This window comes from Methylocystis silviterrae (assembly GCF_013350005.1).
Lineage (GTDB): Bacteria > Pseudomonadota > Alphaproteobacteria > Rhizobiales > Beijerinckiaceae > Methylocystis > Methylocystis silviterrae.
This window is the reverse complement of record NZ_JABVWW010000013.1, coordinates 56,909-97,316: the sequence shown is the minus strand read 5'-3', so window position 1 is coordinate 97,316 and position 40,408 is coordinate 56,909. Positions and strand designations below refer to the sequence as shown.

Sequence of the window (40,408 nt, the reverse complement as noted above, 5' to 3'; positions counted from 1 at the left end):
AACCGAAACGCCATCGAGCGCATGTTCTGCCGGTTGAAGGACTTCAGGCGCATCGCCACGCGCTACGATCGAAGCGCAACTAACTTTCTCGCAGCCGTCTGCATCGCGGCGACAATCAGCTATTGGTTATGAGTCTGGACCCTAGAGCACGCACGGCGAGCTACTGCACGCCGGACGTAAACTCCCCCGCTTCAGAGGCGCCTCTGCAGGCTTGTGCAGCTTGCTTGTCCGATCCACGCAAGGCGCATGCAGTTGGCGCGCCATGCATCCACGTTATCTATATGCACTTGGGCTGCTCCGACGTAAGCGGCCAATTTGAGCCATGGCGACCATGCACGAGCGCTCCATTGTCGTGTTCGGCGGAACCGGGTTTCTCGGTCGCCGCGTCGTTTGGCGCCTCCGCAAGGCTGGGTTTTTTGTTCGGGTTGCGTCGAGGCATCCGGATCGGGCTCATAGGCTGTTTGGTTTCGATGATCCGCAACTTCGCTCGGTCGAGGCCAACATTCACGATGAGCAGTCAATCGCCGATGCGCTTGCTGGCGCTTACGGCGTTGTGAATGCGGTAAGCCTATACGTCGAGCATGGCCGCGAGACTTTTCATTCTGTGCACGTTGAGGCTGCTCAACGATTAGCCGATCAGGCGCGTCGAGCCCAAGTTGAGCAGCTCGCGCACGTCTCGGGAATCGGCTCCGATGCCGGCTCATCATCGCTCTACATCCGCAAGCGTGGCGAAGGCGAATTGGCGGTTCGCGCCGCGTTCGCAGATACAATTCTCATTCGCCCGGCGGTGATGTTCGGACCTGACGATTCATTTCTCACCTCCATCCTCAAACTCCTCGGCCGGCTTCCAATCTATCCGATGTTCGGGCGCGGTCTCACGAGACTGCAGCCCGCGTATGTGGAAGATGTGGCGGAAGCAATCGCTAGGGCGCTGGATCGGAAGGACGTGCATGCGATGACCTTCGAGTTTGGCGGACCTCGCGTCTACTCTTATGAAGAATTGCTCCGGGTCATTGCCCACGAAGCCAGCCTTAAGCCTATGTTAGTTCCTATTCCATTTGCCGTTTGGCGCACGCTGGCGTGGTTCGCGGAAATGCTCCCGAGCCCGCCCATCACTCGCAATCAAGTAGAGCTGATGCAGGTCGACACTGTGTGGTCGCCAGAGATGCCAGGATTTGAAGATCTCGGAATTTCGCCGCACTCGGTTGAGGAAATACTCCAGGAGATATTACGGGATCAGTGATCAAGGCGGTTCTTCGGCAGATCCGCCTTCGAAAATGGTCGCCGGCATCGCGCGCCACCTTGGCGGAAGGAGAAGTTCTGGACGTCTTGATCCAGACGAAGAAGCGGAATAAGGCGTCGGCTCGACCGGACGAAGCCCCGAGGCGGATGGCCGATTGGCCTCTGAATGAGCGAATGATCGCCTGGGATATGCAAACGGGCTCCTCGGCGAATATAACGATGCGCATGATCAACTATGGAATGCTCGGAGTGCCTGATGACGGTAGTCGTGAAAGACAGCAATGGCGCAGAACTTAAGGACGGCGATTCCGTGACCTTGATAAAGGACTTGAAGGTTAAGGGCTCGTCCGTCGTCCTGAAACGCGGCGCCTTGATCAAAAATATCCGGCTCACGGATGATCCGGCCGAGATCGATTGCCGCGCTGAGAAAGTAAAAGGACTCGTGCTGCGGACGGAGTTCGTCAGAAAAGCCTAGCCGCCATCGACTGGCGCGCAGGACGAGCGGACCCATCGAAATTCTCGACCTGCGCGCCAAGCGATTTCGCAAGGAGCCCGGTTCGTCAAGAAACTTTGGTCGCCGGCAGTGGAACGGCTCTTCCTGGCACGAACGTCCTAGCCCGGTTCGGAGCAAAAGCCATATTCTTGTGCGTATCGCAATAAATGGCCTCTGGCGCGCACGCGCAGCCACAGAACCGGAACGAGTCGAAATGGTGCGGATCGCCGATCGGCCAGCGGCACCTTCCATTTCGGATCTGCATGAACTGAATAGGAGCCGATGCGGCCAATGGCCTCAAATTCCCGCTTTGCCTTTGATTGCAAATGTGTTGGCGGTCGGAGTCTTGCTTTTCGATCGAATTGGCGGGCGCGGGCTGGTTAGTCTCCTTCTTCAGCTTGGTCATTTCGGTTTCGTAGCCCTTTCGCTAGTTGGAGATTAATATCGATGCGGCGCGCGAGCGCGGCGCGGCCGGCAAAAGCTCATGAATAGTGCGCTGCCCCCTATCGGGAGTGGCGGAGAGGGTGACGTGCCGGCGTGCAGGCGGCGACCATCACACGCCCGCCCCTGGTTGTCCAATTTCCGTTGACCGAGCGTGCAAAGATCGTCGTCCGCCGCGTCAAAGCTATTATGGCGCGGCGCTAGGCGTTTTTGCGCCACGGTATGAGCATCATCGCAATCTAGTGGCTAGTAGGAGAACGGCGGCATCTCAATCTTTCTTTCGGGATCCAGTTGGGCTTGCCTCAGTCGCAGGGAATTGACGACGACGCTGACTGATGACAGCGCCATCGCTGCGGCGGCGATCGTCGGCGATAAGAGTAGCCCGAAGATCGGATAGAGCGCGCCAGCCGCAATGGGCACGCCCGCGGCATTATAAATGAACGCAAAGAACAGATTCTCCCGGATGTTGCGCATCGTTGTCTTGGAGAGACGTCGGCCACGCACGATGCCCCCGAGATCGCCCTTCAGCAAAGTCACGCCCGCGCTTTCGATCGCGACATCGGTTCCGGTTCCCATGGCGATGCCGACATCGGCGGCGGCCAAGGCAGGGGCGTCATTCACGCCGTCTCCCGCCATGGCGACGATTCGACCCGCCTCGCGCAAGCGGGTCACGACCTTGCTCTTGTCCTCCGGGAGGATCTCAGCTTCGATCTCGCCGATCCCCAAGCGTTTGGCGACGGCGCGCGCCGTTGTCCAGTTATCGCCGGTCAGCATCACCACGGCGACGCCATCGTCGCGCAGCGATTGCAGCGCAGCTTCCGTCGTCGCTTTGATGGGGTCGGCGATGGCAATGACGCCAGCAATCTTTCCGTTGATTGCCACGAAGATCGCTGTCGCGCCGTCTTCCCGCAGGCGTTCAGCGTCGCTATCGAGCGGCGTCGCATCGACGCCGAGCTCCACGAGGTATCGACGATTGCCGATCGCGACCGCATTGCCTTCGACCTGGCCGATGACGCCCTTGCCCACGGGGGAATCGAAATCCGTCGCGCCCTTGAGCGCGAGCCCGCGCTCGGCTGCCGCCTGAACGATCGCCAACGCCAGCGGATGCTCGCTGGCGCGTTCAAGACTCGCCGCCGTCGCCAGTAGATCGTTCTCTACTATGCCCGCAACGACGCGGATGGCCGTGACGCGCGGCTTGCCTTCGGTGAGCGTCCCGGTCTTGTCCACCACCAGCGTGTCTATTTTTTCCAAGCGCTCCAGCGCCTCGGCGCTTTTTATCAGCACGCCCGACTGCGCGCCGCGTCCCACGCCGACCATGATCGACATCGGCGTCGCAAGACCGAGCGCGCAGGGGCAGGCGATGATGAGAACGGAGACCGCCGCAACAAGGCCATACGTCATGCGTGGTTCCGGTCCCCAGATCGCCCAGGCAAGAAATGCAAGAACGGCGATGAGAATGACGACGGGCACGAACCATCCCGCCACTTGATCGGCGAGGCGTTGTATTGGCGCGCGGCTTCTCTGCGCCGATGCGACCATCTCGACAATCCTCGAGAGCACGGTGTCGTGGCCAACCTTCTCGGCGCGCATCACAAAGCCGCCAGTCTGATTGAGCGTGCCGCCAATGACATTGTCGCCTGCAGTCTTGGTCACCGGCATGGATTCGCCGGTGACCATGGATTCATCGACCGAACTGCGGCCCTCGACGAGTTCGCCGTCCACAGGAACCTTTTCTCCTGGACGGACGCGCAGGCGCTCGCCGACCTTCACAAGATCCAGCACAATCTCTTCGTCGGATCCGTCAGCGTTAATCCGAGTCGCCATTTTTGGCGCGAGATCGAGGAGCGCGCGTATGGCGCCGCCGGTCTGTTCCCGCGCGCGCAATTCAAGAACTTGTCCAAGCAGAACAAGGACGATGATCACCGCCGCCGCCTCGAAATAGATCGGGACAGAGCCGTCGATGTTACGAAATGCAGGTGGAAAAAGAGACGGCGCGAATGTTGCGGCGACGCTGTAAATCCAGGCGACGCCAGTTCCCATGGCGATGAGGGTGAACATATTCAGATTGCGTGTCACGAGCGACTGCGCGCCTCGAACAAAAAACGGCCAGCCAGCCCAGAGTACGACCGGGGTCGCCAAGATGAGCTGAAGCCAGTTCGACGCCTGCGGCGCTAGCAAGTGATGCAGATTGAATAAATGGCCGCCCATCTCCAAGACCAGCACCGGCGCCGCCAACGCCAGCCCGATCCAGAACCGCCTTGTCATATCTACGAGTTCGGCGTTCGGTTCGACTTCACTTGAAGCGACCAGCGGCTCGAGCGTCATGCCGCAGATCGGACAATTGCCGGGGCCGATCTGGCGAATCTGCGGATGCATCGGGCATGTGTAGATGATGTTCGACGCGTGCGGATCGCCGTGAGCCGCATCTTCGGTCGCAGCGTCGTCGCGGGCCGATCTCGATTCCTCATGCGAGGTGTGATCATGTTGATGCTTATGGGCCACGCGTGTCATCCTTCCTCGCGCCATCAGAAACGGCATCGTAATCGATCTCGGCGTCCCTTGCGCATCCTCGACCGTCGTCGCCCGCTCGGCAATACGGCCGCCGCGCCCCCAAAAACGGCGGTTCCTTCGGTCACGGCAACGCCTCCGTCGACCGCGGCGCTGAGCTCAATATGGCAGGCGCGACCAGCGCGAATAAGCGCGCCTTTTCGATGAGGCGCTCAAAAAGGACGCCGACTGGCGCGATCCGAGAGTCCCGCCGCCCGCGCCGCAGAAACGCAAATCGACGGCGAGCAACAAATCGACGCGCGCGCAGCCCTCTTGGCGCGCAATTTTGGCGCGCAGCTCAACAGTAAATTGGAACGCCGCGACAGTTCTGCCAGCGCATACGCGTCTTGCGCCGCGCGCGCGTAACCATGCGCGACGCTCGAAGGCCAATCCGGAACGCTCGGGCGCGGCCGGCGTCCAGTCGCATTACGCATTGACGGATGCGCGATCGTCGTCGCCAAAAGAGGAAGTTAAGCACAGGTCCCAGCGAAACCGTCCCTGCCCGCGCCTTAGTGGTCAGAACCCGCAAATAGCCGCCGGCGGATTAGCCTTCTTCGCCCCTCTGCAAGATCGCCGCAACGACGATCGAAGCCCAAAGGCCGAAACTTGACCGTCGGTCCTGCGCCTTCGTCACAAATCTTGACCTGCGAGGCAGGTGAACTAGCTGCCTGCGGGGCGGCGAGGCGGAAAGCCTATAAGAGGAACGATCCATCATGCACATGATCCCGAAGGAAATGCAGGCCTGCATCGACGCCTGCCTGAACTGTTATCAGATGTGCTTCGGCATGGCGATGACCCATTGCCTTGAGAAAGGCGGCGAGCATGTGAAGCCCAAACATTTCCGGGCGATGATCGCCTGCGCCGATATGTGCCGCAACAGCACGCAAATGATGCTGATGAATTCGCCGCTGGCGAAACAGATGTGCGCGCTCTGCGCCGAGGCGTGCGAAACCTGCGCCAAGGAGTGCGATCCGATTCCGGACATGAAGGAATGCGCCGACGAATGCCGTCGCTGCGCCGAGGAATGCCGCAGGATGTCCGGACGCAAGATGGCCGCATAAATTTACCGCGCGGAACAGCTTTCAATCAGCTTGGCGGCTATTTGCCGCCAAGCCCCAAAATATAGCTTGCCAGCGAGTCGATCTCTTCGCGGGCAAGAATGATGTTGGGCATGTTCTTGTGCGAAGAGCGCAGAAAAACTTTGAGCGACAGTTCAGTCGCCGAAGGCATCTTCGCCACATCGATAAATCGCGGCGCCTTGGGGTCCGGGCTCTTGGCCTCTGCGTCGGATCCAACGGCATGGCATGAGGCGCATTCGGCTTTGGCGATACGCGCGCCGGTCGTCGGATCCGCGCTCGCGGCCATCGCCGGCGCCGCAACGAGGACGAAACCCAAAGACAGCGCTATCCTCATTGCCTTACTCCTCGCCGTTGAGATCCTCGGGACGTGGCTGCAACATGATGTTGTAGCCGGCGTCGACAAGATGAACTTCGCCCGTAACGCCGCCCGAAAGCTCCGACAGCAGATAGAGCGCCGAGCCGCCAATTTCATCAAGCGTGATCATCCGACGCAATGGACAATGCTTTTTTTGAAACGCGCCCATCGCCCGCGCGCCCGTGATGCCGGCGCCCGCCATGGTGCGCACTGGGCCGGGCGACAGCGCATTGACGCGAATGCCGCGATCGCCGAAATCGGCGGCAAGATAGCGCACCGATGAATCGAGCGCCGCCTTCGCGACGCCCATGACGTTGTAATTCGGCATGACATGCGTGCCGCCGCCGAAGCTGACCGTCAGCAGCGATCCGCCGTTCTTCATCAGCCTGGCGGCGCGGCGCGCGGCTTCGGTGAAGGAAAAACAGGAAATGACAAGCGTGCGAATGAAATTCTCTCGGCTTGTGTCGGCGTAGAGTCCCTTCAATTCGCTCTTGTCGGAATAGGCGATGGAGTGGACGAGAAAATCCATATCGCCCCAGTCCTGTTCGAGACGCGCGAACACCTGATCCACCGTCGAAATATCCTCGGCGTCGCACGGCAGCACAAGGTTCGACCCGAGCTCCTGCGCGAGCGGCTTGACGCGCTTGCCGAGCGCCTCGCCCTGATAGGTGAATGCGAGCGTCGCGCCATGGCGCGCAAGAACGCGCGCGATGCCATAGGCGATGGAATGATCATTGGCGACGCCCATGATGAGGCCGCGCTTACCCTGCAGGAGACCGGTTGAAACTGTCATATGGCGATTGTCGTCGTAGGAGAGATCGAAAGTTTGGGCCTAAGCCCTATGGAGACGCAGACAGCAAAGAACAACGACGCTGTGGGCCGTATCGGCGATACTTCTGTTCACGAGCGCCGCGGGCGTCGTTCGCAACTGGAAGAATCGCCTCCTAAACGCCGGCTGGATGTCTCGACGTCCATGGCCGGGACAAGCCCGGCCATGACGTATCGCGAGGGATCGGCGTCAGGCGTCTGGATGCTTGAACACCAATGTCGCATTGGTGCCGCCGAAGCCGAATGAGTTGGACAGCACCGCGCCAAGCTTCACATTGTCGCGGCGCGCCCGCATGATGGGCATGTCGGCGAAATCCGGATCGAGTTCTTCGATATTGGCGCTTTCGCAGATGAAGCCGTTCTGCATCATCAACAAGGAATAGATCGCCTCCTGCACGCCCGTCGCGCCGAGCGAATGGCCGGTCAGGGATTTGGTCGCGGCGATCGGCGGGCATTTGTCGCCGACGCCGAACACTTCGCGCAGCGCCTCGATTTCCTTGGCGTCGCCGACCGGGGTCGCCGTGGCGTGGGGGTTGATGTAGTCGATCGGGCACTTCACCGTCGCGAGCGCCTGCTGCATGCAGCGCACCGCGCCCTCGCCCGAGGGCGCCACCATGTCATGGCCGTCGGAGGTCGCCCCATAGCCGGCGACTTCGGCGTAGATCTTCGCGCCGCGCGCCTTGGCGTGTTCGAATTCTTCGAGCACCAGCACGCCGGCGCCGCCGGCGATGACGAAACCGTCGCGATTCTTGTCATAGGCGCGCGAGGCCGTCGCCGGCCGATCATTATAGGAGGAGGACATGGCGCCCATGGCGTCGAAGAGAACCGACAGCTCCCACTCCAGCTCCTCGCAACCGCCCGCGAACATCATGTCCTGCTTGCCATACTGAATCAGTTCGTAGGCGTTGCCGATGCAGTGATTGGACGTGGCGCAGGCCGACGAGATCGAATAGTTGACGCCCTTGATCTTGAACCAGACCGCAAGCGTCGCCGAGGCGGTCGAAGACATGCATTTGGGCACGGCGAAGGGACCGACGCGCTTGGGTCCCTTGGTGCGGGTGATGTCGGCGGATTCGACAAGCGTGTGGGTCGAGGGGCCGCCGGACCCCATGATGATTCCGGTGCGCGCGTTGGAGATTTCCGCTTCGGTCAGGCCGGCGTCGGCGATCGCCTGATCCATGGCGACGTGGTTCCACGCCGTGCCTGTCGCATGGAAGCGCATGGCGCGGCGGTCGACGAGCGTCGAGGGGTCGAGCGACGGCATTCCGTACACCTGCGAACGGAAGCCGAGTTCGGCGTATTTCTCGGCGCGGGCGATGCCAGACTTCGCCTCGCGCAGCGAAGCGATCACTTCCTGGGTGGTGTTGCCGATCGACGACACAATCCCCATGCCGGTGACGACGACTCGTCTCATTGGTCCAACTCCTTGGCGGCGCTTTCCCGCGCCTTTGTGTGGGCTTCAGGCGGCGGCCGGCGCCTCGGCCTTGGCGAGCCCAACCTTCAAATCCTTCGCCTCATAGATGCGCTCTCCGTCCGCCGCGACCCAGCCGTCGGCGATGCCGAGCACAAGCTTGCCCTTGAAGACGCGCTTAAAGTCGATGCCGTAGGTCACCTTTTTGACGGTCGGGCGAACTTGCCCGCTGAATTTCACCTCGCCGACGCCCAGCGCCATGCCGCGTCCCGGATTGTCGAGCCAGGCGAGATAGAAGCCGACCATCTGCCATAGAGCGTCGAGGCCAAGGCAGCCCGGCATCACGGGATTGCCCTTGAAATGGCAGTCGAAGAACCAAAGACTCGGTTTAATGTCGAGTTCGGCGCGCATGTAGCCTTTGCCGTGCTCGCCGCCGTCTTCGAAGATCTCGGTGATCCGGTCGAACATCAGCATCGGCGGCAGCGGCAGCTGGGCATTGCCCGGGCCGAACAGCTTTTCCTCGCCGCATGCCAGTAAATCCTCGTAGCCGAATGAGGAGCGCCTTTCGCCCATCGTGCTTTGTTCCTCGCGTTGGAGCCTTTGAAGGCCCATTCTTCCCCAAGCGCCCAAAGGGCGCGCCCTTATCTTTTTGGCGCCGGCGGCGGCGCCGCTCTTATCCGCTTTTGGGCGAAGCGATCCGTAACATAGCCTCGCCCGGGCCGGAAGCGCCGTCGCAAGCGGGGTCGCAACAGCCGGGCGGCGTTGAATTTCCCGCCATTCCCCCTATGATGCCATGTAGAAAACCGCGAGAGTGGAAAACCGCGAGCCGCTGCAATGGACGCCGAGCCGAATTCGACCGTTCCGCCAGACTGTGCGCCGCGCAAGCGCGTCGCAGAGTTGCTGGCCAACGCCGGGCTGCGGCCGACCCGTCAGCGGCTATCCCTCGGCGAGTTGCTGTTTGGACAGAGCGGCGATCGTCATGTGACGGCGGAGCGGCTCTATGAAGAGGCGCTCGCCGCCAATCTCTCCGTATCCCTCGCGACCGTGTACAACGCGCTCCACCAGTTCACCCAGGCAGGCTTGCTGCGGGAGATCGCCGTCGACGGCGCCCGGGTGTATTTCGACACCAATACCGCCGACCACCATCATTTTCTTCTCGAAGACGACGGAGAGCTTTACGACATCGCCGGCGCGAATGTCTCGGTCTCCGATCTTCCCCAGCCGCCCGACGGTTTGCGCGTCGCACGCGTAGATGTCGTGGTGCGTCTTCGCCGCGCCTAAGCCCGCCCTATATTCCGGGAGACGACACATTTCGAAGCAGCTCGACGTCGCCGCAGGGCCGTCGGGACCTCTTCGAAAGCCAGGGTGGGGCGGGAGCAATGTCGCAGCGGGCGACCAAACAGGAATCCGAGATCACCTACGCGCAGTTCAAGGCGCTCGCCAATTCCATACCGAATCTCGCCTGGATGGCGCGACCGGATGGCTGGGTGTTTTGGTACAATGACCGGTGGTATGAATATACCGGCGCGACGCCCGAGGAGATGGCGGGATGGGGTTGGCAATCGGTACATCATCCGGACGTGCTGCCCAAGATGCTGGAGCGCTGGACGCATGCGATCCAGCACGGCGAATTTTTCCAAATGATCTTTCCGCTCAGAGGCGCCGACGGGTTCTACCGGCCGTTTCTGACGCGCATCGAACCGCTGCGCGAGAACGGCGCAGTCGTCGGCTGGTTCGGCACGAACACCGACGTCACCGAACAGGAACGCGACCGCGAACGCCTGCAGCTTCTGATCCACGAGCTCAACCATCGCGTCAAGAATACGCTTGCGACGGTTCACTCGATCGCTTTGCATTCGTTGCGCGAGTTGAAGCAGAATTCGGTGGAGCTCTTTGAGAATCGTCTGCTGGCGCTCGCCGCCGTGCATGACGTGCTGACCCGTGAAAACTGGACGAAGGCGCAGGTCGACGAACTCGTGCGTACTGCGACCGCCCCGGCGGGCCAGGAGAATTTCGACGTTTCAGGAGCGCCAGTCGACGTCTGCCCGCGCATCGCGGCGGCCCTGGCGATGACGCTGCATGAATTGTGCGCGAACGCCGTCAGACACGGATCGCTCTCGGCGCCGAGCGGACGAGTCGCCGTCGGGTGGAGCATTGACGCCAAAGGACGCGCTTCTAAGCTCCATCTCGTCTGGCGCGAATATGGCGGACCGCCGATCTCGCCCCCATCGGTCAAAGGATTTGGCATGCGCCTGATCGAGAAAACGCTGGCGTCCGAAGCGGGCGCGCGGATCGCGGTCGAATTCCCCTGCGAAGGATTTCGCTGCGAGTTGGACATTCCTCTTGGCGTGGAAGTGCTCAAATGAACACGCCTCGCGTCCTGATCGTCGAAGACGAGGCCGTGATCGCCATGGCGCTCGAAATGTTTCTCGAGGAGCTTGGCGCGCAAGTCGTCGCCACCGCGGGCAATGTGCAGGAGGCGCTGCAAAAGGCGACGAGCGAAGATTTCGATATCGCCTTTCTCGACGTCAACCTCAATGGCCAGAAGGCTCATGTTCTCCCCGGCGTTCTGGAGCGCCGGCATAAGCCCTTCGCCTTCGTGACCGGTTACGGCGAACAGGGCGTGCTTGAGGCGCATGCCGATGCGCCGGTCGTCGCCAAGCCCTTCAGTCGGGACGCCGTTTCGACGGCGTTGGAGAAACTCAAGAGCCGCCTGCCGGGCGGTCCATCCGGCTGACTATTCAAATTTCTCGCCCGGATAGACGCCCCAGAGATTTTCCTGCTCCATATAGCCGTCAAAGCCCTTACCGGCGATGCGGCACCATTTGCCGTCGCAGCTGCGCAAATTGCCGATGACGCCGGGGCCGAGCTTGGCCGCGGGCGTCGAATGATCGGCGGCGACGAGCAGTTGCGGCTCCTTTTTCCACGGCGCAACCAAGGCGGTGCGTCGTCCAGAGAGCAGCGAGTGCAGCACCCAGCCTTCGGCGCCTTCGGAATCGCGGATCTTGCGCCAGGTTTCGAATTCGGCGGTGATCTCGACAGGGAGCGCAGCGCGTTCGTAGATCCACAGAGTCGGATGCTCCTTGCTCGGCCCTTCGCGAACATTGACCCGATCCGATTTGAGGCTGACGTAGCGGGGCAAGGGCAGGCCGCTCACCGGGCCCTTCTGCGGCTCCTGAGCGGCGGCGTGCGCTGCGCAAAAAAGCGCACATACGAGCGCGGCGAAAGCCGCGCGGCGACGCTTTTGGAAAAGTTCCTGAGCGTTTGAGAAAGCGGCCGAAATTGGCGCAGATTCTGTATTTATTCGCGACATGATGGACTGATCGCTCGCTTGTCTTTGGCCCGTCATCTGCTAGGAAGTCGAATGCGTCCGCCGAGGAGGCGTATTGGTTTTGTCGCTGACCGTCGTTAAGACCCGGTTGAAGCCGGCGAAACTCGCCGGCGTCTTTTCATCCGCTGCGGCGACGCGGCGCAGATCATAGCGCAATCGCAGAAACGCTGCTGCAACACAACATGAACGCGGAGGCACGACCAGGGATATGCCGAAAAAGAAGCCGCTCGTTGTCGTGTCGCGCCGGCTGCCCGAGGTCATCGAAACCCGCATGTGCGAGTTGTTCGACACGCGCCTCAACGAAAGCGACAAGCCGCTCACGCATGACGAACTCATCGAGGCCATGCGCACGGCCGACGTGCTGGTGCCGACCATCACCGACCGTATCGATTCCCATCTGATCGCCCAGGCCGGCGAGCAAATGAAGCTGATCGCCAATTTCGGCAATGGCGTCGACAATATCGACGTCGCCTCGGCGCTCGATCGCTCCATCACCGTCACCAACACGCCCGGCGTTTTGACCGAAGACACGGCCGACATGACGATGGCGCTGATTCTTTCGGTGTCGCGTCGTCTCGTCGAAGGCGCGAGCGCCATTCCCGACGGCGCTTGGGCGGGCTGGTCGCCGACCTGGATGCTCGGTCATCGGATCACCGGCAAGAGGCTCGGCATCGTCGGCATGGGCCGGATCGGCCAAGCCTTGGCGCGGCGGGCGAAAAGCTTTGGACTTTCAATCCATTACCATAATCGTCGGCGAGTCTCGGCCGATCTCGAAGAGCAATTGGAGGCGACCTATTGGGAGTCGCTCGATCAGATGCTGGCGCGAGTCGACGTCGTGTCGATCCACTGTCCGCATACGCCGGCGACCTATCATCTTCTCTCCGCCCGCAGACTGGCGCATCTGCGTTCCCACGCCATTTTGATCAATACCGCGCGCGGCGAAATCGTCGACGAGAACGCGTTGGTGCGCATGCTTGAAGCGGATGAAATGGCCGGCGCCGGCCTCGACGTCTTCGAGCATGAACCCGCCGTCTCTCCCAAATTATTGAAGCTCGCCAAGGCCGGGAAAGTCACGCTGCTCCCGCATATGGGCTCGGCGACCATCGAAAGCCGCATCGATATGGGCGAGAAAGTGATCATCAACATCAAAACCTTCATGGACGGCCACCGGCCGCCTGACCGCGTCCTGCCGAGCATGCTATAAGGCCCTGCGCCGCGGACCCGGGACCGACTGGCGCGAGTCGCCTTATGGGGAGGATGATTGACGCGATGAACAGGATTTTGCTCGCCTTAGCCGCCTCGCTCTGCGCCATTGCGCTCGCCGCGCCAGCCGTCGCCAAGAGCCGCGCAAAACCGCCTCAGGGCGCAGAGCAGAAGCAGCCGGAAGACGAAAACAAGGAGACGGGCGGCATTCCGCGCTATCAGCCGTTCCCGCACAATCAGAACTTCGTGCTCAAGGAGATCAACGGCAAAGCGCCGCCGGTAGAGATGTGGATCTCCATCGACTCAACCGGCCGCGCCAACGGTTTTTCGGGCTGCAAGAACTGGTCCGGCATCTTCATCATCGGCCCCAACCGGCTCGGACCGCGCACCATGCCGGCGGTCAACGAACGCAAATGTGAAGGCCCGCTTGCCGCCTTCGAGCGCGACTATTGGGCGGTCCTGCTCTCGGGCCCCTATTGGGACACGAAGGGCGACGACCTCATCCTGAAGGGCGCGCAGGGCGGCGTGCTGCATTTCCAGCGCTCGCTGTAAAGCTGGCGCGACAGCGACCCGACGCTCGCGCGTTGAGCGAGATTCCCGAATAGGCTCCCAAAATTCGGACCGCGACTCTGGCGTCCCGATCAGGCCTTCGGCCTGTCGGGATTGAGCGGCGATGCGCCGGCGATTATTTCACCGGAGACGCGAGCAGCGGACAGGGCGCCTCGTGCAGCACACGCTGCGTCGTCGAGCCGCGCAGCGCCTCCAGCAGGCCCTTTCGGCCACGCGTCGGCATGGCGATCATGTCGGCCTTGATCTCCTGGGCGTAGGCGAGAATGGTTTCGACGACGGGGCCGCGGCGCAACTCGATATGCGGCAGCAGCCCTTCAAAAAGCGGCAGATCTTCGCCGACATGCAGCAGCATGACGTCGGCGGCCGGGTTGAGACAATGCGCGACTGCGGCGACGTGGCGGAAGGCGTCGAGCGGCGAGACCGTCGCCTCGACCGGCATCAGCACCGTATTGAGCGAGACGGCGCCCGTCTCCCGGTCGACGAAGCCTTTCTGATCCTCGCGCAGGAACAGCGCCGGCACATGCGTCTCGCGCGCCGTTTCCTCGGCGACCGAGCTGGCGAGCAGACGCTCCAGAGCGCTGCGCGGCCGGGTCATCATCACAAGAAGATCGCACAGGTGCCGCTCGACATAGGCGGTGACGCCGACGACGGGCGATTCCGATTCGACCGCCGCCTTGACGATTTTGACGCCGAGCTGTTCGACCGCCTCGGCGCGCGTCGCGGTCGGCGAGATCATCTTCCAGCGCGCCAGCATTTCGCGCACCTGCGGAAAGCGATCCCAATCGTCCTCCTCGGTCTCGGGCGCTTCGATATGCAGAATGTGCAACATGCTCTTGCAGGCCACGGCGATGCGCAGCGCATGCGCGAAGGCGTCCTGGCTTGCGAAGGAGAGATCGGTGGGATGGACGATTGATTTGGGCGTGTCGCCATTCATCTGCGTTTGCTCCTCTATCCCTTCGCAAAACTATACGCGCCCGCGCGCGTGGCAATGATCTGCTTCGCCGCAGGTTAAATTTGTTCCTTGAGCGCCTTTCGGACCTCTTCGACGAGTTCGGCTTCCGGCACGGCGAATTGGGCGGGACGGAGCGCCTTCCATTGCTCGTTGGTGGCGATATTGGCGGCGGCCTTCGCGCCGGCGACGAGATCCTTGATGGTGACCTCGCCGCGCGCTTTTTCGTCGGAGCCCTGGATGATCGCAAGCGGGCTGTTGCGCCGGTCGGCGTATTTCATCTGCGCCTTCATGCCCGAAGCGCCGAGATAGATTTCGGCGGCGATCCCGGCGCCCCGCAGCTGCGCCGCCATCCGCTGATAGTCGGCGAGCCTCTCGCGATCGAGGACCAGCACGACGACCGGGCCGACATGCGGACGCGCCGAGACGATCGGGCTGCCGATCAGCTTCAAGGCCGCGAAGAGCCTCGAAACGCCGATCGAGAAGCCGGTCGCCGGCGTATTTTCCGATCTGAAACGCCCGACGAGACCGTCGTAACGGCCACCGCCCCCCACGGAGCCGAAGCGCACGGGATTTCCCTTCTCGTCTTTGGTTTCAAAGGTGAGGTCGGCCTCGAAAACGGGGCCGGTGTAATATTCGAGGCCGCGCACGACGGAAGGGTCGACGCGGATGCGTTCCGGCCCAAAGCCCGCGTCGCGCGCGAGATCCTCGATTTCCAGAAGCTCCTCCGCGCCCTGGGCGCCGACCTCGCTCTTGCCGAGCAGGCCGAAGAGATCGAAGGCCGGCGCACCGTCGCGATATTGTCCCCCGAGGCTGAAGGACAGGATCGTGTCGATCGCCGGCTGAGGGAGCCCCGCGCCTTTGGTGAAATCCCCGCTGTCGTCCTTGCGGCCCTCGCCAAGCAACTGCCGGACGCCGTCGGGGCCCAGCCGGTCGAGCTTGTCGATGGCGCGCAGCACGACGAGGCGGCGACCCGCGTTCTCTTCGCCGGCAAGACCGATCGACTGCATCACGCCGTCGAGCACCTTGCGGCTATTGATTTTGATGACGTAATCGCCGCGGGCGATCCCCAGGCGCTCCATGGCGTCCGCCGCCATCATGCAGATCTCGGCGTCGGCGGCCGGCGAGGCGGAGCCGACCGTATCGGCGTCGAACTGCATGAACTGCCGAAACCGCCCCGGCCCCGGCTTCTCGTTCCGGTAGACATGGCCAACGCGATAGGACCGATAGGGCTTGGGCAGCCGATCGAAATTCTGCGCGACGAAACGCGCCAGCGGCGCGGTCAGGTCGTAGCGCAGCGACAGCCACTGCTCATCGTCGTCCTGGAAGGAGAAAACGCCCTCATTCGGGCGATCCTGGTCGGGCAGGAACTTGCCGAGCGCGTCCGTGTATTCGATCGCCGGCGTCTCGAGCGCCTCGAAGCCGTAGGTCTCGTAGACCTCGCGGATGACGTCGAGCATCCGGGCCGTGGCGGCGAGTTCGCCAGCCTCGCGGTCGGCGAGCCCGCGCGGCGTGCGCGCCTCAACTTTGGTTTTGGTTTCGTCTTTGGACATAAGCCTGATTGGCCGCGGGATCGGTCGCCCGCGCCTCTAGCGAGAGTTCGGCCGCTCTCTGCGACTCGCTCTTAGGTAAAACGTGCCGCCTTCCTAGCATTTTCCCACCGGGAAGGAAGAGGCGCGCCCTTTGGCAAGAATCGCAAATGCGCGGCGCAGCGGCGGCAGTCGGAGCTGCCGAAGCCGGCGATCGGGATTGACAGATCGTCGAGCGCGGCGTTGAGGGCGCATTCGTCGCCGCCTTCGACGATGTAGGCGCCGAGCAGGCTCGCCCCAGCGGTGAGCTGGTCGATATGCCAATGCATGCGCTTGTTTTTCCGCATGTGCCGCGCCAGTCGCGCCCGCAGTCCGCCGGGGCCTCGCGCCGAGCCGCAATAGAGATAATCGCCGGCGGGAAGCGTCGCTATGATTTTCCCGACGCGAATGTCGAGCGGCGCGTCGAGACGCAACGCCAGCGCATAGCCGCCGGGCGTCGCGGGCGCGTCGGCGTCAGAGGCGACAAAATTCATCGGCGTATTCAATGAAAAATCCCGAGCGCCACCCTCTCCCAAAGCGAGAGGGTTGGCGCGCGCCGCTGATCGCGCGGGAGCGGCCAATTTTTGTTGGGGAGAAGACTTCCACGCAAGCGCGGTGCGCGCGCCTTAGGCGATCATCACCCGCGCCGCGGCCTTTTCGTCGCCCAGGAGCTCCAGCGCCTTGCCGACGATCGCCTTGCTGTCGAGCATCGCCTTGGCGATCATCAGCTCATGCTTGTCATGATCGATGTAGGCGTCCGGCAGGGTCATGCTGCGGAATTTGAACGCGCCGCGCACGCCGTCCAGCATCCCATCTTCGGAGAGCGCCTGAAAGACCTGGGAGCCAAAACCGCCGATGGATCCTTCTTCGACGACGATAAGCGCCTCGTGATTGGCGGCGAGCCGGCGCAGCAGGTCACGGTCGATGGGCTTGGCGAAGCGGGCGTCGGCGACGGTGGTCGACACGCCGTAACTTTCGAGCTCGGCCGCCGCCTTCAGCGAGTCGGCGAGCCGCGTGCCGAGCGAGAGGATCGCGACCTTCGAACCCTCGCGCAGGATACGGCCCTTGCCGATCTCGAGAATTTCGCCGCGTTCCGGCAGGTCGACGCCGAGCCCCTCGCCGCGCGGATAGCGGAAGGCGCTCGGGCCGTCGTCATAGGCGGCCGACGTCGCCACCATATGCATCAACTCGCCCTCGTCGGAGGGCGCCATGATGACGAAACCCGGCAGGCAGCCGAGATAGGCCAGATCGAAAGCGCCGGCGTGCGTCGGACCGTCGGCGCCGACGAGGCCGGCGCGATCGATGGCGAAGCGCACCGGCAGGTTCTGGATCGCCACGTCGTGAACGACCTGATCGTAGCCGCGCTGCAGGAAGGTCGAATACAGCGCGCAGAAGGGCTTATAGCCCTCGCAGGCGAGGCCGGCCGCGAAAGTGACGGCGTGCTGCTCGGCGATGGCCACGTCGAAGGTGCGATGCGGGAAGGCCTTTCCGAAAATATCGAGGCCGGTGCCCGATGGCATCGCCGCCGTGATGGCGACGATCTTGTCGTCATGTTCGGCTTCGGCGACCAGGGCCTTGGCGAAAATATTCGTATAGGTCGGCGCATTGGCCTTGGGCTTGATCTGGATGCCGGTCGCGACGTCGAATTTATTGACGGCGTGGCATTTGTCGGCCGATTCCTCCGCCGGCCCAAATCCCTTGCCCTTCTGCGTGACGACGTGAACCAGGACAGGCCCGTCGTCCTTGTCGCGGACGTTCTTGAGCACGGGCAGCAAATGGTCGAGATTGTGGCCGTCGATCGGCCCGACATAATAGAAGCCGAGTTCCTCGAACATCGTGCCGCCGGTGATGAAGCTGCGCGAGAACTCCTCGGCCTTGCGGGCTTTGTCGTAGATGAAGCGCGGCAAATGGCTGGCGAGCTGTTTGGCGGCCTCACGGATCGAGCGGTAGGCGCCGCCCGAAACCAGGCGGGCGAGATAGGCGGACATGGCGCCCGTGGGCGGGGCGATCGACATGTCATTGTCGTTCAGAATGACGATCAGGCGAGAGTGCAGCGCCCCGGCGTTGTTCAGCGCCTCATAGGCCATGCCGGCCGACATCGAGCTGTCGCCGATCACCGCCACGACGTGATTGTCGCCGTCGCCGAGATCCCGCGCCACGGCCATGCCGAGTCCCGCTGAGATCGACGTCGAGGAATGGCCGGCGCCGAAGGCGTCATATTCGCTCTCGGCGCGCTTGGTGAAGCCGGACAGCCCCCCGCCCATGCGCAGCGTGCGGATGCGGTCGCGCCTGCCGGTGAGGATCTTGTGGGGATAGGTCTGGTGGCCGACGTCCCAGATCACCTTGTCCCGCGGCGTGTCGAAAACATAGTGCAGGGCGACCGTCAGCTCGACGACGCCAAGGCCCGCGCCAAGATGGCCGCCGGTCACGGACACGGCGTCGATCGTCTCGCGCCGCAAATCCTCCGCGACCTGCTTGAGCTCGTGGGGACGTAGCTTGCGCAGATCTTCGGGGGAGGCGATGCGATCGAGAAGGGGTGTTTTGGATGTCGTCAATGTCTCTACTCTGCTCGTCAACACCAAGCGCCAGAAATCCGAGCATTACCCGTTAATAAGAAGCCCGGCAAACGCGCCGCAGCATCCATGTCGATTCAGTCCCTGAGTGTTGCCCAGATGCAACGCTGCGGGATCGGGCAGCTCTAGTAAGGGGAGAAGCTCTCCAGGCCGAAGCCGAAGGACGGCTCTTCGTAAATCGGGCGCGGTCGCCGCGTCATGCGGGGGCGCTCCGCCTCCTGGCGCTCCGCCTCCTGGCGACCGGCCGCGCGGCGGGCGCCGCCGGTGATTTCGATCGTCGCCCCGTGCTTTTCCACCCAATCGAAGAGTTGCCGCGCGTTCGGAACCGCGAGCCGCACGCAGCCGTGGGAGAGCGGACGGCCTAAACCGCGCTCATAGCTCCCGTGAATGGCCAGGCCGCGGGGCGAAAAGAAGATGGCGTAGGGCATCGGCGCCTGATCATATTCGTCGGAATGATGATCGGCCTCCATGCGCATGACGCTGTAATTTCCCGTGGGCGTTTCGTAACCCCGCCGGCCGCTGGAGATTTTCCAGCTGACGGTCTCGCCCTGCGGCGTGACCGCCTCCAGCCTTTGCGCCGCAAGGTCGATGCGGACGCGCACCGCGGCGCCGGCAGGGGCCGCTGTGAATAAAACAGCCGCGGCAAGAGCTGCGAATAAACGCGGAACGCTGACCATGCTTGACCTAAACACGCAGACGCCAAATCGTAAAGGCGCGCCGATGGATGGCCCGGCTTTTGGCGCTTTTGGGTTAATTTGGCTCCTTCGAGCGCCGCGTCCAGCGCAGCTGAGCAGCGGTCACGTCGACGGCAATCATTAACTCCGCGCCCGTTCCGTTTTGGAACAGCAGAGCTCGGGCGCGCGCGCGGCGCGCCTCATCGGGGTCATAGTGACGCGCGGCTACCGGACTCTCCCTCGCCCGCAAAGAAGCCGATCTTCGTCACGCCCGCGCCCTCGCCTTTTTTTGCTTCATCGCTATAGTGCGCCGGCTCTCCCTAGGACGAATCGCCGTGACGCCTCCAATGCCGCTCCTCACCCGCCGCCCCTTGGCGGTTCTTGCGCTGACGCTCGTCGCCGCGAGCCTCGGGGCTTGCGGCCGGCGCGGGCCTGTGGAGCTGCCGCCCGAAACTCAGGCGCGCGGGGCGATTCTGCGGGCGGAGGCGGAAGCGAGAGCGGCGCGCGGGGCGCCCCGGCCGGCGGCCGGCGATCCTGAAACCTCTCTCCCGCCGCCGCCTATTCCGGGCACCATCGGCAATCGACCGCCGGAGCAATATCCCTTCCCGCTCGACCCGCTGCTGTAAGCCGATGCATCTTTTCGACTATCGAAACGGCGCGCTCCACGCCGAGGAGGTCGCCGTGGCGACGCTCGCCGATGAGGTGGGCACGCCCTTCTATTGCTATTCCGCGGCGACGATCCGACGCCACTATCAGGTGTTTTCACAGGCCTTCGCCGGTCTCGACGCGCTGGTCTGCTACGCCGTGAAGGCCAACTCCAATCAGGCCGTGCTGCGTCTCCTCGCACGCGAGGGCGCAGGAATGGACGTGGTCTCCGGCGGAGAGCTGGCGCGGGCGCTCGCCGCCGGCGTCGCGCCTGAAAAAATCACCTTTTCCGGCGTCGGCAAGACGCGTGACGAGATCGTAGCGGCGCTTGACGCCGGAATCTTCTGTTTCAACGTCGAGTCCGAGCCCGAACTCGAAGCCCTGTCGCAAGCGGCGGTCGCTCTCGGGCGTGCGGCGCGCGTGTCGCTCCGCGTCAATCCGGACGTCGACGCCCGCACCCATAAGAAGATCTCCACCGGCCTCGCCGAAAACAAATTCGGCGTGCCGCTGTCGCGGGCGCGGGAGGTCTACGCCTTCGCCGCCAAGCTCAAGGGAATCGAACTCGCCGGCGCCGACATGCATATCGGCTCCCAGCTCACCGACCTCGCGCCCTTCGACGAGGCCTTTTCGCTGCTCGCCGAGCTCGTGCGCGACCTGCGCGCCGACGGGCACGATATCTCGCATGTCGATCTCGGCGGCGGATTGGGAATTCCCTATCACGACGGCGACGATCCGCAGTCCTACCATCCCGAGAAATACGCCGAGATCGTGCGCCGGCATTTCGGCGAGCTCGGCTGCAGACTGGTGCTGGAGCCGGGACGGCTCATCGTCGGCAACGCCGGCATACTCGTCACGCGCGTCATCTACGTGAAGCATGGCGACGCCAAGACCTTCGTGATCGTCGACGCCGGCATGAACGATCTCATTCGTCCGACGCTCTATGACGCCTGGCACGACATCATCCCGGTGCGCCAGAGCGCGGATCGGCCAAAGATCGTCGCCGACGTCGTCGGACCTGTCTGCGAGACGGGCGACTATCTTGCGCATGGACGCGAGATTGCGGAGCCGCGCGCCGGCGAATTGCTCTGCGTGCTGACGGCCGGAGCCTATGGCGCCGTGCAGTCAGGCGCCTACAACACAAGGCCTCTTATCCCGGAAGTCCTTGTTGACGGCGACCGCTTCGCGGTGATCCGTCCCCGCCCAAGCGTCGCCGCGCTCATTGCGCAGGATCATGTGCCGGCGTGGCTCTCGTAGCGCGCTGAACCGCCTGGAGCAGGTTCCGAAAAAGTTGACAGACTTTTTCGATGAGGACCTGCTCCAACATTTCGATTTTGAGCGATTCCTTATCGATCACATGATCCATGTGATCGGGAAGCGCTCTAGTGTTTGCGATCGTAAAAATTTACGAAATCACTCGTCGAGAGCGTCGCGACAATATTCGAATCGTCATCGAGAATCTCATAGAGCGGGCCTTCACGATCGTAGATGGTGAACAACACGACGACGTCCTGATCGCCGCCGCCTTCTCGATGAGGGTCGTCCGCAGGAGGGCTAACGGTGTAACTGCCCGCCGGCCGGACGTCTTTGAGTTCGCCATTCGCGTGATAGAGCCGATGTTCTCCCTGAATGACGAATGTCTTGTTGAGCGCGCAGTGTCGGTGAAGCACGATCCGCTGATTGGCCGAAAATTTGAACAGCACATGGAGGACGTTTCGATCATCGATATCGAGGACCGAAAAAAGCAGATGTTCGATTCCATCGAGGCGCTTCCATGGAATATTGCCGTCATTGAAGGTAAACTGCGACATGATGCGCGCTCTCTCTCATCAGTGAAGACGCGCCAATATGCCAGGCGCCGCAGCGGCCCGAGAAGGACGCTGGCCTGAAGGGGCTTGGGCAATCTTCCTGACGTCATCCCCCGGACACTGCGGCGGCGCACGAATGCTCCGCGCGCGACAATGACCAAGCCCTTGTATGGAATTTCGAATTGGGGCAGCCTTGAGCGCGGCCCGCCAGAAGTCTTGAGAAAACGCGCTCAGTCGTCTTTCGCTTTCCAATCCGCAGGGAGAAATGCTGATGTTGTTTGCGATCTATTATGAGATGACGCCCGAACGTCGCGACGAGGTTCTCAAGCGCTTTCAGAAATTCGGCGACGCCGCGCCAAAGGGTATGAAAGTCGTCGGAAACTGGCTTTCCGTCACGCTGCTCGAGGGCTGGAGCATCGTCGAAGCCAACGACATCGCCGATCTCGGCAAGCTCTTCCAATCCTGGACAGACCTCAACGTCAATCACATTACGCCGGTCTTCGACGAAGACGCCGCGCACAGATTTCTCTCAGCCAACAAGAAGTAGACATGCTGCGGAGCGCGCCCGCTCGCCGACGGCTACGACAGGAAGGCCGCGACGCAGGGCGTCGAGCGGCTGGCCGGTTAATACGACAATTCTCCATGAGCGCGGCGATACTCGCGATACCATTCGACGAGCGCTGCGACTCCCTCATCGAGCGACGTATGCGGGCGATAGCCGGTCAGGCGCTTCAACAGGTCCGCGCTGGCGAAGGTGCGCGGCACGTCGCCGGGCTGCATGTCGAGATAGTTGCGTTTGGCCTTTTTCCCGAGAGCCCTTTCGATCGTCTCGATAAAGTCGAGAAGCTTCACCGGCTCGCCGCGACCGATATTGACGATACGAAACGGCGCCACGGGCGACACGCTGTCGTCGCTTGAATCCCGCTCGGGAACGCAATCGATCAGCCGCACGACGCCTTCGACGAGGTCTGCGACATAGGTGAAGTCACGCGACATGTCGCCGTGATTATAGATGTCGATGACCCGGTCGTTCTCGATGGCGTCGACGAATTTCAACGGGGCCATGTCCGGGCGTCCCCACGGCCCGTAGACGGTGAAGAAGCGAAACATCGTCGTCGGGATCGACCACAGATGCGCATAGGAATGCGCCATGGCTTCGCCGGCTTTCTTCGTCGCGGCGTAAAGAGTCAAAGGGAAATCGGTTCGATCGCTCTCGTGAAATGGCACGGTAGGGCTCGCGCCATAGACCGAGCTCGTCGAGGCGACCAGAAAATGGCGCGGCTTCAGCAGTCGCGCGATCTCCATGACGTTGAAGGCGCCGACGAGATTGGCGTCGACATAGGCGCGCGGATTTTGCAGCGAGTAGCGCACGCCCGCCTGCGCCGCGAGATGGATGATGACGTCCGGCGCGGCCTCCTCCGCAGCGCGAGTCAGCGCCTCCATGTCCTCCAGCATGGCGATCGTGTCGCGAAAGCCGTTGCTGCGCAGCAGAATGGCGCGCCGCGCCTCCTTGAGACCCGGATCGTAATAAGGCGTCATGCCGTCGTAGCCGTCCACCAGATGCCCGGCCTCTAACAGGCGCTTCGCCAAGTGAAAGCCGATGAAACCTGCCGTGCCGGTCACAAAGACGCGCATGAGCCGCCATATTCCCTTTGATCAAAGCTTCGCCCTCATGGGCGAAGGCGACCGGCCTGTCAACGCGCCTGCGAGGCCTTCGTTTTCGACGCTTCGAGCCATATGTTGGCGCAAAGAGGAGAAACCGTCATGGTTGGCGGCGCCGATAAGCCTAGGACGATCCACCCGCTCTTCGTTCGGGTGACGCATTGGGTGAACGCCTTCGCGATCTTCGTCATGGTGCTGAGCGGCTGGCGCATTTACAACGCCTCGCCGCTCTTTGGCTTCGAATTTCCTAAGGATTTCACTTTGGGTGGTTGGCTCGCGGGCGCGCTCGCCTGGCATTTCGCGGCGATGTGGCTCCTGGCGCTCAACGGATTGGCTTATCTCGCTTACGGCCTGGTTTCGGGCCACTTCCGAAGAAGCTTCATGCCGATCTCGCTCCGCGGCGCGTTCGACGACTTATTGGTCGCGATGCGAGGCCACCTCAATCATGCGCCCGGCCGCTACAACGCCGCTCAGCGCGTATTTTACGTTGGGATCATTCTTGCCGTGATCGTCGCCATTCTGTCGGGCCTCGCCATTTGGAAGCCCGTGCAGCTTCAGGGGCTGACGGCGCTGATGGGCGGCTATGAGGCGGCGCGAGTAGTGCATTTCTTCGCGATGGCGACGATCGTTGCTTTCCTTGTCGTTCACATCGGACTCGCCGTGAGCGTCAAAGGCATTCTGGCGCCGATGTTCACCGGACGGGCGGAGGCGCAGCGATGAAGCCGCCTCGCAGCGAACGTCTTTCCGCCTTTCGGCCGCAGATCGCGCGGCTCGAACGCCGTCTCTTTCTCAAGCAAGGCCTGTCGCTTGGCGCGCTGTCGCTCCTTTCGGGCTGCACATTGAAGGACGACGACGCCGTCGATCGGCTGCTTTTGACAATGTCGCGCTTTAACGACCGCGTCCAGGCGGCGCTTTTCGATCCCGCGAAGCTCGCGCCGACCTATTCTGAGGCGGACGTCACGACGCCTTTCCCCTTCAACGCCTATTACGAAGAACAGGATATTCCGGTCATCGACGGCGAGAACTATCGACTGCAGGTCTCGGGCCTCATCGCGGACAAACGGCCCTGGAGCCTCGGCGACTTGCGCGCGCTGCCGCAATCCAGCCAGATCACCCGCCTCGTCTGCGTCGAGGGCTGGAGCGCGATCGGCAAATGGCGCGGCGTCGCCTTTCGGCATTTTCTCGAACGGATCGGCGCCGATCTGACGGCGCGTTACGTCGGTTTCAGATGCGCCGACAAATATTACTCGAGCATCGACATGCCGAGCGCGCTGCATCCGCAAACGCTGCTGGCGCTTGACTTCACCGAGGCCAAATACGGCTACCCGCTGCGCCTGCGCCTTCCGACGAAACTCGGCTTCAAGAATCCGAAATTCATCGGCGAGATCTTCGTGACGAACGACTATCCGGGCGGCTACTGGGAGGACAAGGGCTACAATTGGTTCAGCGGCTCTTGACCTGCGCCGAGGGCTGCATACCTAAGCCGACGCTTTCTCGCCACTTTTTTGACGCTCTATAGTCGCGGCGGCAGCTGAGTCGGCGCCCTGACAGCGAGGATATATGACCAATCGTCGACCCTGCGTTAACGGCATTCTCGCGGCGGTCCTGTCCGCCAGCGTTATCCCGCTTCACGGCGCGCTCGCGCAGGAGAAAACTCCGACCGCACAGCGGCCGGCCGTGAGACTTCCCGCCTCTTTGCCGGTCAAGAACGAGGTCTCCGTGGGAGAGGCGGTCAAACCGGAGGAAACGGAAGCAGCCGACGGCGAATGACGCCGCAATTTTTTTTATGACTTCATTAACCAATTCGTCAAACTGACGCTAACTGCGCGAATTCCGTCATGAAATCACCGCAGCGTAGGCGTGGCGGCGACCCAACTTCATCATCGTTGACCGGCCTGATGTCTGCGGGGCGGGCCGGTTGATTCGGCGGGGGGCTCTCACTTCGAGGGGACCATCCAGTGATGAATCAGCGACCCTGCGTGAACGGCATATTGGCTGCCGTGCTATCGGCGAGCTTCCTTCCCATTCACGACGCGCTTGCGAAGGAAGACAGATCCGCCAACGCGCCCGGCGCCACGAAACATGCAGCAAAGAAGCCGGCGAAGCCGCCAGCGCCGAAGCAGGACGCGAACAAACCGACGCCGGGTGACGAGCAAGGCGCGGGCGATAAGCCGTAGCGGGCGTCCTCGCGCAAATCGCTAATAATCGACAGCAACAAGGTAAAGACCGTGCGGCGGCGCGACCTGTCCGCAGCGCGCACGGTCTTTCGCCAAGAGCGCCAGCGCCAGATCCTCGACGCGCCACTTGCCGCTGCCGACATGCTCCAACGAGCCCGCCATGGAGCGCACCTGATTGTGCAGGAAGGAGCGCGCCGATGCGACGATCTCGATGCGCTCGCCATCGCGGCGCACGTCGAGACGCTCCAGCGTGCGCATCGGCGAATTCGCCTGGCATTCCGAGGCGCGAAAGGTCGTGAAGTCATGACGGCCGACGAGCGACCGCGCGGCTTCATGCATGGCTTGCGCGTCGAGCGGCCGCTTGACGTGCCAGGCGCGGCCGAGGTTCAGCGCCAAGGGCGCGCGGCGATTGTCGATGACATAGAGATAATGACGGCGGATGGCGGAAAAGCGCGCTTCGAAATCCTCGCCGACCGCGCGCGCCGCGAGCACCGCGATCGGGTCCGGCTTCAGATGCGCATTGATCGCGTCGCGCAGCCGATCGACGCGCCAATCGCGCGCAAGATCGACATGCGCCATCTGCCCCAGCGCATGCACGCCGGCGTCGGTGCGGCCCGCGCCATGAACGACGGCGCGCGCGCCGCCATTGATCGCAGCCACGGCCTCTTCAAGGCGCTGCTGGATGGAAACGCCATTCGCCTGCCGCTGCCAACCGATGAAAGGGCCGCCGTCATATTCGACCGTCAGCGCGAAGCGGGGCACGTCAGGCGAGCGAAACGCCACGCGTCAGCCTGCGGCCGCGCGCGAATTCTTCAAATTCCATTTCGCCCCTGCCCGCGCGTTGCACGCGCAGCAGCCGCAGCGCGCCCGCGCCACAAGCGATGAGCCCGGCGTCATCGAGCGCGGCGCCTGGCGCGCCCGCTCCCTCCTCGACCCGCGCGCGCAAAACCTTCACGCGCTCGAGGCCACGGCCGAGATCGGCTTCGAAAAAAGCGCCCGGAAAGGGGGAGAGGCCGCGCACGAGATCATGGAGGTCTTGCGCCGATCGGCGCCAATCGAGCCGCGCTTCAGCCTTCTCGATCTTTTGCGCATAGCAGGCGCCGTTTTCGGCCTGCGGCGTAAAGCGCAGTTCGCCTTTCGCCAGCAGATCGAGGGCCTGCGCCATCAGCGGCGCGCCGAGCTCGGCGAGACGGTCGTGCAACTCGCCCGCCGTCATCTCGGCGCCGATCGGCGTTTTCGCCGTCAAGGCGACGGGACCGGTGTCGAGACCGGCCTCCATCTTCATCACCATGACACCGCTCTCGGCGTCGCCCGCCATGATCGCGCGCTGAATCGGCGCGGCGCCGCGCCAACGCGGCAGCAGCGACCCATGCAGGTTGAGGCAGCCGTATCGCGGCGCGTCGAGGATCGGCTGAGGCAGCAGCAGCCCATAGGCGGCGACGACGGCGACGTCGGCGCCAAGCGCGGCGAAGTCCACCTGCGCGTCGGCGTTCTTCAGGCTTTTCGGCGAACGAACGGTAAGGCCGAGGCTCTCCGCCAAGAGGTGGACGGCGGACTTCTTCTCCGCCATGCCGCGCCCGGCGGGACGCGGCGGCTGCGTATAGACGGCCGCGATCTCGTGGCCGCGAGAAATGATTTCCTTGAGCAGGCGGGCTGCGAAGTCCGGCGTGCCCATGAAGACGACGCGCATTCTGTCGCGCAATCGTCAGGCTCCGGCTTGTTCCGACTGACGCTCCGTGGCGGCGCGATGCTGGGCGGCGATCTCGTCGTGGCGCGCCGCCTTGCTGAACTTCTTGACGACGCGCTCGCGCTTTAAGCGCGAGAGATGGTCGATGAAAAGGCCGCCTTCGAGGTGATCCAGTTCGTGCTGCACCACGGTCGCGAGCAGCCCTTCGGCGTCGAATTCCTGAACCGCGCTGTCCCGGTCGAGATGACGCACACGCACCCGCGCCGGCCGCTTCACGTCTTCGAAATAGTCGGGCACGGACAGGCAGCCTTCCTGATAGACGCTTAATTCCTCCGACGCCCAGATGATTTCCGGGTTGATGAGGAAGAGCGGCGAACGCGTCTCCTCAGTCTTGCCGACATCGACGACGACGATGCGCTTGGCCACCGCGACCTGGATCGCCGCGAGGCCGACGCCGGGCGCCTCGTACATGGTCTCCAGCATGTCGTCGAGCAGACGCCGCACCTCCGCGTCGACACGGTCGACAGGTTCGGAAATCTTTCGCAGCAGCGGATCCGGAAGGGTGATGATCGGCAGAATGGCCATTGTGTTTCGCCGTGGCTCTTTGCGTTTCCATGAGATAGGCGCGACCGGCGCGTCCGTCAAATCGAAAGGGGGGAGCGGCGCGTCTTTGCCTCGGCGCCAAAGGCGGCTAACATGCAGGGGTAAAAAATAATCGCCGCCGCGCGGAGCGGCGCGGCGCCTGGAGAGCGCGCCATGTCTTTGCTGATTTTTCTGGGCCTCGTCGCCGCCGTCGCCTTCTGGCTGGTCAGCGTCTACAACGGCCTCGTGTCGTTGCGCCAGCGCGGCAAGCAGGCCTTTTCCGACGTCAATGTGCAGCTCAAGCAGCGGCACGATCTCGTGCCCAATCTGGTCGAGACGGTGAAGGGCTACGCCGCCCATGAGAAAAGCACGCTGGATGACGTGGTCAAGGCGCGCAACGCCGCGGTGACCGCGCAGGGCCCGGCGCAGATAGGGGCGGCCGAGGGCGCGCTGACCGGCGCGCTCTCGCGGCTGATCGCGCTGTCGGAAGCCTATCCGGATCTGAAGGCGAACCAGAATTTCCAGCAGCTGCAGAGCGAACTGTCGGACATCGAAAACAAGATTTCGGCGGCGCGGCGCTTCCTCAACAATACCGTCGCCGAATACAACGCCACGCGGGAGGGCTTTCCCGGTTTCCTGATTGCGCAGCGCTTCGGCTTCGAGCCGCTCGATTATTTCGAGTTGGACGAAGCGCAGCAGAAGGCGATCGAAACCCCGCCGAAGGTGGAGTTCTAGGCGCGCGGAAGCGCCGCTCCTTTTAAAGGATCGCGGCCAACTTTGGAGTAGCGCCTCACCGGCGATCAGGAACACCATGTTCAAAGCCTACGGCCTTTATTCCCACATTCGCGCCAACGAACTGCGCTCGGCCTTTCTGCTCGCCGGCTTCGTCGTTCTGCTTCTTGCGCTGATGTTCTCCTTCGCGCTGCTGATCGAGGCGATGAGCGCGCGGCCTGGTGCGCCTTTCGACTACATCCTGGCGCTGGCGGTCGATGACCTGAAACGCGGCTGGCCGATCGGCGTCGTCGCGGCGGGCGTCTGGTTCGTCATCGCCTATCTCTTCCATCAGAAGATGATCGACTTCGCCACCGGGGCCGCGAACCTGTCGCGCGCCGAATCGCCGCGCGTCTACAATCTGCTCGAAAATCTCTGCATCTCGCGGGGCGTCCCGATTCCCGCCCTGCAGATGATTGAGAGCGATGCGCTCAACGCCTACGCCTCGGGGCTTAAAGAGGGGGAGTACAAGATCGCGGTGACCCGTGGTCTGACGCGCTATCTGACCGACGCCGAGCTCGAGGCGGTCCTCGCGCATGAACTGACCCACATTCGCAACCGCGACGTTCAGCTTCTCGTGATCGCCGTGATTTTCGCCGGCATTTTCGCCTTCGTCGCCGATCTGACGATCCGCCGCTGGGATTTTCCTTTCGGCTTCTCGCCGCATCGCCCCGAAAGCGACAATGGCCGAAGAGGCAATGGCGGCGCGGCGCTCGCCATTCTCATCGCCCTGTTCATCATCGCGCTGAGCTGGGGCGCCTCCGTGCTGATCCGCTTCGCGCTGTCGCGCTCGCGCGAATTCCTCGCCGACGCCGGCAGCGTCGAACTGACGAAGAACCCCGACGCGATGATCTCGGCGCTGCGCAAGATCGAAGCGCATGCGGCGATTCCGAACATGCCCTCGCGCATGCAATATTTCTTCATCGAAACGCCGGCGCTGCATCCGGAGTTCGGCTGGCTTGCGAGCCATCCGAGCGTCGATGCGCGTGTCGCGGCGCTCGTCGAATTCGGCGGCGGCCGGGATGTGTCGGTCGCGGCTTTAGGAGAAGAACGCGAGGCGATCGTTGCGCCGCGTGAGGACGAGGCCGCCTTCCTGCCCAAGGACGGACGCCATCCGCTCTGGCCGCCGCGCGGTCCCTGGGGCAGCGCGGGGCGCTGAGCTAGAGCGCGCCTCGCGCGGACGCTTCCGCCACCCGCGCCTTCAAAAATTCGATCGCTTTCGCCCGCGAGTCTCGCGCTTCGGGGAGAAAACTCATCAGCTGCCAGGCGTGCGGCACGCAAGGCCAGATCTCGAGCCGCGCGTCGACCCCCGCCTGCCTTGCGCGCGCGACGAGCCGCGTCGAATCGTCTCTCAGCACTTCGTCCGCGCCGACGTGAACGAGCATCGGCGGCAGGCGGGAGAGATCGGCGTAGATCGGCGAAGCGAGCGGATTTCTGGCGCTTTGGCGTCCCAGCACGGTGCGAGCGCCGAGCAGAATGTCCTTGCGCGTGAACAGCGGGTCACGATTTTCATTCTCGCGCATCGAGGCGCCGGTCGCGGCGAGATCGACCCAGGGCGAGGACAGCGCCGCGGCGACGGGCGGCCGCAAGCCTTCCTCGCGTATGCGCAGCATCAGCGACACCGCAAGTCCGCCGCCGGCGGAATCTCCAACGATGACGAAGGGTCCTGGCCGCGCCTCGGTCAAGGTCCGATAGGCGCGCAAGACATCTTCGAGCGCGGCGGGAAAGATATGCTCCGGCGCAAGCCGATAGGCTGGCGCAAAGACATCGAAGCCCGCACGCGCGAACGCGCGCGAAACATAGCGAAAAAGCCGCGGCGACCCGATGAGAAAGGCGCCGCCGTGAAGATAGAACAGCGTCGCAATCGCGCTCCCTGAAGCAGGAGTCCAATCGCCAGGAATCTTTGCCGCGAAAGGCGCGCGCCGTTCGGGAGACAGCATTTCGACAAGCCGCTGGAGGCCGCGCAAAGGCGCCGTCAACGCCAGGATGCGCGGCTTAACGAAACGGCGAAGGAAGGCGACGGTCCGCCGCGTCGCCGCGCTCGCGCCGCCGGCGCTCATTTTACGGCGGTCGGCTTCGCCGGCGCGGACGCGCTCGAGAGGTAATCGAGCGAGGGATCGTTCAGGCCGGCTTCGCGCGATTTGTCACGCCACTCGCGCGCCTCGGCGAGATTGGTCTCGACTCCGAGGCCTTCTCCGAGAATATGCGCGAGACGGTTTTGCGCGACGGCGTTGCCCTTCGCCGCCGCTTTGCGAAACCATTGCACGGCTGCGCCACGGTCGCGTGACGCGCCGACGCCATTGAACTGGAGAACGGCGAATTCGACCATTGCCGGCGCGAAGTCCAGCTCGGCCGCGCGCCTGAACCACTCCGCGGCTTCGCGCTCGTCCTTGGGAACGCCTCTGCCGGTCTTGTAGAGAAGGCCAAGCGCGTAGAGCGAGTCGGCGTCGCCCTTGGCGGCGGCGCGGCGGAAATAATCAGACGCTCTGCCGAAGTCCGACGGCGCGCCCTCATTTTCGAGGGCGATCTCCCCGATCAGATGGAGGGCGGCGGGATGATCCTGCGCAGCGGCCTTTTCCAGATAGGCGCGCGCGACGGCGCGGTTCTTCGGCGCGCCGGCGCCATTGAGCGCCGCAGCGCCGTAGAGATAGGCCGCTTCTTTATCGCCGGCGTCGGCGCCCCGCTTGAACCATTCCATCGCGGTCGAGAGGTCACGCCCCACGCCCGCGCCTTCGAGGTAAAGCTGACCGATAAGGGTGAGCGCGGCCGCATCCTTCGGATTGGCGGCGATGCGCTTTTTCGCCTCCTTCATCGCGACCAGATAATCCCCGCGCTGATAGGCGCCAAAGGCGAAGTCTGGCGCGGGCGGCGCATCATTGGCGGCCCCCGCGGCAGGCGCCAAAATGGCAACGATCGCGAGCGTCGCGAGCAATCGCTCGATCTTCGCCCTCATCCTGAGGCGCGAGCGAAGCGAGCCTCGAAGGACGAGGGCGAATGGAAACAAAAAAGTGAGCGGCTTCCTCGTCCTTCGAGACGACCCCTTCGGGGCCTCCTCAGGATGAGGAAGCCTTTCGCTCGATCGCCCTCGGGTCACTGCTGCTCTCCCTTAAGCCTCGCCTGCGCCTCCGCCACCGCCGCCGCCGGACCGCGCGCGTCGCTCCAGACCGCGTCGTCGAGCCGCACGAAGTCGGCGCCCGCCTGAACGAGCGAGGCGACATCGTCGAGCGATTCCGCGCGAGCGACGCAGGGCGTGTTGAAAAGCTCCGCCCACCAGGCGACGCGCTCGATGAGCGCTTCACGGTCAAGATCCGAAAACATCACATAGTCGGCGCTTAACTCGCCCGCGCGCATGGCGTCGTCGCGCGTCTCGATATCTCCGGCGCCGACGATGTAGCGGGGCGAGAGTTTCTTGATGGCCTCGACAAGCGCTTCGCCGCTGCCGGCGACATGGACGCCATCGGCGCCGGCGCGCAGCGCGACATTGGGCGCCGCCGCGACAAGGACCGCTACGCCCTTATCCTGCGCGGCGGGCGCCAGAGCGCGCACGATCGCTTCCTGACCGCGCTCGTCGGCATCGGCGAAACGAATGAGCAGGCTCGCGACGTCGCCCGCCGCGAGCGCCTCGTTGAGCGCAGGCGCAAATGCCGCCGCGTCGGCAAGCGGCGGGGTCGCGAGATAGAGTCGCGGCGAAATGTCGTTCATTTGTCCTTCAATCTGTCGAGCCAGACTTGCGCGGCGGCGCGCACATTGTCGGGCGCCGTGCCTCCGAAGCTCCTGCGGCTTTGCACCGACTTCTCGACGCCGAGCACGTCGCAAACATCGGCGTTGATGCGCGGTTCGACGCTCCGCATCTCCTCGAGCGTCAAATCCTCAAGACCAACCCCGCGCGCTTCAGCGAGCGCGACGATGCGGCCGGTGACGTGGTGCGCTTCGCGAAACGGCAACGACAGCGCCCGCACCAGCCAGTCGGCAAGGTCGGTCGCGGTCGCATAGCCCGCGCCGGCCGCCGCCTTCATCCGCGCGCGGTCGACGCGCATGTCGCGGACCATGCCGGCGATGGCGGCGATGCAGAGCGATAAGGTGTCGAGCGCGTCGAAGGCGCCTTCCTTATCCTCCTGCATGTCCTTCGAATAGGCGAGCGGCAGGCCCTTCATGACGACGAGCAGCGCGACAAGCGCGCCGATGACGCGGCCCGATTTGCCGCGCGCGAGTTCGGCGGCGTCGGGATTGCGCTTCTGCGGCATGATCGACGAGCCGGTGGTGAATTTATCGGACAGCGCGATGAAGCCGAATTGTGGCGTCGTCCACAGCACGATCTCTTCGGCGAAGCGCGACAGATGCGTGGCGCAGATCGCCGCCGCGCTCAGCGTCTCCAGAACGAAGTCGCGATCTGAGACGCTGTCGAGCGAATTCGCCGTCGGCCGATCGAAGCCGAGCGCGCCCGCTGTCATCGCGCGGTCGATCGGAAAGCTCGTCCCGGCCAGCGCCGCTGCGCCGAGCGGACATTCGTTCAGGCGCGCGCGCGCGTCGCGAAGACGTCCGCGGTCGCGCGCGATCATTTCGACATAGGCGAGCAGATGATGGCCGAGCGTCACCGGCTGCGCCGATTGCAGATGCGTGAAGCCGGGCATGACGCTTGCCGCCTCTTCCCGCGCGCGGGTCGCCAGCGCCAGCTGCAGATCGGCGAGTTCGGCATCCAGGCCGTCGATCTGGTCGCGAATGTAGAGTCGGAAATCGGTCGCCACCTGGTCGTTGCGCGAGCGCGCCGTGTGCAGGCGCCCCGCCGTCGGCCCGATCAGCTCGGCAAGGCGCGACTCGACGTTCATGTGAATGTCTTCGAGCGCGCGCGAAAAATGGAAGCGCTCGTTTTCGATTTCCGCTTTGACTCGCTCTAATCCATCGGCGATCTTCGCCGCGTCGTCGCGCGACACGATCCCCGTTTCGCCGAGCATGGCGACATGGGCGAGCGAGCCGCGGACGTCCTGCAGGCCGAGGCGCTTGTCGAAGTCGATCGAGACGTTGATCGCCTCCAGAACCGCGTCGGTTGCGCTTTTGAAGCGTCCGCCCCATATCTTGCTCGTCATTTTTAACCTCGGAGCCCACGCCTCATGGCCAAACCGCCACCGCCCCCGCGATCTTTCCTACTTGTCGTGAAGGCGGCCTCGATAACAATCGCGGCAAGCGTGGCGTTTCTATACGTGATCGGCAGCATGGGCGGCAAGAAACCGCCTGCCGGCGCGGTTGACGAGGGCGTCGGCCCCGCCGGCGAGGCTCAGCAGAGCGCGGCCGCCCCGGCTGAGGGCGACGCCGCATGCGCCGCCTCGGCGAAAATCGCCGCCAATGTGAAGGATCTCGCCAAGGGCGAAGTCGCGGCGATGACGATCGCCACTAAGCCGGAGCCGATGCCGGACTACGCCTTCGACGGGCCCGACGGCGCGCCGGTTTCGCTCGGCTCTTTCAAAGGCAAGACGGCGCTCCTCAATATCTGGGCGACCTGGTGCGTGCCCTGCCGCGCCGAGATGCCGGCGCTCGACAGGCTCCAGGAGGCCTTCGCCGGGCAGAACTTTCAAGTCGTCGCCGTCAACGTCGATACGACCCGTCTTGAACGGGCGAAGGCGTTTCTCGCTGAGACGGGCGTCAAGTCGCTGACCTATTACGGCGACCCAAAGGCCAACCTCTTCTATGAGATGAAGCAATCGGGCAAAGCGCTGGGCCTCCCCACCACGCTGCTGATCGGCCCCGACGGCTGCCAGATCGGGCTGATGAACGGTCCCGCCGCCTGGGACAGCGCGGACGCCAAGGCGCTGATCTCCCGCGCGCTCGAGACGCCTTCGAATTAATCGCGCAGCTGGCGTCCCTCGGACCGCCACCACTCTACTTTCGTCATCGACGACCCCTAGGGGCCGCTGTTTTTTCAAAAGGGAGATCGGCGAATGCATGTTTCGATTGAACAGGCCGACAAGGCGATCGCCGCGGCGCGCCGGAAGGCCATCGAGCTCGGCACACAGATGTGCATCGCCGTCGTCGATTCCGGCGGCGTCCTAAAGGCGTTCGAGCGGATGGACGACGCCTGGGTCGGCAGCATCGACATTGCGATGAAAAAGGCGAAGACCGCCGTCTTCTTCGGCATGCCGACCGGGCAGATCGGCAAGCTGTCGCAACCGGGCGGACCGCTCTACGGCATCGAGCATTCGAATGACGGGCTCATCACCTTTCCCGGCGGACTCCCCATCGTCGACGCAGACGGCGTGATGATCGGCGCCATCGGCGTCAGCGGTTCGGCCGTCGAGAATGATCATGCGGTCGCGCAGGCGGGCGTCGAGACGCTCGGCGTTTGGGATCTTCCCGAGCATCCCTGGCGCACCTGAACCGCCCTCGTTAGTGAGGCCGGTTCTTGGGCTTTTTCCGCTTCGCGCCGGGTTCCGTCCGGGCGCGGGGCTCAGCGCCCCGCTCGGCCGGCGGCGCCGCGGCCGGCGGCGAAGGCTGCGCCGGCGGGGCGGCCTCCTCCGGTGAAGACGGAGCAGCGGATTCAGCCGGCGGCGCAACCTCGGGTTCGGGCGGCGGCGCGCTCGGCGCGCCGCTCTCTTCGACGGGCTGCGCATCGGGAGCGGGAGGCTGCGACCGCGAGGCGGCGAACCACCACGTCGCTGCGGCAAGAGTCAGAATTGCGAGCGCCACCAAGAAGGCGATCCCGCCCCCACCCCCGCCGGAGCGTCGTGGCGGCGGCGGATCGGATGCGGGCCGCGGCGGCGGCGTTTGCACGCTCTTCTTTGTGAGGACCGGCGCGCGTCGCGCTGGCGAATCGGGCGAATCAGGCAACACGGCGCGATACTGGCTCCATACCCATGCGGAGGGGGGCGTCTCGCCGCCGCCTCCATTCGAAGAATCCGACATTGGCCCGTCCTCCAGAAGCGAATCGTCTGCGCCGGCCGCTTGCGCATGTTGCCTCGCCTCGGCGAAGCTCACAAGTGCGCTGCAAGCAAGTCGCGCCGCGCACGCGACACAAAGCCAGGAAGCGCGCTATCTAGTTCTGGGCCTTACCCCAAATCAGAGCGAGATCGTGCATGACCATTAAAGCTGGAGACCGACTCCCCGACGTGAAGTTGACCGTCATGGGCAAGAATGGACCTGAGCCGGTCGCCACGAAAGACTATTTTGCGGGACGCAGGGTGGCGCTCTTCAGCGTTCCCGGCGCCTATACGCCGACTTGCCACAAGAAACATCTGCCCGGCTTCATCGCCAAGGCGGATGAAATCAAATCCAAAGGCGTGGACGCGGTGGCGGTCACGGCGGTCAATGACATTTTCGCGCTCGACGCCTGGGTGAAGGAGTCGGGAGGCGGCGACAAGATCGACGCGCTCGCCGATGGTTCGGCGACCTTCGCCAAAGCGCTCGGCGTCGAACTCGATCTAACCGACGCGGGGCTTGGCGTGCGCGGCAAGCGCTATTCGGCGCTTATCGACGACGGCGTCGTCAAATGGATCAATGTCGAAGAGAATTCGAGCGAAGCGACGGTCTCGACCGCCGAAGCCACGCTCGCCCATCTCTAGGCGTTCCTTCCCAAGAAACGCGGACCAAGCGGCCGCGATTTCAGCGCTGTGAAGATTGCATCAGCGCCGCGACGCCGGGCAGCGTCTTTCCTTCGAGCCATTCGAGAAAGGCGCCGCCGGCCGTCGACACATAGGAAAATTCCTGCGCGACATGCGCCTGATTGAGCGCCGCGACGGTGTCGCCGCCGCCGGCGATCGAGAGCAACTTGCCCTCGACGGTGAGCCGCGCCGCGGTCTGCGCGACGGCGTTGGTGCCTTCGTCGAAGGGCGGCAGTTCGAACGCGCCAAACGGGCCGTTCCACACCAGCGTCCTGCACGCAGCGAGCAGCGATTCGACATGGGCGATTGATTTTGGCCCGACGTCGAGGATCATGTCGTTTTCGCCGACATGATCGACCGAGACGAAGCGCGACGGCGCATGCGCCTCGAATTTCTGCGCAACCGTGGCGTCGATCGGCAGCACGATCTCGCAGCCGGCCTTTTCCGCCTTGGCCAAAATCTCCCGCGCGGCGCCGGCGAGATCATGTTCGCACAGCGATTTGCCGACGCTCTTGCCTTGCGCCGCCAGGAAAGTGTTGGCCATGCCGCCGCCGATGACGAGATAGTCAACCTTCGCGACGAGATTGCCCAAGAGTTCGAGCTTCGTCGAAACTTTCGCGCCGCCAACGATCGCCATGACCGGCCGCTGCGGATTGGCGAGCGCGGACTGCAACGCTTCAAGTTCCGCCTGCATGGCTCGGCCGGCGAAGGCGGGCAGTCTGTGCGCTATGCCTTCGGTCGACGCGTGCGCGCGGTGCGCAGCCGAAAAGGCGTCGCTGACGAAGATATCGCCGCTCTTGGCGAGCGCGTCGACAAAATCGGCGGCGTTCTTTTCTTCGCCCTTGTGGAAACGCGTGTTCTCGAGCAATGCGACGTCGCCGTCCTTGAGCCCGTCGACGATCTTCGCCGCGGCGTCGCCGACGCAGTCGTCGGCGAAAGCGATCTTGCGTTTGAGAAAATGTTCGAGCGTCGGGATGACCTGGCGCAGCGAATCCGCATCGACGCGCTGACCCTTTGGCCGGCCGAAATGCGAAAGCAGAATGACTCTGCCGCCTTTTTCCACGATCTCGTTGATCGTCGGCAACGCACGCTCGATGCGCGTCGCGTCGGTGACGCGCCCGTCCTCCATCGGCACGTTCAAATCGACGCGCAGCAACACGCGCTTTCCTTTGACGTCGACGTCGTCGAGAGTGTGGAAAGCGGTCATGTCGGGCGTCCAATCGCGGCTTGAAAAGCCAAACGCGGACCCGAAGGTCCGCGCCGGCGTGGTGGAACGATGCTTACAGAAGCTTGCCGATCACGCTCGCCACATCGGTCATGCGGCCGGAGAAGCCCCATTCATTGTCGTACCAGGACAGGATCGACACGAGATTGCCGTCCAGGACCTTGGTCTGGTCGAGATGGAAGCAGGACGAGAGCGGATTGTGGTTGAAGTCGATCGACACCAGCTTCTCGCTCGTATAGCCGAGCACGCCCTTGAGCGGGCCGTCGGCGGCGGCCTTGATCGCGGCGTGCACCTCGTCCTTCGTCGTCGCCCGCTTGGCGACAAATTTCAGATCGACCGCCGAGACGTTGGGCGTCGGCACGCGAATGGCGTAGCCGTCGAGCTTGCCGTTCAGCTCCGGCAATACGAGTCCGACGGCCTTCGCCGCGCCCGTCGAGGTCGGGATCATCGAAAGCGCCGCCGCGCGGGCGCGGTAGAGATCCTTATGCATCGTGTCGAGCGTCGGCTGATCGCCCGTATAGGCGTGGATCGTCGTCATGATCCCCTTCTCGATGCCGATCGCATCATGCAGCACCTTGGCGACCGGCGCGAGACAGTTCGTCGTGCAGGACGCGTTGGAGATCACGAGATGATCCTTGGTGATCTTATCGTGATTGACGCCATAGACGACCGTAATGTCGGCGCCTTCGGCGGGCGCTGAAACCAGCACGCGCTTCGCGCCCGCGTCGAGCAGCAATTTCGCCTTGTCACGCGCCGTGAAAAGCCCGGTGCATTCCAGCGCGATGTCGATCTTGAGGTCCTTGTAGGGAAGCTCGGCCGGATTCTTGATGGCGGTCACTTTGATCGGGCCGCGGCCGACGTCGATCGTGTCTCCGGCGACTTTCACCTCATGCGGGAAGCGGCCGTGGACTGAATCATATCGCAACAGATGCGCATTGGTCTCGACCGGGCCGAGATCGTTGATGGCGACGACTTCGAGGTCCGTGCGTCCGGTCTCGATGATATAGCGCAGGATATTGCGGCCGATGCGCCCGAATCCGTTGATCGCCACTCTCACGGTCATTTGGAAAATCTCCTTGCGCCGCCGGAACTCCGCGGCCCTCGCCATCGAGCCTGTGGGCTCTGGAGGCGAGCGTGTGATAGCACCTCGCGCCCCCCTGTCAACGCGCCAAGGTCGCGCCAATTGGCGCGGTTTCGATTTGCGCGATTCATGCTAGGAACAGGCTGGCAAGCGAATCGTTCGGCGTGTTCGCCGCGCCGCAAAGCCATGCACCTTCCGCGACCGGCGATGACCCATTCAGATAAGCGCGACGAAGAAAACGCCAAGAGGCTCGAGGCCGCCGTCGCCGAGCTGCAGGCGGCGCTCGCTCAGCTGGAGCGCACTGTCGCCGCAAAGCTCGAAGACGAGCTGTCCAGTGCCGAACTCGAAGAAGAACTCGCCGTCATGCAAGATGATCGGTCGCGTCTCGCTCTCGATCTCGACGCCGCGTTGGCGCAGCAGAACGCCCTGGAGAAGAGCCGCGACGAGGTGCTGCGAAGGCTCGAAGCCGCGAGCGAAGGCGTCGCCGCAGCGCTCGGCGCGGCGGGCGTCGCCTCGACCCGAGAGAATTAATATGGCCGCCGTCGTCGTCGCCATCGCCGGTCGCACCTATCGCATGTCCTGCGAGGAGGGCGAGGAGCAGCGCATCGAAGAGCTCGCGCGTTACGTGGAAAGCAAGATCCAGTCGATGCGCGAGAGCTTCGGCGAGATCGGCGAGCAGCGCATCATCGTGATGGCCGCGCTCGCAATCGCCGACGAGGCGACGGACGCACGCGCCAAAGCGCAGGCGACGGAAGCCGAGTTCGCTGCGCTGCGCGCTGAACTCGACGCCGCGCACAAGGCGAGCGACGCCGCGTCGACGCTCGCCGCCAAGGCGCTTGGCGACGCGACGCGTCGGATCGTGAAGCTCACTGGCGAACTGTCGCCGCCCGCCGCATCGCCGGACGATGGTCTCTAGGTCCGGGATGCGGCGCTGAAAACCGCCAGTTGAGCCTCGAAGGCACGCTTGTATGCGGGCCGCGCTTCGCCGCGGGCGACATAGGCGGAGAGGTTCGGATATTGGTCCAGCAGACCCGACGCCTTCAACCTGAGCAGCACCGACGCCATCATCAGGTCGCCGGCGCTGAACGGACCATCGAGCCAGTCGGCATCGCCAAGGCGAAAGGAAAGTTGGCCCAGCCGGTTACGGACGCGATCCTCGACGAGAGGCAGACGCTGCTCGTACCAGGCCTCGTCGCGCTCCAGAAGCCTGGCGATTGCAAGATCAATGATTGGCGGCTCCATCGTGCTGAGCGCCGCAAACATCCATGTGATCGCGCGCGCCCGGGCATTTGCATCGTCTGGCAGCAGCCCAGCATGGCGCTCCGCGATATGGAACACGATCGCCCCCGACTCGAATAGGGCGAGACCGCCTTCTTCATAGGTCGGAATCTGCCCGAAAGGATGAAGCGCGAGATGCGCCGGTTCCTTCATCGCTTTGAATGAAAGAAGACGAACGTCGTAGGGTTGGCCCACTTCTTCGAGCGCCCAGCGAACGCGCATGTCCCGCGCCAATCCCTTGCCGCCATCTGGCGACCGTTCAAAGGCGGTAACTGTGGGGGTCATTGGAAATCTCGCCGGGCAGCCGCCCGTCTCCTCAACTCATCGGCGGCGCGCTCGATCAATGAGTCCTGACCCCGGACTGCCCGCTTAAGATTACTTCGTCACGCCCCAATCTTCGAAACTCGGGTCGCGCTTGGCTTTTTCGAGATTGTCCGCCTGTTCCGACAATTGATAATTCCGGTTTTGCGCCGCCATGGCCTCGGCGCCGTCCTTGAGGATCGCGATCTTCATCTGCTCTGTGGCGAGGCGATTGAGCTCATTGATCCACTGGTTGAGAGCGAGCAGCAAGTTGCGTTTGCGCGCTTGTTGAATCTCATGCGACGAATCACTGTTCTCCGACAGCGCGAGTTCTTCCTGAGT

At 63.5% G+C, this 40,408-nt stretch carries 50 protein-coding genes and 1 pseudogene (1 of these 51 only partly in view); 23 read left to right on the top strand and 28 right to left on the bottom strand.

Features of this window, described 5'->3' with window-relative positions; translation table 11 throughout:
- The 3 genes from HUN39_RS13775 to HUN39_RS13765 form a co-directional block, all read left to right on the top strand.
- The coding region (locus HUN39_RS13775) for a transposase (protein ID WP_175095063.1) at window positions 1–132 on the top strand (132 nt) is incomplete at its 5' end.
- Between the two features lie 190 nt (window positions 133–322).
- Window positions 323–1,243, top strand: coding sequence for a complex I NDUFA9 subunit family protein (locus HUN39_RS13770; protein WP_175095062.1), 921 nt, complete (start codon window positions 323–325; stop codon window positions 1,241–1,243).
- A 255-nt stretch (window positions 1,244–1,498) separates the two neighbouring features.
- Window positions 1,499–1,717: an alkylphosphonate utilization protein gene (locus HUN39_RS13765; protein WP_175095061.1), complete on the top strand. Its 219-nt coding sequence runs from the start codon at window positions 1,499–1,501 to the stop codon at window positions 1,715–1,717.
- Window positions 1,718–1,802: 85 nt separating this feature from the next.
- Here HUN39_RS13765 and HUN39_RS13760 read toward each other — a convergent pair whose 3' ends face one another.
- The 4 genes and pseudogenes from HUN39_RS13760 to repC all read right to left on the bottom strand — a co-directional run.
- Window positions 1,803–2,141 carry a GcrA family cell cycle regulator gene (locus tag HUN39_RS13760; protein WP_175095060.1) on the bottom strand — a complete coding sequence of 113 codons (339 nt, stop codon included), beginning with the start codon at window positions 2,139–2,141 and terminating at the stop codon, window positions 1,803–1,805.
- Between the two features lie 281 nt (window positions 2,142–2,422).
- Window positions 2,423–4,687, bottom strand: a complete 2,265-nt coding sequence (locus tag HUN39_RS13755; protein WP_175095059.1) for a copper-transporting P-type ATPase — start codon at window positions 4,685–4,687, stop codon at window positions 2,423–2,425.
- Window positions 4,688–4,896: 209 nt separating this feature from the next.
- On the bottom strand, window positions 4,897–5,184 hold the full coding sequence (locus HUN39_RS13750; RefSeq protein WP_269750337.1) for a DUF1403 family protein: 288 nt from the start codon (window positions 5,182–5,184) through the stop codon (window positions 4,897–4,899).
- Between the two features lie 11 nt (window positions 5,185–5,195).
- Window positions 5,196–5,315, bottom strand: a pseudogene (repC, locus tag HUN39_RS19510) (replication initiation protein RepC); the annotation flags it as partial.
- Window positions 5,316–5,436: 121 nt separating this feature from the next.
- Between repC and HUN39_RS13745 the strand changes: the two are divergent.
- On the top strand, window positions 5,437–5,784 hold the full coding sequence (locus HUN39_RS13745) for a four-helix bundle copper-binding protein (protein WP_123174614.1): 348 nt from the start codon (window positions 5,437–5,439) through the stop codon (window positions 5,782–5,784).
- Window positions 5,785–5,821: 37 nt separating this feature from the next.
- Here HUN39_RS13745 and HUN39_RS13740 read toward each other — a convergent pair whose 3' ends face one another.
- The 4 genes from HUN39_RS13740 to fabA form a co-directional block, all read right to left on the bottom strand.
- Window positions 5,822–6,136, bottom strand: coding sequence for a c-type cytochrome (locus HUN39_RS13740; protein WP_175095057.1), 315 nt, complete (start codon window positions 6,134–6,136; stop codon window positions 5,822–5,824).
- Window positions 6,137–6,140: 4 nt separating this feature from the next.
- A complete protein-coding gene (fabI, locus tag HUN39_RS13735; protein WP_175095056.1) occupies window positions 6,141–6,950 on the bottom strand; it encodes an enoyl-ACP reductase FabI in 810 nt (269 codons plus the stop codon).
- Between the two features lie 225 nt (window positions 6,951–7,175).
- Window positions 7,176–8,399: a beta-ketoacyl-ACP synthase I gene (gene fabB, locus HUN39_RS13730; protein ID WP_175095055.1), complete on the bottom strand. Its 1,224-nt coding sequence runs from the start codon at window positions 8,397–8,399 to the stop codon at window positions 7,176–7,178.
- A 45-nt stretch (window positions 8,400–8,444) separates the two neighbouring features.
- Window positions 8,445–8,969 (bottom strand): 3-hydroxyacyl-[acyl-carrier-protein] dehydratase FabA, encoded by a 525-nt coding sequence (gene fabA, locus HUN39_RS13725; protein WP_014891799.1) that lies wholly within the window; start codon window positions 8,967–8,969, stop codon window positions 8,445–8,447.
- Window positions 8,970–9,230: 261 nt separating this feature from the next.
- Between fabA and irrA the strand changes: the two genes are divergently transcribed.
- The 3 genes from irrA (at window position 9,231) to HUN39_RS13710 (ending at window position 11,133) form a co-directional block, all read left to right on the top strand.
- Window positions 9,231–9,677 (top strand): iron response transcriptional regulator IrrA, encoded by a 447-nt coding sequence (irrA, locus tag HUN39_RS13720; protein ID WP_175095054.1) that lies wholly within the window; start codon window positions 9,231–9,233, stop codon window positions 9,675–9,677.
- A 98-nt stretch (window positions 9,678–9,775) separates the two neighbouring features.
- A complete protein-coding gene (locus HUN39_RS13715) occupies window positions 9,776–10,762 on the top strand; it encodes a sensor histidine kinase (RefSeq protein ID WP_175095053.1) in 987 nt (328 codons plus the stop codon).
- Window positions 10,759–11,133 carry a response regulator gene (locus tag HUN39_RS13710; protein WP_175095052.1) on the top strand — a complete coding sequence of 125 codons (375 nt, stop codon included), beginning with the start codon at window positions 10,759–10,761 and terminating at the stop codon, window positions 11,131–11,133. The genes HUN39_RS13715 and HUN39_RS13710 overlap by 4 nt, the downstream gene beginning before the upstream one ends.
- On the opposite strand, the gene HUN39_RS13705 is transcribed toward HUN39_RS13710, so the two are convergent.
- Window positions 11,134–11,709 (bottom strand): SH3 domain-containing protein, encoded by a 576-nt coding sequence (locus tag HUN39_RS13705; RefSeq protein WP_408631408.1) that lies wholly within the window; start codon window positions 11,707–11,709, stop codon window positions 11,134–11,136.
- A 226-nt stretch (window positions 11,710–11,935) separates the two neighbouring features.
- Between HUN39_RS13705 and HUN39_RS13700 the strand changes: the two genes are divergently transcribed.
- Together HUN39_RS13700 and HUN39_RS13695 are read left to right on the top strand one after the other, a co-directional pair.
- Window positions 11,936–12,931 carry a 2-hydroxyacid dehydrogenase gene (locus HUN39_RS13700; RefSeq protein WP_175095050.1) on the top strand — a complete coding sequence of 332 codons (996 nt, stop codon included), beginning with the start codon at window positions 11,936–11,938 and terminating at the stop codon, window positions 12,929–12,931.
- Window positions 12,932–12,996: 65 nt separating this feature from the next.
- The gene (locus HUN39_RS13695) at window positions 12,997–13,482 is read left to right on the top strand and encodes an META domain-containing protein (RefSeq protein ID WP_232366090.1); all 486 of its coding nucleotides are present in this window, start codon (window positions 12,997–12,999) and stop codon (window positions 13,480–13,482) included.
- A 133-nt stretch (window positions 13,483–13,615) separates the two neighbouring features.
- Here the strand turns inward: HUN39_RS13695 and HUN39_RS13690 are convergent, their stop codons facing one another.
- From HUN39_RS13690 to HUN39_RS13670, 5 genes are all read right to left on the bottom strand, one after another.
- A complete protein-coding gene (locus HUN39_RS13690) occupies window positions 13,616–14,434 on the bottom strand; it encodes a universal stress protein (RefSeq protein ID WP_175095049.1) in 819 nt (272 codons plus the stop codon).
- 74 nt (window positions 14,435–14,508) lie between these two features.
- The gene (gene hisS, locus HUN39_RS13685; RefSeq protein ID WP_175095048.1) at window positions 14,509–16,002 is read right to left on the bottom strand and encodes a histidine--tRNA ligase; all 1,494 of its coding nucleotides are present in this window, start codon (window positions 16,000–16,002) and stop codon (window positions 14,509–14,511) included.
- Between the two features lie 71 nt (window positions 16,003–16,073).
- Window positions 16,074–16,511 (bottom strand): GIY-YIG nuclease family protein, encoded by a 438-nt coding sequence (locus tag HUN39_RS13680; protein WP_175095047.1) that lies wholly within the window; start codon window positions 16,509–16,511, stop codon window positions 16,074–16,076.
- Between the two features lie 132 nt (window positions 16,512–16,643).
- The gene (dxs, locus tag HUN39_RS13675; protein WP_175095046.1) at window positions 16,644–18,572 is read right to left on the bottom strand and encodes a 1-deoxy-D-xylulose-5-phosphate synthase; all 1,929 of its coding nucleotides are present in this window, start codon (window positions 18,570–18,572) and stop codon (window positions 16,644–16,646) included.
- A 143-nt stretch (window positions 18,573–18,715) separates the two neighbouring features.
- Window positions 18,716–19,192: a L,D-transpeptidase gene (locus HUN39_RS13670; RefSeq protein ID WP_332310762.1), complete on the bottom strand. Its 477-nt coding sequence runs from the start codon at window positions 19,190–19,192 to the stop codon at window positions 18,716–18,718.
- 419 nt (window positions 19,193–19,611) lie between these two features.
- On the opposite strand from HUN39_RS13670, the gene lptM reads away from it, so the two are divergent.
- Together lptM and lysA are read left to right on the top strand one after the other, a co-directional pair.
- Window positions 19,612–19,890, top strand: a complete 279-nt coding sequence (gene lptM, locus HUN39_RS13665) for an LPS translocon maturation chaperone LptM (RefSeq protein ID WP_232366089.1) — start codon at window positions 19,612–19,614, stop codon at window positions 19,888–19,890.
- Window positions 19,891–19,894: 4 nt separating this feature from the next.
- Entirely contained in the window at window positions 19,895–21,163 is a 1,269-nt protein-coding gene (lysA, locus tag HUN39_RS13660) for a diaminopimelate decarboxylase (protein ID WP_175095045.1), read from the top strand.
- A gap of 125 nt (window positions 21,164–21,288) precedes the next feature.
- On the opposite strand, the gene HUN39_RS13655 is transcribed toward lysA, so the two are convergent.
- Window positions 21,289–21,717 carry a cupin domain-containing protein gene (locus HUN39_RS13655; RefSeq protein ID WP_175095044.1) on the bottom strand — a complete coding sequence of 143 codons (429 nt, stop codon included), beginning with the start codon at window positions 21,715–21,717 and terminating at the stop codon, window positions 21,289–21,291.
- Window positions 21,718–21,985: 268 nt separating this feature from the next.
- Between HUN39_RS13655 and HUN39_RS13650 the strand changes: the two genes are divergently transcribed.
- Window positions 21,986–22,261, top strand: coding sequence for a DUF3303 domain-containing protein (locus HUN39_RS13650; RefSeq protein WP_123174597.1), 276 nt, complete (start codon window positions 21,986–21,988; stop codon window positions 22,259–22,261).
- Window positions 22,262–22,338: 77 nt separating this feature from the next.
- Here the strand turns inward: HUN39_RS13650 and HUN39_RS13645 are convergent, their stop codons facing one another.
- Window positions 22,339–23,349 (bottom strand): NAD-dependent epimerase/dehydratase family protein, encoded by a 1,011-nt coding sequence (locus HUN39_RS13645; RefSeq protein ID WP_175095043.1) that lies wholly within the window; start codon window positions 23,347–23,349, stop codon window positions 22,339–22,341.
- 129 nt (window positions 23,350–23,478) lie between these two features.
- Here HUN39_RS13645 and HUN39_RS13640 point away from each other — a divergent pair, with 129 nt between their 5' ends.
- The 4 genes from HUN39_RS13640 (at window position 23,479) to HUN39_RS13625 (ending at window position 25,553) form a co-directional block, all read left to right on the top strand.
- Window positions 23,479–24,096 (top strand): cytochrome b/b6 domain-containing protein, encoded by a 618-nt coding sequence (locus tag HUN39_RS13640; protein ID WP_175095042.1) that lies wholly within the window; start codon window positions 23,479–23,481, stop codon window positions 24,094–24,096.
- Window positions 24,093–24,833, top strand: a complete 741-nt coding sequence (locus HUN39_RS13635; RefSeq protein ID WP_175095041.1) for a molybdopterin-dependent oxidoreductase — start codon at window positions 24,093–24,095, stop codon at window positions 24,831–24,833. Before HUN39_RS13640 ends, HUN39_RS13635 begins: the two co-directional genes overlap by 4 nt.
- 103 nt (window positions 24,834–24,936) lie before the next feature.
- Window positions 24,937–25,146 carry a hypothetical protein gene (locus HUN39_RS13630; protein ID WP_175095040.1) on the top strand — a complete coding sequence of 70 codons (210 nt, stop codon included), beginning with the start codon at window positions 24,937–24,939 and terminating at the stop codon, window positions 25,144–25,146.
- Between the two features lie 191 nt (window positions 25,147–25,337).
- A complete protein-coding gene (locus tag HUN39_RS13625) occupies window positions 25,338–25,553 on the top strand; it encodes a hypothetical protein (protein ID WP_175095039.1) in 216 nt (71 codons plus the stop codon).
- A 21-nt stretch (window positions 25,554–25,574) separates the two neighbouring features.
- Here HUN39_RS13625 and truA read toward each other — a convergent pair whose 3' ends face one another.
- Genes truA through def form a run of 3 tightly spaced genes read right to left on the bottom strand, consistent with a single transcriptional unit; the run spans window position 25,575 to window position 27,825 of the window.
- Window positions 25,575–26,315 carry a tRNA pseudouridine(38-40) synthase TruA gene (gene truA / locus HUN39_RS13620; protein WP_175095073.1) on the bottom strand — a complete coding sequence of 247 codons (741 nt, stop codon included), beginning with the start codon at window positions 26,313–26,315 and terminating at the stop codon, window positions 25,575–25,577.
- Window position 26,316: 1 nt separating this feature from the next.
- The gene (gene fmt, locus HUN39_RS13615; RefSeq protein WP_175095072.1) at window positions 26,317–27,243 is read right to left on the bottom strand and encodes a methionyl-tRNA formyltransferase; all 927 of its coding nucleotides are present in this window, start codon (window positions 27,241–27,243) and stop codon (window positions 26,317–26,319) included.
- A 15-nt stretch (window positions 27,244–27,258) separates the two neighbouring features.
- Entirely contained in the window at window positions 27,259–27,825 is a 567-nt protein-coding gene (gene def, locus HUN39_RS13610; protein ID WP_175095038.1) for a peptide deformylase, read from the bottom strand.
- A 171-nt stretch (window positions 27,826–27,996) separates the two neighbouring features.
- On the opposite strand from def, the gene HUN39_RS13605 reads away from it, so the two are divergent.
- Complete coding sequence (locus HUN39_RS13605) at window positions 27,997–28,557, top strand: LemA family protein (RefSeq protein WP_175095037.1); 561 nt, start codon at window positions 27,997–27,999, stop codon at window positions 28,555–28,557.
- 76 nt (window positions 28,558–28,633) lie between these two features.
- Window positions 28,634–29,752 carry a M48 family metallopeptidase gene (locus tag HUN39_RS13600; protein ID WP_175095036.1) on the top strand — a complete coding sequence of 373 codons (1,119 nt, stop codon included), beginning with the start codon at window positions 28,634–28,636 and terminating at the stop codon, window positions 29,750–29,752.
- A gap of 1 nt (window position 29,753) precedes the next feature.
- Here HUN39_RS13600 and HUN39_RS13595 read toward each other — a convergent pair whose 3' ends face one another.
- From HUN39_RS13595 to argH, 4 genes are all read right to left on the bottom strand, one after another.
- Window positions 29,754–30,653 carry an alpha/beta hydrolase gene (locus HUN39_RS13595; protein ID WP_175095035.1) on the bottom strand — a complete coding sequence of 300 codons (900 nt, stop codon included), beginning with the start codon at window positions 30,651–30,653 and terminating at the stop codon, window positions 29,754–29,756.
- Window positions 30,650–31,546, bottom strand: a complete 897-nt coding sequence (locus HUN39_RS13590; protein ID WP_232366088.1) for a tetratricopeptide repeat protein — start codon at window positions 31,544–31,546, stop codon at window positions 30,650–30,652. The genes HUN39_RS13595 and HUN39_RS13590 overlap by 4 nt, the downstream gene beginning before the upstream one ends.
- A 137-nt stretch (window positions 31,547–31,683) precedes the next feature.
- Window positions 31,684–32,295: a thiamine phosphate synthase gene (locus HUN39_RS13585; protein WP_175095034.1), complete on the bottom strand. Its 612-nt coding sequence runs from the start codon at window positions 32,293–32,295 to the stop codon at window positions 31,684–31,686.
- Window positions 32,292–33,677, bottom strand: coding sequence for an argininosuccinate lyase (gene argH, locus HUN39_RS13580; RefSeq protein WP_175095033.1), 1,386 nt, complete (start codon window positions 33,675–33,677; stop codon window positions 32,292–32,294). Before argH ends, HUN39_RS13585 begins: the two co-directional genes overlap by 4 nt.
- 99 nt (window positions 33,678–33,776) lie before the next feature.
- Here argH and tlpA point away from each other — a divergent pair, with 99 nt between their 5' ends.
- Window positions 33,777–34,433, top strand: coding sequence for a thiol:disulfide interchange protein TlpA (tlpA, locus tag HUN39_RS13575; protein ID WP_332310761.1), 657 nt, complete (start codon window positions 33,777–33,779; stop codon window positions 34,431–34,433).
- Window positions 34,434–34,526: 93 nt separating this feature from the next.
- A complete protein-coding gene (locus HUN39_RS13570; RefSeq protein ID WP_175095031.1) occupies window positions 34,527–34,961 on the top strand; it encodes a GlcG/HbpS family heme-binding protein in 435 nt (144 codons plus the stop codon).
- A gap of 10 nt (window positions 34,962–34,971) precedes the next feature.
- Here the strand turns inward: HUN39_RS13570 and HUN39_RS13565 are convergent, their stop codons facing one another.
- Window positions 34,972–35,487 (bottom strand): hypothetical protein, encoded by a 516-nt coding sequence (locus tag HUN39_RS13565; RefSeq protein ID WP_175095030.1) that lies wholly within the window; start codon window positions 35,485–35,487, stop codon window positions 34,972–34,974.
- A gap of 170 nt (window positions 35,488–35,657) precedes the next feature.
- Here HUN39_RS13565 and HUN39_RS13560 point away from each other — a divergent pair, with 170 nt between their 5' ends.
- A complete protein-coding gene (locus HUN39_RS13560; RefSeq protein WP_175095029.1) occupies window positions 35,658–36,143 on the top strand; it encodes a peroxiredoxin in 486 nt (161 codons plus the stop codon).
- Between the two features lie 40 nt (window positions 36,144–36,183).
- On the opposite strand, the gene HUN39_RS13555 is transcribed toward HUN39_RS13560, so the two are convergent.
- Window positions 36,184–37,389: a phosphoglycerate kinase gene (locus HUN39_RS13555; RefSeq protein ID WP_175095028.1), complete on the bottom strand. Its 1,206-nt coding sequence runs from the start codon at window positions 37,387–37,389 to the stop codon at window positions 36,184–36,186.
- Between the two features lie 73 nt (window positions 37,390–37,462).
- Window positions 37,463–38,470, bottom strand: a complete 1,008-nt coding sequence (gene gap, locus HUN39_RS13550) for a type I glyceraldehyde-3-phosphate dehydrogenase (protein ID WP_175095027.1) — start codon at window positions 38,468–38,470, stop codon at window positions 37,463–37,465.
- A 225-nt stretch (window positions 38,471–38,695) separates the two neighbouring features.
- On the opposite strand from gap, the gene HUN39_RS13545 reads away from it, so the two are divergent.
- Both HUN39_RS13545 and HUN39_RS13540 read left to right on the top strand, forming a co-directional pair.
- Window positions 38,696–39,019, top strand: coding sequence for a DUF4164 family protein (locus tag HUN39_RS13545; protein ID WP_175095026.1), 324 nt, complete (start codon window positions 38,696–38,698; stop codon window positions 39,017–39,019).
- A gap of 1 nt (window position 39,020) precedes the next feature.
- On the top strand, window positions 39,021–39,404 hold the full coding sequence (locus tag HUN39_RS13540) for a cell division protein ZapA (RefSeq protein ID WP_175095025.1): 384 nt from the start codon (window positions 39,021–39,023) through the stop codon (window positions 39,402–39,404).
- On the opposite strand, the gene HUN39_RS13535 is transcribed toward HUN39_RS13540, so the two are convergent.
- Together HUN39_RS13535 and HUN39_RS13530 are read right to left on the bottom strand one after the other, a co-directional pair.
- Window positions 39,401–40,051: a glutathione S-transferase family protein gene (locus HUN39_RS13535; RefSeq protein ID WP_175095024.1), complete on the bottom strand. Its 651-nt coding sequence runs from the start codon at window positions 40,049–40,051 to the stop codon at window positions 39,401–39,403. The two genes, HUN39_RS13540 and HUN39_RS13535, sit on opposite strands and share 4 nt — an antisense overlap.
- Before the next feature lie 90 nt (window positions 40,052–40,141).
- A protein-coding gene (locus tag HUN39_RS13530) for a hypothetical protein (RefSeq protein ID WP_175095023.1) crosses the window boundary here: on the bottom strand, window positions 40,142–40,408 show its end. 330 nt of this gene lie beyond the right edge of the window; 267 of the gene's 597 nt are visible here — the last part of the coding sequence; its start codon lies off the right edge, out of view — the gene reads right to left on this strand; it ends in the stop codon at window positions 40,142–40,144.

Coding starts and splice junctions, on each gene's coding strand:
- fabA (WP_014891799.1), bottom strand. CDS start 8,969: ATGGGCGAAAGGCGCTCCTCATTCGGCTACGAGGATTTACTGGCATGC.
- HUN39_RS13570 (WP_175095031.1), top strand. CDS start 34,527: ATGCATGTTTCGATTGAACAGGCCGACAAGGCGATCGCCGCGGCGCGC.
- HUN39_RS13600 (WP_175095036.1), top strand. CDS start 28,634: ATGTTCAAAGCCTACGGCCTTTATTCCCACATTCGCGCCAACGAACTG.
- HUN39_RS13640 (WP_175095042.1), top strand. CDS start 23,479: ATGGTTGGCGGCGCCGATAAGCCTAGGACGATCCACCCGCTCTTCGTT.
- HUN39_RS13760 (WP_175095060.1), bottom strand. CDS start 2,141: ATGACCAAGCTGAAGAAGGAGACTAACCAGCCCGCGCCCGCCAATTCG.
- HUN39_RS13770 (WP_175095062.1), top strand. CDS start 323: ATGGCGACCATGCACGAGCGCTCCATTGTCGTGTTCGGCGGAACCGGG.
- lptM (WP_232366089.1), top strand. CDS start 19,612: ATGCCGCTCCTCACCCGCCGCCCCTTGGCGGTTCTTGCGCTGACGCTC.
- HUN39_RS13705 (WP_408631408.1), bottom strand. CDS start 11,709: ATGTCGCGAATAAATACAGAATCTGCGCCAATTTCGGCCGCTTTCTCA.
- HUN39_RS13740 (WP_175095057.1), bottom strand. CDS start 6,136: ATGAGGATAGCGCTGTCTTTGGGTTTCGTCCTCGTTGCGGCGCCGGCG.
- argH (WP_175095033.1), bottom strand. CDS start 33,677: ATGACGAGCAAGATATGGGGCGGACGCTTCAAAAGCGCAACCGACGCG.
- HUN39_RS13765 (WP_175095061.1), top strand. CDS start 1,499: ATGACGGTAGTCGTGAAAGACAGCAATGGCGCAGAACTTAAGGACGGC.
- HUN39_RS13690 (WP_175095049.1), bottom strand. CDS start 14,434: ATGAATGGCGACACGCCCAAATCAATCGTCCATCCCACCGATCTCTCC.
- HUN39_RS13695 (WP_232366090.1), top strand. CDS start 12,997: ATGAACAGGATTTTGCTCGCCTTAGCCGCCTCGCTCTGCGCCATTGCG.
- hisS (WP_175095048.1), bottom strand. CDS start 16,002: ATGTCCAAAGACGAAACCAAAACCAAAGTTGAGGCGCGCACGCCGCGC.
- HUN39_RS13590 (WP_232366088.1), bottom strand. CDS start 31,546: ATGAGGGCGAAGATCGAGCGATTGCTCGCGACGCTCGCGATCGTTGCC.
- HUN39_RS13595 (WP_175095035.1), bottom strand. CDS start 30,653: ATGAGCGCCGGCGGCGCGAGCGCGGCGACGCGGCGGACCGTCGCCTTC.
- HUN39_RS13535 (WP_175095024.1), bottom strand. CDS start 40,051: ATGACCCCCACAGTTACCGCCTTTGAACGGTCGCCAGATGGCGGCAAG.
- HUN39_RS13650 (WP_123174597.1), top strand. CDS start 21,986: ATGTTGTTTGCGATCTATTATGAGATGACGCCCGAACGTCGCGACGAG.
- HUN39_RS13605 (WP_175095037.1), top strand. CDS start 27,997: ATGTCTTTGCTGATTTTTCTGGGCCTCGTCGCCGCCGTCGCCTTCTGG.
- lysA (WP_175095045.1), top strand. CDS start 19,895: ATGCATCTTTTCGACTATCGAAACGGCGCGCTCCACGCCGAGGAGGTC.
- HUN39_RS13560 (WP_175095029.1), top strand. CDS start 35,658: ATGACCATTAAAGCTGGAGACCGACTCCCCGACGTGAAGTTGACCGTC.
- HUN39_RS13545 (WP_175095026.1), top strand. CDS start 38,696: ATGACCCATTCAGATAAGCGCGACGAAGAAAACGCCAAGAGGCTCGAG.
- gap (WP_175095027.1), bottom strand. CDS start 38,470: ATGACCGTGAGAGTGGCGATCAACGGATTCGGGCGCATCGGCCGCAAT.
- HUN39_RS13680 (WP_175095047.1), bottom strand. CDS start 16,511: ATGAATTTTGTCGCCTCTGACGCCGACGCGCCCGCGACGCCCGGCGGC.
- HUN39_RS13630 (WP_175095040.1), top strand. CDS start 24,937: ATGACCAATCGTCGACCCTGCGTTAACGGCATTCTCGCGGCGGTCCTG.
- HUN39_RS13645 (WP_175095043.1), bottom strand. CDS start 23,349: ATGCGCGTCTTTGTGACCGGCACGGCAGGTTTCATCGGCTTTCACTTG.
- def (WP_175095038.1), bottom strand. CDS start 27,825: ATGGCCATTCTGCCGATCATCACCCTTCCGGATCCGCTGCTGCGAAAG.
- HUN39_RS13565 (WP_175095030.1), bottom strand. CDS start 35,487: ATGTCGGATTCTTCGAATGGAGGCGGCGGCGAGACGCCCCCCTCCGCA.
- HUN39_RS13745 (WP_123174614.1), top strand. CDS start 5,437: ATGCACATGATCCCGAAGGAAATGCAGGCCTGCATCGACGCCTGCCTG.
- HUN39_RS13555 (WP_175095028.1), bottom strand. CDS start 37,389: ATGACCGCTTTCCACACTCTCGACGACGTCGACGTCAAAGGAAAGCGC.
- HUN39_RS13625 (WP_175095039.1), top strand. CDS start 25,338: ATGAATCAGCGACCCTGCGTGAACGGCATATTGGCTGCCGTGCTATCG.
- HUN39_RS13585 (WP_175095034.1), bottom strand. CDS start 32,295: ATGAACGACATTTCGCCGCGACTCTATCTCGCGACCCCGCCGCTTGCC.
- HUN39_RS13700 (WP_175095050.1), top strand. CDS start 11,936: ATGCCGAAAAAGAAGCCGCTCGTTGTCGTGTCGCGCCGGCTGCCCGAG.
- HUN39_RS13715 (WP_175095053.1), top strand. CDS start 9,776: ATGTCGCAGCGGGCGACCAAACAGGAATCCGAGATCACCTACGCGCAG.
- fmt (WP_175095072.1), bottom strand. CDS start 27,243: ATGCGCGTCGTCTTCATGGGCACGCCGGACTTCGCAGCCCGCCTGCTC.
- HUN39_RS13710 (WP_175095052.1), top strand. CDS start 10,759: ATGAACACGCCTCGCGTCCTGATCGTCGAAGACGAGGCCGTGATCGCC.
- HUN39_RS13635 (WP_175095041.1), top strand. CDS start 24,093: ATGAAGCCGCCTCGCAGCGAACGTCTTTCCGCCTTTCGGCCGCAGATC.
- HUN39_RS13540 (WP_175095025.1), top strand. CDS start 39,021: ATGGCCGCCGTCGTCGTCGCCATCGCCGGTCGCACCTATCGCATGTCC.
- HUN39_RS13655 (WP_175095044.1), bottom strand. CDS start 21,717: ATGTCGCAGTTTACCTTCAATGACGGCAATATTCCATGGAAGCGCCTC.
- fabI (WP_175095056.1), bottom strand. CDS start 6,950: ATGACAGTTTCAACCGGTCTCCTGCAGGGTAAGCGCGGCCTCATCATG.
- irrA (WP_175095054.1), top strand. CDS start 9,231: ATGGACGCCGAGCCGAATTCGACCGTTCCGCCAGACTGTGCGCCGCGC.
- fabB (WP_175095055.1), bottom strand. CDS start 8,399: ATGAGACGAGTCGTCGTCACCGGCATGGGGATTGTGTCGTCGATCGGC.
- HUN39_RS13755 (WP_175095059.1), bottom strand. CDS start 4,687: ATGACACGCGTGGCCCATAAGCATCAACATGATCACACCTCGCATGAG.